Source organism: Lichenihabitans psoromatis (genome assembly GCF_004323635.1).
Lineage (GTDB): Bacteria > Pseudomonadota > Alphaproteobacteria > Rhizobiales > Beijerinckiaceae > Lichenihabitans > Lichenihabitans psoromatis.
In genome coordinates, this window is sequence record NZ_CP036515.1 from 4450690 (window position 1) to 4507723 (window position 57034).

The window sequence follows — 57034 nt, forward strand, 5'->3', positions numbered from 1 at the left end:
CTCCCCTGTCGCGCGAGCGCATCGCGGCGATCATGAAATTGACGCTCGGGGCCAAACCGCAGACCGACTTCGCCTTGCGGCAACATTTCTCCGGGAGTCTGAATGCCGGCGAACTCCTGCTGAATGTGGTCCGTTCCCCGGACTTTCGCGACCGAAACGCGGGTCTGATTTCGCATTATAAAAAGCGTTTCGCACCGGCCGAAGACTGACGATGCGTTTTTCGATCGTCGTCTCCACGCTCAATCGCGTGCGATCACTCGCCCAAACGCTGCTGAGCTTGAGGGATCTCGACTATCCGGATTTCGAGGTCATCGTCGTGAATGGGCCCTCGGCCGATGGAACGGACGATCTTCTCGCCGCGATGCGAGATCGGGTCACGATCGGGCGTTGCACGGTGCAGAACCTCAGTGTCTCGCGCAATATCGGCCTATCGCTCTGTCGCGGTGACGCTGTCGCATTCCTCGACGACGATGCGGTGCCCCGCCCCGATTGGCTGACCCGATTGGCCCCCCATTATGCCGACGCGCGTCTTGGCGGGGTCGGCGGTTTCACGCTCGATAATTCCGGTCGCGTCTTTCAGGCGCGCGGGATCGTCTGCGACCGCTATGGCGATGCCCATCGTCTGCCCGACGGAATGACCGTGCCGGGGCTCGGACCCGACACGTGGTTCTTTCCGAGCCTGCTTGGCACCAATTCGAGCTTCCGGCTCGCGGCGCTGCGCGACATCGACGGCTTCGACGAGAATTACGCCTATTTCCTCGACGAGACGGATGTCTGCGCCCGGCTGCACGATCGAGGCTATCGCATCGTCTACGAGCCCGACGCGATCGTTTTTCATCAATTCGCCTCGAGCGCCGTGCGAACCGCCGCTCGTCTCCCGAAATCGCTGGCCGCGACGACCCGCAGCAAGGCGTATTTCTGCATGCGTCATGCCGGGAGCCGAGGCGGAGCCGACCCGTCGCGTTATCTTGCGGATTACGCAGCGCAACTCGATGCCGACCATCACGGCCTGGTGACCGATGGGCGCATTTCCGCCGCCCATGCCGAGACACTGCATCAGGAGATCACCGCCAGCATTGCAGATGGCCGCCGTGCCGCCATGCAGCGCCCGCTGACCCGCTCGATCGCGTCACCGGCCTCTGAGTTCATGCCATTCCCTTTCGAGTTTAGGACCGGCGGCGGCCTCGTGGTGCTGGTCAGCCAGAACCTACCCCCGGCCGATACGGCGGGGATCGCCCGCTACACGCATGAGCTTGCGGCCGGGCTCGTGTCGCGCGGGCGTCGGGTCAAGATCATCACGCGGGGGCAGAACGGACATACGATCCGTTTCGACGATGGCGTCTGGGTTCACGAGATCGATGGTTTCGACGACACGCTCGATACCGCCTTTCTGTCCAGCGACGGAGCCTTGCCGCCCAACATCGCGCGGCACGCGGCCCGGGTGGCTCGCGAAGTCGCGCTGATCCAAGCGACGGAAGCGATCGCGTTCGTCTCATGGCCGATCTGGGATCTCGAAGGCGTCGCGGCTGACGAACGGCTGACCGTGCGGACGGTGCTGACGCTGCACACGACTTATCGCCTGGCGCGTCAGCACAAACCCGAATGGGCGGCACGTCACCTCTTCTCGATGAGCGTGGTGGATCCCGTCGTGGCGGCCGAACGTCGACTGCTCGCGTCCCATCCGCTCATCATCGCCAATAGCGCGGCGATCATCCGCGATATCGAGACCGACTATGACATGGTCATTCAGGATCGATCCGCCATCGTTCCGCATGGGCTTGATCCGGCTTTTCTCGAGCAGAGGCGACGGGCGGCCCCGCCAAACGTGACCCGCGTGCTGTTCGTCGGCCGCCGTGAGCCGCGGAAAGGGTTCGACTTTGGTCTCCGGGTTGCCGAACAGGTGACCCGAGACGAGAAAGCCATCCAGTTTCACTTTGTCGGCGCCTCGACCGATGATGACGCGCTCGATCGCCGTGCCCGACCCTACCGGTTCGAGAGATCGGCCGCCTCGCGCTGGTCGCGCCCCATCGAAGTCGCCGACTACATCGCCGACGATGCTTTATGGCAGGCCTACCGCGACGCCGATCTCGTCATCGTGCCGAGCCGCTACGAATCGTTCGGGCTGGTTGCGGTCGAGGCCCTCAGCGTCGGCACACCCGTCTTGGCGGCGGCCAGCGGCGGTTTGGTCGAGATCGTCATCGACGGGGTTTGCGGTTTCTTACGGCCGGCGGATGCGATCGAGGACTGGACCGACACGATCCTGGCGTTCCACGCTCTCGAGGCGGCCGATCGAAACACGATGCGAGAAAGCGCCCTCGCGCGGCATCAGGCCCGTTTCACGCGCGCCCACATGGTCGACGCCTTTCTCCGGACAGCCGAGGTAGTAGAATGACGCTCGATGGCGCCTTGCTGGCCGAGGTCTATGAGCTGTTCGGCATTCTCGATCAGTTCGAGGGCGAGGATCTCGACGCCCGCGCGAAGCTTTACGGCGCGTCTGACGAACTGTTGATGGACGTCATGCTGCGCGCCAATCTCAAAATGCGGTTCCCTGAGCTGCACGAGGCGTTGCTCAAGGATGCGTCGTTTTACGAGGCTGATCAGGTGGGAATCGGCCGGTACCGGGTCGCCAATGCGATCGAGGCGATCGATCGACAGATCGAAGCCTTGCAGATCGATTTCGTCCGCGTGGCGGCACAGTTGCACGATCTCGAAACCGGCGTCTCGTCTTTGACCGAGCGACGGCGGTTGCTTGGCCTCATCAAGAAAGACTAGAGCGACAGCGACATCCGAGGTTGCTACGGGCCGTAAAAGACGAGGCCCGACATCACCTTACGTCATCTTGACGAGGTGTCCGGCATGGCGGAAACACGATCCGTGATCCGCCGCGATGCCGTCGCGACGCATCGCTCCGATCTGAGAGCCGGCCTCGTCCATGACCATCGGGCTCATCGGATTTATCACGCTCTTGCTCGGCCTCTTGGCCTTGGCACGGGGGCCGGCCCTGGCCATGATGATCTTCGCGCCGCTGACCCTGCTCGGATCGGCCGCCGCGATGCTGCTCGGGGGGGCCGGCTCCATCCAGCCAGCGCATCTCTTCCTCGGCTTCGTGACGTTAATCCTCGCATCCCGCCGTTCATTCTGGACCGCAACGCTCCGATCGCTGACCTTCCCGAACGACGGATTCTGGCTGCTCGTCACCGTTTCATATGGCGTATTCGGTGCCATTTTCTTTCCGCGCGTGCTGGCCGGCATCACCTCGGTCAATGCAATCGGGGTGACGGATTACGGTCCATCGCTGCTACGGGTGCCGCTCGGTCCGTCCTCCGGCAACATCACGCAATCGATCTATCTCGTGGCGGATCTGATGTGCTTTCTCCTCGCGCGATCGTTCGCCGGCACGCCGCTCGGCTTTTCGACCCTGACCAAGGCGATGCTGCTTTATTGCACCATGAACATCGCTTTCGCTCTGATCGATGTCGCAACCTTCTGGACCAACACGGGCTTCTTGCTCGATTTTATTCGGAACGCCGACTACCAACTCCATATCGAAACGGTCGTGACGGGCCTCAAGCGCATCGTCGGGTCGTTCACCGAAACCTCGTCCTTCGCTTATGCGTCGCTCGGTTGTCTTGGCTTTGCGGCGGAGCTCTGGCTGGCGGGAATCTGGCCGCGACGCAGCTTGGCCCTGAGTGCGATGTCGCTCGTCCTGCTGCTCTTCTCGACATCGAGCACGGCCTATGCGGCGACACCGCTCGTTCTGGCGTGGCTTTATGGCTCGTCGCTGCTTCGCGCCGCACGCGATCGGGTGACGCCGGCCACCTATGGCTTTCTGGCCTTCACGCCCCTGGCCGTCCTTGTCGTCGTCGCCGTCATCGTCCTCAATCCGGTCGCCGACCAGACAATGCGCGACTTTCTGACCGTCATGCTGTTCGACAAGGGCTCGAGCCAATCGGGGATCGAGCGCGGGCAATGGAACGAGACGGCGCTCCAGAACGCCATTGACACGTTCGGCTTAGGCGGCGGCCTGGGAAGCATCCGCGCCTCGAGTTTCCCTATCGCACTTCTGTCCAATCTCGGTATCCCGGGAACCATTGCGTTCACATTATTTCTCGCCAGCATTTTTCTCAGGCGCGCGAGTAGGCCGATCGATGACGATGCCGGACCAGTGCAACGCGCTGCCCGAACGGCCTGCGTCGGGCTGTTGATCGGCGCGACCGTTTCGGGTGCCCTGGTCGACCTTGGTATGCCGTTCTTTCTCTTCGCCGCACTGGCAAGCGCGGAGCCTCGTCACCGAGGACGTGTGACAGTCAGAGGCAATGAGGGCGTGCCATTGCGGCAAAGCTCGATCGCGTTGGTCCGATCCTAGCCTGCCGATATTGCATCGCACCATTCTGAATGGAACGGTGTGATAGGCGGGTTGTCCGGGTCCCAACGTATCAAAATCACACTCAAAACCGCGTTCGTCTAATAAAATTGAGCTATGCAGCAAGCTATGCGATTTCTGGGGGTGCGCTCAGAATTAAGGCAGGTGCCGAGCATTTCATCACCAAAATCGGACGTTAGGATCGTAGTGCCATGCGCCTTACGCACGCCTTACCTCTTAATCGATCTTCACGATGGCATGATCGACACGCTGATCTGTGATGCAGCAATGGATGTTGCGATGCACAAAGACGGCCATTAGTTTGAGGGTCAAGGCCGGTGACGTTCACTCGATTGAGCGTCACCTAACAAGACCGAAGGACCAAACTCATGCTCAAGACCATCGTGGCTACCGTTCAGAAGCAGATCTCGGATCGTCGTCGCTATCTCCGCGCCATCGCCGAAATCGATCAGATGTCCCAGCGCGATCTCTCCGACATCCGCGCCGATCCGGCCGAGATGCGTCAGCAAGTCTGGCACGACATCTACGGCTGAGCCGAACAACCACTGCGACTTTCGGGCGCGGGACTTTCAAAGTCCCGTGCCGAAAAAGACCGAACCGACAAGCGCTCGGTCAAAAAATTCGACCCGTCTTTTCGCAACTCTTAGAGCATCGCGACGGGAGATTGCGCGGTGCCGATGGCTTGAAGAGACGCTGCCACACGTAACACGTGATCTTCGCGCCATGGCGCACCGATAATCTGGACGCCGATCGGGAGCGTCTCGCCCTCGGTCCAGATGGGGACGGTCACGACCGGCAAGCCGATGAACGAGATGGGCTGCGTGTAAAGGCCGAGATTGGCTCTCACGCCCATCATCTGACCTCCCACCGTCATCATTGTTTGCCCCAAGCTCGGCGCCCGGCACGGTGTTGCTGGTGCCAAGAGGATGTCGGTGGTCTGGAAGACGCATGCGAGCTGGTCGGCGAACCATCGTCGAAATCTCTGCGCTTCCATGATCCAAGCGGCCGGTAGCATCGCGCCCGCCAAAAGACGGTCGCGCGTCGCGGGGTCGAAATCGCCGGCGCGCGTTCTCAGCCGCTCGAGATGCAAGGCTCCCCCCTCGCTGGCACTGATCAGGTAAGCCGCAGCCCGCGCTCGATGTGCCTCGGGCAATTCAATTGTTCCCGTCACGTTCAAAGCGGCCGCACAGCGCGCGACGGCCGCGAAGGCTTCGGGTTCACCGCCTTGCGCGAAAAACCCACCCGCGACGGCGATCCGGAGGCGGTCGGCTCCCTTTGACAAGGCTCCACGCACCGGCTCGCTCGATCGTTCGGCGCAAACCGGGTCGTCGGGATCGGCGCCCTGCATGGCGTCATAGGCCAGTGCGAGATCCGCCGCCGAGCGAGCCAAGGGGCCGACGTGATCGAAGCTCGTCACGAACGGGAACGTGCCAGCGCGTGAAAGACGCCCGTAGGTCGGCTTCAGTCCGAACAAGCCACAGAGCGACGCCGGAACGCGGATGGACCCGTTGGTGTCAGACCCGAGTGCCAACGGCACCAAGCCGCCCGCGACCGCGCTGGCCGACCCGCCCGACGAGCCGCCGGACATGCGCGACAGATCATGGGGGTTTCTGGAAGGTCCGTCGTGGATGTTCTCGCCAGTGAAGTCATAGGCATATTCGCCCATGTTGAGCGCGCCGACGCAGATCGCGCCGGCCTGTTCCAGTCGCCTGACCAAAGTGGCGTCCCGCGTCGCGGGCGCGTCGTCCCGGTTGATGAGCGAGCCGGCCCGCGTCACGAGACCCTCGAGATCGAACAGGTTTTTGACCGCGAACGGCACACCGGCCAATGGTCCGAGTTCGCGTCCGTTGCGCCGCGCGTCATCGACGGCGCTAGCCCTCGCCAGGGCGCGATCAGCCATGACGGTTGTGAAAGCACCGACGTGTGGGTCGACTAACGCGATGCGGGCCAGAGAGGCTTCGACGATCTCGCGCGCCGACATTTCGCCACTCGCAACCGCGCGGGCCAACGTGGCGGCATCCTGCTCGAAGAAATGTCTCACGGTCGGAAGACCGGTGCGGGCTCGTCCCGATCGTCGAGCGGAGCATCCCGAAGCAGGACCGCGAAGCGGATCGCGATCCCGAGATTGGTGACGATGCCGGGCCGATATTCGGGCTCGATCTCGAGGTCGAGAAGCGCCGCCATGGCGTCGATCAACGTATCCAGCTCAGGGGTTTGCTGCGGCATTCAGACCTCTTCATTCGTCGGCGCTCTCGACGCCACGATCTTCAAGCCAAGCCAAGCGCGACGCAACCCGCGCGGCGATGTCTTTCGCGCGATCGGCGCGCTATAGCGACGCCATGATGATCAATGATCCCGACACCATCGCCGAAGTCGAAGCCGCCTTTGCGGACTATGAGCGCGCCTTGACCGGCAACGATGTCGTGGTTCTCGATCGGCTGTTCTGGCAAGACGCGCGGACGATCCGCTATGGCGCGGGCGAGAACCTCTATGGTTTCCGCGAGATCGAGGCCTTTCGAGCGTCGCGCCCAGCCACCGGGCTCGACCGCACACTGGCGCGAACCACGATCACCAGCTTCGGCCGCGACGCAGCGACAGCCTGCACGCTTTTCACCCGGGCCAACGCACCGGGCCGGGTCGGCCGCCAAACCCAAACCTGGGTCCGCATGCCGGATGGTTGGCGGATCGTGGCGGCTCATGTCAGCATCATACCGACACCCTAAGCCGCGATGCCGGCAAACCCCGGCCTTCCACGACTCAGCGTTCGACGAAGGCCTTTTCGACCACGAACTGGCCGGGCTCGCCGTGATTACCCTCGATGAAGCCCTTGTCGAGCAGATGGGCCTTGATGTCCTGCAGCATATGCGGGCCACCGCAGATCATCACACGGTCATGCTCGGCTTCGAGCGGCGGCAATCCAAGATCGGAATAAAGCTGACCCGATTCCATCAAGGCCGTGATGCGGCCGTTGTGGCGGAACGGCTCCCGCGTCACGGTCGGGTAATAGACCAGCTTCTCGCGGATGAGCTCGCCGATGAGTTCATCATGGGGAAGGATCTCGGCAATATCATCGCGATAGGCCAATTCGGACACTTGTCGCGTGCCATGCACGAGAATGATCTTCTCGAAACGATCGTAGGTCTCCGGATCCTTGATGACGCTCAGGAACGGCGCAAGGCCTGTCCCGGTCGACAGAAGATAAAGATTGCGACCCGACATGAGATTGTCGATCACGAGCGTGCCGGTCGCTTTACGGCCGACGATCACCTGATCCCCGACTTTCAAATGCTGCAGCCGCGAGGTCAGCGGCCCTTCAGGCACCTTGATCGACAGGAACTCGAGCTCGCTCTCGTAGTTGGCACTGGCGACGCTATAGGCCCGCAGCAGAGGCTTCCCATCCACCTTGATGCCGATCATCGTAAACTCGCCGTTCCGAAATCGAAACGAGGGATCCCGGGTGATTTTGAAGCTGAACAACCGGTCGGTCCAATGGCGGACGTCGACGACGGTTTCTTCGAAGAGGTTGCTCACATCATCTCCGTTCGAGGAGCGCCCGGTCGGTCTCGACAAAGGACGCCAGTGGGTCACTTGACTTGCGCGACGCCGTCAATGCCCCTTGTTGTGCATTGCACTCAAAGCATCGTTACGGGTGGAACTCAAGTCACGGCTCCATTTACGCGCGCAATATTCATTGGTACACAAACAAATAAGCGCGGAGTGACATGTCGCAAGCGTGGCGGGGGCCGGTGCTTCCGAAGCCGCTGCCCTGACCAAGCCCTGCCTTCAGAAGGATCAGATCCATGGCGCATGACGCAACCGCTCCTGGCCCCTCGGGGAAACTCGTAGTCCGCAACATCGGCCTTCTGCTCAGCGGCGATCTCACGCATCCCATTCTCGATGCCGACACGATCGTGGCGGTCGATGGCCGTATTACCGCGGTTGGCCACGCCAAGGATCTCGACTGCGACCAGGCCACCACCATCATCGACGCGCATGGCTGCGCCGTCTCGCCTGGGCTGATCGACAGCCACGTTCACCCCGTAGCCGGGGACTGGACCCCCCGCCAAAGCCAGCTGAACTGGATCGACTCGACCCTGCATGGCGGCGTGACGACGATGATCTCAGCCGGTGAGGTCCATACGCCGGGCCGCCCGAAGGACATCGTCGGCCTCAAGGCCATGGCGATCTTCGCGCAGCGCGCCTTCACCAACTTCCGGCCGGGCGGCATGAAGATCCATGCCGGAGCGCCGGTGATCGAGCCCGGCATGGTCGAGCAGGATTTCAAGGATTTGGCCGACGCGGGCGTGCGGCTGCTCGGCGAAGTCGGGCTCGGCGGCGTGAAGGATGGCGCGACGGCGCGCCAGATGGTGGGCTGGGCGCGAAAATACGGGATTCAATCGACCATCCATACCGGCGGCCCATCCATTCCGGGATCGGGTCTGATCGATTCGGCGGTGGTGCTCGAGGCCGATACGGACGTGGTCGGTCACATCAATGGCGGCCATACCGCTCTGCCGGACCGCGAGATCCGCTGCATTTGCGAGGGCTGCAAGCGCGGCCTCGAGATCGTGCATAACGGCAATGAGCGTGCGGCTCTCTACGCGATGCGGACCGCGCGGGAGATCGGTCAAATCGAGCGCGTGATCTTGGGGACGGATGGCCCCGCTGGATCGGGCGTTCAGCCGCTCGGCATTCTCCGGATGGTGTCGATGCTGTCGTCTCTGGGCGACGTCCCGGCCGAGGTGGCGTTCTGCTTTGCGACCGGCAATACAGCGCGGATGCGCTCGCTCGATTGCGGCATCATCGAAGTCGGCCGGGCCGCGGATTTCACCTTCATGGACCGGCCACAGCATGGCGCCGGATCGACGCTGCTGGAAGCCGTGCAACTCGGCGACCTGCCGGGAGTCGGTATGGTGGTAATCGATGGTCTGGTCCGCACCGGCCGCAGCCGCAACACGCCACCTGCCGTCAACATACCCGAGGTCGTTGCCCGGTAAAGCGCTCCGGGCAGCGCTCGACGCCTCGTCTCGTCGGAGACTACCGCAGGCGCGACAGCAGCGCCTTCAGCATGTCGCGCTCACGCTGCTCGAGAGGCGCCAACGTCTCTTCGGTGATACGATTAGCCTGCGGCATCAGCCGCTCGACCAGCGCGCGGCCGTCCTGAGTGAGCGTGACCAGCCGTCGCCGGCCATCGTCCGGGGCGGCCCGCGTATCGGTGAGACCACGCTTTGACAGGCGATCGACCACGCCCTTGATGGTCGCCGCATCCATGACGGTCAAACGCCCAAGCAGGTTTTGCGACAAGGGCCCGACTTCATACAGCTTGGAGAGAGCGGCCCATTGGGTCGACGTCACCTCGGCCTGAACGCCGGCCGCGAAGATGGCTGCGTGTCGCTGTGCGACCTGCCGGAGGATGAAACCGATCTGATCATCGAGCAGGTAAGCCGCTGGCTTTTGCGTCACGAGGGTGGGACCGACACCATCGCTCATCGCTTCACCATCCGCCGCGCGCCTCGTTTGTCCCAAACCGATTGACCGGCTCCAGGCTACCACATCGAGAGGTCGGCGTTGGAGGTTTTCGGATGGCTTCGAACTCGTCGATCGTGCCGTCCGGCATGACCCCGCAAGCCCTGTCTGACCGTATCGCTCTGCGGGTCCGCAGCGCTTCGGACGTGGCGGCCGCCATTAGCGGTCCGACATCGACCGCGCATCGTCGCGCGTCCGGGGCCAAGCGGCTGGTCCCCACAAGGCCGCGTGAGTGTCGACCCAGCGCCCGCGGATATGGCTATCCAAGATGGCGAGCACGATCGCCATCATCGAGACCGCGAGAAGAATGCAAAGCCAATCCGGTGAGCCGGCGAGATCGGCACCCAGGATGATTGTGATCTGTGCAAGAACGAGCAGGCCCCATCCTATGGTTTTGTGCCAAGTCTCGAACAACCGTCGGCGCAACGACATGTCGTAGTGGTCGCCACGCCATGTCGATGCAATAGCCGCTTCTGCGCCGCTGTCGGTCGGGCCACCCTTTGTCCCGCGCAACAAGGGGGACAGAACCTGAAGCCAAGCGAAAACCATGACCACGAGGCCGCAAACGCCGTGGACCGTTCCAACATGGCCACCAACGTCTCTGAGGATCACGAGAACCGCGACGGTTGCCAGCGTAGCGCCCACATATTGCAAAGCGCGGTGGCAATTCCACCAGAAGGGGTGATCGACCACGTCCGGGAAGGGTTGAGCCGGCATGACCTTGAAATAGCGAGCCACAAGACCGCCGAGCGGCAGGAGGCACCCCCACGACACGATCATCAACGCGGCATGGACAGCCATGATCGGAGGCAAAACATCTGCACGCCACATGATGACAGCGGCCGACAAGGTCGCGACGATGTTGATGGCGACCAGCACGAGGCAGGGCGACACAGTCTTTTGACTTGAACTGAGCTGTGACCGCGTCGGCTGTTTCATTGAAGGCTCCCCTACCCCGCCCTTCGTTGGCTCGATCGCTGCGACCCGTTGAACCGCGCCACGCTGGACGACCGGATCGACCACTGACGGTGTCGACGAGATCATTCTGCCCCGAGGTTATTGCCTCAAAGGATAGCTCGATCTCGCTTCGGAGCAACGATGAGCGGCAGGGTCAGGCGCGTGATTTCCGCGCGGCATGATCTCTCGGCGCGGCCGACCTCTCGAGGATGGCCGACAGGCTTGGCCGTCGTGCCTCAGGACCTCCGGATGGTCTCCGATCTCACCGTCGAGGAGGAACTCGCGGTCGGGCGGCGACAGTCACGCACCGGGGTGCCGGTTTGTCAGCGGTCAAGCGAATGTCCGACGTCGGTCGTCGGCACGGTCCGTGCGCGGCAACGGCACGTCGCGATACAGTGTCGTCAGCTGCCGGAGAAACGGCGCTTCAGTCTTCCAGCGCGTTCCCTCGACCGGGTCGGCACCCGCCAGCATCGTGTCCGTGGCTGCGCGCGAGAGATCAACGACGAAGCGGATGCGCTCGGCCCGCCGCTCTTCGACCCGCGCGGGCACATCGGCCAAGCCACCCTTCCGCGCGAGCGCCAGCCTGATCTCATCCACCGCCACGCAGGCATCCTCGCAGGCCTGGGTCGCGCCCTGGCCGAGGGTCGGCACCATCGGGTGCGCGGCGTCGCCCGTCAGCAGGATGCCGGCTTTCCTGCCGTAGGTCACGCTGCCTTCCTGAAGGCGAGCCCAATGAAGACGATCCGCGTGGCGGGTTATCGCCTCGATCAGATATCCAGCCTCCCGCGACGGCGGCCCATCGGGCGGCATGTAAGCCGCGCTTAAGAAGTCGGGCTGCTTCATCGCCTCGGGGATCGCCCCTTCGGCCGGTATCGGGAAGGACCCGGCGCAATAGATGAAATCGCCCGGGACGCGGAAAGCCAGTAGACGATTCGGGCCGTTGAACCACTGGCCATAGTCGTCGATCGGACAATCGGGGCCAGCCGGAAACAACACGCGGTAGAGGCAGACATTGAGAAACGCCGGCGTGTCGGGGCCACCCAGCACAAACTGCCGGATCGCCGAATAGCGACCGTCGCCCGCGATCAGCAAGTCGATATCGTCGATGCGTCCCTCGGCTCCCGTTTCGCGGCTGCGCCAAGTCACGAACGTCGTCAGGCCGGGGCCGCCCTGACCGCATCCCGTCAACTCGGTGTTATAGGCGATCTGGCCGTCGAGCGGGCTGCGGAGCAGCGCGTAAAGCTCGGCCCAACGGATGCGGACGCCGGCATTATCGGCCACATCCATGAGCCGCAAATCCATCAACGGCCGGCCCGATGTTAGCGCGATCGTCCACTTGGACCATGGTAAACTGTTGCCCACGATCGCCTCGGCTTCGCGCGGCAGGTGGAGGCGCAGACATTTGATCGCATTTGGGCCGATGTTGAGGCCGGTGCCTGCTTCGCCCTGCTCATGCTCGCCGACCCGCTCAAGACAGATGACCTCGCAATCCGTTCGGTTGCGAAGACCGGATGCGATCAGGCTTCCGGCGATGCCGGCCCCCGCGATGACGATGCGCGGCTTCTTCATGACGATCGACACATGCGGTTCCAGATGGGTGAGGCTCAAACCTCGGGTTCGGATTGCACACGATCATGGGACACCGCGCTGGACAAGGGCCAGCAACCGACCGAACCGGCCGGCCTCAAGTCGTTGCATAAGTTTTCATCGCTCCGATCCGCGCCTCACGAGTATTCGTCACGTCTTTACAGAAGAGACTTGCGCGTTTTGCCGACGAGGCCGATCCATCAATGCTTCACACAGGCGCATTTGAACAAAAGACGCACTGAGGTGAGTAAATTTCAGGCTTGATGACGATAACCCGATCGCGCAACCTGCCATGAGATCGTCATGTTTCCCAATGTCGGAGCTCTTTGTGCAGAACAAAAGGGCCCTCCTCGATCTCGTGCCCGATCCCCGTGCCGCCATTGTCCTTCCGAACGTCGACGAATGCTTTCACACAACGGAGTTATGTCATGAGCATCGGATCTATCTACCTGCTCGTCGTGCTAATCGGCGTCGCCTTGGCGGCCATCGCCTATTTCAGCAATCGCGGCACGGGCAAATTCTTCGTCAGTTTTACGCTGATCGAAATCGTGATCATGGCGGTTATCGGTGTCATCAACGGCGTACTTGGCACGCCGAATGCGATGTTGGGTCGGCTCTTCATGACCTTCTCCGGAGCTTACGGGTTCCTCGCTTTTGCGGCGATTTGCGGTGGCTTCTACATCTCGGGACCGCTCTGCGGCTACATCATCAGAAAGCCAGGGGCCGCGACGCTCGCCGAAACCATGAACGGCGTCGCACAGGTGCTGTCGGGCAACCCCAATGGCATCATGGTGTTGGCCGCAGGCTTCCTCCAGGGCTTCATGTCGGACCTCGGCTTCGCTTTCTACGGCTATCGCCGCTGGACGCTTTCTGTGCTGGCCCTGTCCGGCGCGCTTGCACCCCTTCTGCAGCAAATCCCGGAGGTCTATTTCTTCGGCGTCGGCGATATGGGCATTAGCTACAACCTTCTGGCGCTGATCATCCGCATGGGGAGTGGCGCGCTCTACGCGATCATTTTGGTGAAGCCCATCGCCATCGCGCTCCTGAAAGCCGGCGTCTTACGCGGCACCCAACTCGCAGCCGACGAGCGGCCGCTCGCGACGACCCAGCAGAAGCTCGCCTGAGCCTCGCCCGATGACCCTCGCAGCCGTCGCTGATCCGGCCAGCACCTTGCAATCGACGTCGGCTGTCGCGGTCGACCTTCGCTCCATCTCGTATATTTACGAAGGTGAGACAGAAGCCGTCCTCAACGACGTGACGCTGGAGGTTCGGGACGGCGAGTTCCTGCTGATTCTGGGTCCTAGCGGCTGCGGCAAAAGTACGTTGCTGCAGCTGCTCAACGGCACGATCCCCCATACCCTGAAGGGAACGTTGACCGGGGAGGCCACGGTTTGCGGCAAACCACTCGCGTCGACGAAGGTCGCATCCTTCGCGACCGATGTTGGCATGGTGTTCCAGGATCCCGACTCGCAGATCATCTGCACACGGGTGCGCGACGAAGTCTGCTTCGGCCTCGAAAACCTGTGCCGGCCGGCGGCCGAGATCATGCAGTGCCAAGCCGACGCTCTGCATGTCGTCGGCCTCAACGGCTTCGGCGATCGCTCGGTCTTCGACCTGTCCGGCGGTCAGAAGCAGCGCGTCAGCATCGCGGCGGTGCTTGCGGTGCGGCCGCGACTTCTCGTTCTCGACGAGCCGACCGCGAACCTCGACCCAGCCGGAATGGCCGACGTCTTCGGTTTGCTCCACGATCTCTCCAAGGCCGGCACCACCATCGTGATGGTGGAGCACCGCGTCGACGAATTGGCCGATCGCGTCTCACGCGTCGTCATGATGGATCGTGGCCGCGTGACGTTCGACGGCTCTCCGCGAGCGGCGTTTTCACGTCCACGCGCGGCCCTCTTCGAAGAGGGACAGGCCGTTCCGGTGAGCGCCTGGTTTCCACAAGCCTCGGAATTCGCCCTCGCGTTGAGCGCCGCCTGCGCGGTTCCTCTCTCGCCGGACGACATGCCGCTCGACGTCGCCGAGGCCGTCGCGCTGGGCAGCCGATTTGTCGGCAGCGCGCCGGTGAGACCGCCTGAACCCTCAGCCGGAAGCGGGAAGCCGGGCGACAAGCCGCTGCTCAGCGTCCGACATCTGTCGTTCGGCTACGACCGGGCCGCGCCCATCCTCGACGACGTGTCGCTCGATCTTGGACGCGGCCATCTCGTGGCGCTGTGCGGCCGCAACGGCTCAGGCAAAACCACGCTGGCGCGGCTCATCATGGGCATCAACGACGCGCCAAAACAGTCGATCCTGCTCAACGGCAAAGACATCAGCGCGCTTGGCCCGAAAGAGATCTCGGCCGAGGTCGGCTATGTTTTTCAGAACCCCGACCACCAATTCGTGACCGACCGCGTCTGGGACGAGATCGCCTACGGCCTCACGGTGCGCGGCATGTCGGATGTGGCGATTCGCGAGCGTGTCGACGAGGTGCTCGGCATTGTCGACCTCGCCCGCTATGCCGAGCGCTCGCCCTTCAGTCTCAGTCTTGGCGAACGTCGGCGGCTCAGTGTCGCCACCATGCTGGTGCTCGAGCCTCACCTGCTGATTCTCGACGAACCCACCATCGGCCAAGATCACGAACGCGCGCAACTGCTCATGGGGTTGATGGTTCGGCTCCGCGAGCGCTACAACACGACCGTTCTCATGATCACGCATGACGTCCGGCTCGTCGCCGAATGGGCCGATCGTGCGCTCGTCCTCAGCGGGGGGCGCTTGCTCTTCGACGGCACCCCCGATGCCATGTTCGCCGATGACGCGCTGCTCCGTGCGGGCGGTTTGCTGACACCGCCCATCTTCGACATCAGCCGCAGGATCGCGGCCGCCCATCCGGACGGACCGGTACGCCCCACGCTGTCGGTGCCAGCGCTGGTCTCAGCCATTACATTGTCGAGACGGGTGATGGCATGATGCGCTCGGGCGTCTTCCAATTCAGGTCTGGAACATCGTTTTTTCACCGGCTCGATCCGCTGACGAAACTGGCCTGGCTCGTCGGCATCTCGCTGCTGGCCTTCGGTGCCTATATCGCCTGGGTCCAGATTGTCATCACGGCGGTGGTGCTCTTCACGGCGCTGGTGCTGGCGCGGTTATCACCGGTCGAGATCTGGCGCGGCACATGGCTCTTCGTCTTTGCCTGTTCGAGTTTTCTGGTCATCCAGACGCTCACGCTGCCGGGAACCCACGTCGCGTTCAGGATCGCCGGGCATCCCATCTATGCCGAAAGCTTCGATTACGCGCTCGCATCCGCGCTGCGGATCTACACCATCATCCTGTCGTCGCTCGTCTTCGTACGAACCACCGACCCGCGCGAACTGGCCATCGCGCTCGTGACGCAGATGAAGGTGCCCTATCGGATCGCCTACGCGTTTTTCATCGCGCTCCGGATCATCCCCACGCTCGAGGACGAGATCAAAACCATCCGGGCCGCACAATCGGTGCGCGGCGTCGCACGACAGGGTGGGATCGCGGGCCGCATCCGCGAGATGAAGCGCTACGCGATGCCGCTGCTGGTCGGCAGCCTGCGCAAAGCCTCGATGATGGTTATGTCGATGGAGGCGCGCGCCTTCGGCGCCTTTCCGCAGCGGACCTTCGTGGACGCGCCCCAGATGACCTGGGCCGGCATGACGGTCTGCGCCATCATGCTGATCGCCGTGCTGGGTTGGTATCTGGCCTTGGGCCTTGGTTACGTTCACACGATGTATGTGCTCGCACCGGCCTAGGATGTCGTGTCATCCAGCGATAAGGGGGGGAACGCCCAGGCGGGTGCGTGAGCGGCCTCGAATGAAGCGCCGAAGGACAGCAGGCCTGCGTCACTGCCGAAACGGCTCACGACCTGGCCGCCAATCGGCAAGCCGGATCTCGAAAAGCCCAGCGGCATCGCGAGTCCGGGGTTGCCCGCGAGATTGACCCAGCCGGTGTAGATAGCATGACCGCGCGGGCCGACCGGTTGTCCGTCGATCATCGGCGGGAAGGCGTCGGCCGCCGGCCAGGGCAGCGCCGCAGCACTCGGCGTCAGCACGAGATCGTAGCGCGTGAACAGGTCGGCGCTCCGGCGACGGAGAGCCATGACGACCTCCATGGCGTCGACATAATCGGCAGCCGACAGCCTTTCACCCTCCTGCGCCATCGCCTGAATCGTCGGTCCGCCCTTCAGGCGCAGCCGCTGGCCTGCTGCCCGAAAAGCACGCGCGACGCCCGCTCGACCGATCACGCGCCAAGCCTCGTCGACGGCGAGGCGGTCGAAAAACACACCGCCTTGCTCGACGACATGCCCCATGCCGGTCAACGCTGCCGCGGCCGTATCGGTGGCGGCTTCGATCTCGGGGTCGAGCGGCGCGTCGTCGAAGCGTGGCACGTAGAGGATCCGAAGCCGCGTCGGATCAGCCGCAAGCGGAACAGACACGAGCGCGGAGCGCGGATCGCGCACATCGGGCCCAGCCAGGACCGCATCGAGCAGCATTGCATCGGTTACCGAACGGGTCAGCGTTCCGACAACCTCGCAGTCGGCGACCGTCTCCAGGAACCCGTCCCCGCGCGCCACATGGCCGATCGACGGCTTGAACCCGACGAGTCCCGTATGCGAGGCGGGCCGGCGGATCGATCCACCGGCATCGGTTCCGATGGCGGCGGACACCAAGCCGGCCGCGACGCTGGCGGCGGCGCCGCCGCTCGATCCGCCCGGCGTCAGAGCGGGATCCCAGGGATTGCCCGTGGTGCCGAACAGCGTGTTGGACGTGTAACCCTCGAGCGTCAGTTCCGGCACGTTGGTCTTACCGACGATCACGACGCCGGCGCGGCGCAGCCGCTCGACCGGGATCTCGTCATGGTCGGGCACATGGTCGGCATAGGCGTGGCTGCCCCAGGTGGCGCGGAGGCCGCCGACCAAGAGATTGTCTTTGATGGTCATCGGAATGCCGTCGAGGCTGGAAAGAGGTGTCCCAGCCTTCCACCGCGCCGCGCTGTTCTGCGCTGCGGCTCGCGCCCCGGCCGCGTCGAGCGTCACGATGCTGTTCAGAAGCGGATCGATCCGGGCGATCCGTTCGAGGCAGACGTCGAGCACCGCGACGGGATCGAGGCGACCTGTGCGAAACCCCGTCGCAAGATCAGCCACGCCCAACTGCCACATGTCCGTCATCGTCAATTCTCCGTCAGACCCGCACAATGGCGGCGATCGGCGCTGCACCCGGCGCGCATTGATGTTCGGTGCCGCCGGATACAAAAATAGCGGGGTCGCCCGTGATGCTGGCGATGACGGCGCCAAGCGCCGCGCGGGCATGGCGCTCGTAGTTGATGTCGGCATCCGACAGCATGGTGTTGCGTCGGCCCCGGATCGAGCCGGTCGGGCTCGCCTCCGCCTTGGCAAAGACGGCGGCGATACGCGTCGCATCGTCTCGCGAGGGATTGCAGGAAAAGTCGAGCCCCGCATCGAGGAGGGCCGCCCTGACCCCATCGGCGTCGATGGCGTCGGCCAGCACGGCATGCCCGATGCGGAAGCCCCCCGAGGCTTTCGGCGAATTGCCGAACAGCAGCACCTCGCAAGCCTTCAGCTCGCCGCCCGCCGAGGTCGACGCGACCGACGAGAAGAGATCGAAACGCGTCGCGATCATGGCATCCGTCAGCTCTGCGGCTGCGATCTCGCCAAGCCCGAGCGCTACGCCGAGCGCAGTCGCGCCCCGCGCATAGGGCTTCGAGCCGTTCGGATCACGCGTCACGAGCGTTTTCCCGCGCTTGTCGGCGTCGGCAATGCTGCCCGGGGTCAGCAACGGTCCTTTGACCTGGACGTAATGGACGTCGGCTGGCTTTTCGATACCGGCCGCGACGAGGCAGCGCCGTACGGCGGCCGCGACCTCCTCGACCTGCGCCATGGTGCCGACTTCCTCGGGCAGGATGTCGCGCGTGACCTCAATGCCGAGTGCCAGTCGCCCCTCGGCCTCACCGACACCGTTCCCGGGTTTCCGTGTGAACACGGTGGCGTGCGGCGACAGCACGCCTTCGCATCCGCCCGACCATACAAACGCGATGCGTGTTCCGACCTCCTCGGGCGAGCAGCCGAGATGGCGGGCCAGCAGCAGTTGGTACGACAGCGTCGCAAACCCGCGCGTGAAATCGTTGGCGCCGCCGTTCCCCTCCGTCTTGCCGATCAGGGCCACGATCGAACGAGGGTCGATCGTCCCTGCCGCGATGAGCCGCTCGAGCTCCGACACGTCGCTCGGTGCGTTCATGGCGACTTTATAAACGCCAATATCCATTCTGTTTCTCGCTCAGTGAAATGTCGGCGATTTTTGCGCCGAGCATGTCTCGTTAGGGTCGCCCAAAGCTCACCATCGACGAGCAAGCCCTATGCCGCACTGTTGTGCCGAGGCACGTCGGTGCGGCGGCTGAAGCCGAGCGGCGACAGGCCCGTCGCACAAAACTTGCAGACCTTTCAGGTCCGAGATGACCTCCTGGCCGTCATCCGCTCCTACAGAGACAGACCTATGGATATTCTTCTGCTCAACCCCAACACCAGCGATGGCATGACGGTTCGGATGCTGTCCGTGGCTCAGAGCCATGCGGCACCCGGCACCACGATCCTCAGTCGCACGGCGCCACGCGGAGTACCGTATATCTCGACCCAGGCCGAGGCGCTTGTCGGTGGGGCGATTGCGTTGGAGATGCTGGCCGCCGAAACGGCTTCCTACGATGCGGTCATCATGGCAGCCTTTGGGGACCCCGGGGTCGGGGCCTTGCGCGAAATGCTGCACGTTCCCGTGGTCGGCATGGCGGAAGCCGCGATGCTGACGGCCTGCATGCTGGGCCGGCGTTTCGCCATCGTGACCTTCGCGGCCGCCCTGACGCCGTGGTTCCGGGAATGCGTGGAGCATAACGGCCTCACCGGCCGCCTTTCGGCAATCCGGTGCCTCGCCGAAAGCTTCATCTCCATCAACGACGTGCAAAGCGAGAAGGAGGAGGCGCTTGTGGCCTTGACCAACCAAGTCGTCGCCGACACCGAAACCGATGTCGTTATCCTGGCGGGCGCACCGCTGTCGGGCCTCGCCGAACGCGTCAAACACCGCATTCCCGTGCCCGTCGTCGATGGGATCGCGGCGGCGGTGAAGCAGGCCGAGGCTGTGGCGTCGCTTCATCTGTGCAAAGCCAGCGCAGGCAGTTTTAGGCGACCCGGCGGGAAACCCTCGCAGGGGCTCGAGCCAGGCGTGGCCCGCTGGTTGGGTGGCGCGATCGTGCCACCGCCTACCAAAGATCACCCAGAAACCGATTGAGACCGACGTCGAGAGCCGCAACCCGACGGTTGGCTTCGAGCAGCGCCGGGGCCGCCAGGGCGGCGGTGCTTCGGATGACCTCGAAATCGCGCCGAAAGGCCGGCATGGCGTCGTTCAACTCGGCCCGGAAGGCTGCTTCGTCCACGGTGGTGAGCCGACCACCTCGCATCACGATCCGGCCGCCGACCATCACGGTGTCGACCCCCTGCCCGGTTTCGCTGAACACGAGTTGGCGCGCGACACTGTTGAGCGGCAGATAGGCGATGGTCGACAGGTCGATGAGGCTGAGGTCCGCCTTCAGGCCCGGCGCGATCGCGCCGACCACATTGCCGAGTCCCACCGCCTGAGCGCCGCCCCGCGTGGCCGCCTCGATGGCATGCACCGCATGGACGCCGGTCGGGTTGGGATCGGCGACGCCGGCCAGAAGACAAAACATCTTCATGCCCTGAAACATGTTCTGGCAATCGCCGCAGCTGCAATTGTCGCAGCCGATCGAGAGGGGAATACCGGCTGCCTTCAGGGCCGCGATCGGTGCGACGCCGCTTTTCAGCTTCATATTGCTGAGTGGATTGTGGACGATCCGCGCGCCACTGCGGGCGATGAGGTCGATCTCGTCCGGCGCGATCCAGACGCCATGCGCCATGGTGGTTCGCGGGCCGAGAAAGCCCACTGCCGCCATATGGCGGATCATCGAGCCACCTTGCGAAGCGTAAACGCGGCGCGCCTTCGCGGTCTGCGCTTTGGTCTCGTAGACATGCGTGAACACCGGCAAGTCGTAGCGGTCCGACAGGCTCGCGACACCCTCGAGTAGACGATCCGATGACCGCTGCGGTCCCGATGCCGCGACACCCCAGTGCCACAAGCCGCCTGACGGCAGGCGCCGAATCTGGCTATCCACGAAGGCCAGATCCTCCAACGGATCGCGCGGCGTGCCGGTCACGGACCGGCGTACCGCTTCGCTGAGATCATCCGGCAGGAACGGCGCAATATCGAGTTCGGCGAGATCCCGCAAGGCAAGCGCGAAGACCACACGGATGCCCACCTCGCGGTAGGCCGAGGCGATGATGTCGAGCGTCTCCTCGTCCTGCGGCACCAGCGTGCACATGTCCTGCACGGTGGTGATGCCCTGTCTCAGACATTCGATGGCGCCCAGCAGGGTGCGGAGGCGGAGCTCCGCCTTGCTGCGCGGGCCGAAGAAGGCGGGCTGGCTGTGCATCGCCCAGAGGTCGAAGGGCGCATCCTCGACCAGCCCTTTCACCAGAGTGTCGTAGGAATGGTAATGAGCGTTGACGAAGCCTGGGACGATGAGACGATCCCGCGCGTCGATCACCTCGGCAAGGCCCCGTTCGGCCAGTTGCTCGACGTGCCGCTTGCGATCCTGATCGTCGTCCGGCGCCGTCACCGACACGATGATGTCGCCATCAACCAGGACGTCTAGGAGCCCCGGGAGGTCGGTATCGCCGAGCGGGTCATACACCCGGCCTCCCTTGATCAGGATCATGACGCGGACCTTTGATGGGCTGTCGGAGTGGCGAGCACGGCTTCGGCGACATGGGCGAGCGCCAGGACCTGCCGGTCGGAGAACCGAGGCCCCGCGATCTGCAACCCGATCGGCAGCCGGCTCCGCTCGGACGGCACCGGAATCGAAATGGCGGCGCATAGGCCATGGTTGAAGAACGGCGTGAAGGCGGCATGCGCCCGGTCATCCACCGCTACTCCGGCGATGGTGTCCGGTCCGAGTTGCCCGTGCGGCCACGCCAGACAGGGGCTCGTCGGGCCGATCACCATGTCGATTCCACTGTGAAAGAACCGGGCGGCCGAATGCATGATGGCGGACGCCATGCCCTGGGCCGCGAGGACGTCTCGCGCCGAGAGGCCGAGGCCCCGCTCGATCTGCGCGCCGATATAGGGATCGAAGCGGTCGGGGATCCGTTTGCCAAGCCGCGCCATGACTCTGAGCCAGCCCGGCCCATTGCATCGGCATCAGTGCGGCTTCGCAGGCTCCCGCAGGCCAGAGCGGATCGACCTCGATGATCTGCAGCCCGGCCGCCCGCAGGCGCGTGACCGCCGCCTCGATCGCCTCGGCCACATCGGGATCCACCGGGCCGCCAAGCCCAAACGTCCGCGCATAGGCGGTCGTCAGCTGCTCCGACGGCTTGAGGACGGGGGCTGGCAAAGTACAGGTGAGCGCTTCGGATGGGTCGGGGCCGAGAATCGCCTCGAACATGGCCGCGACATCGGCGACGCAGTGCCCCATCGGGGCGATGACGGAGGTCAGCGACGCCGATCCGGGAAAGCCGGGGCCGTGGGCGACGACGCCGCCCGATGGCTTGAACCCGACGACGCCCGTATGCGCCGCAGGTCGCCGGGCGGAGCCGCCGCCGTCGGTGCCGAGCGCCAGGGGCACCAGCCCCGCCGCCAGCGCACTGGCGCAGCCCCCACTCGAGCCGCCGGGGGTCAGACGCAAGTCGATCGGATGTCGTGTTACGCCGTGCAGCGGATTGGAGGTGACGCCTTTGCAGCCGAATTCCGACATGTTGGCGACGCCGACCACGATCGCACCGGCCCGGCGCAGTCGGTCGATCGAGAGGCTGCTGGCGGGAGCCACAAAATCCGCATAAAGGCGCGAGCCCTGGGTCGCGCGCCAGCCTTCCGCCCAGATCGCGTCCTTGATCACGATGGGAACACCGGCCAGGGCGGGGCGCTCGCCCGCTTTGAGGCGGCGGGTCAGCGCCGCGGCCTCGGCAAGACTTCGGTCGGGATCGACCGTCACGATGGCATTGAGGACTGGGTTATCGGTCGCGATGCGGGCCAGGGCCGCCGCCACGACGTCGCTTGCATCGACGTGACCCGAGCGGACGGCCTGCGCGAGGGCGAGCGCGGAAGCGGGCGGTTGCATCGTCACGTCATGAGATCCAACCGGCGGTGCTCGAAATACCGGAGTTTCCGGCGTATCGTCGAGATCCCGACGACGTCGAGATCGGCGAGGACGAGGCCAGGACCGTCCGTGGTGGGACGCACGGCCAGCACGCTGCCATCTGCGTCGATCACGGCCGAATAGCCGAAATTATCCACCAGGGCGCCGGCGACCGTCTCGTCACCGACCTTATTGGCGCAGAGCACCGCGAGTCCGTTCTCCCGTGCATGGGTCCGCATTTCGCCGATGAAGAAGTCCATGTCGTCCCCGCCGCTGCCGGCGACCGGCACGACAACGAGATCGGCGCCCTTGCGGCGGAGAGCTCGCCACGCTTCGGGAAAGCGCCGGTCGTAGCAGACGAGAATTCCAAGGGTGATGCCTTCCGCCTGAACCACATGCAGACGGTCGCCGGGCGTGAAATGGGCCGGTTCGTCGAAACCAGGCGGCGGGTCGTCGCCGACCGGAAGATGCAGCTTGCGAGCAACCGGACCATCCCGCAGGGAACGCCCGTCCGGCCCGAAACCGAGCACCGCATTGTGATAGGCTTCCGTTGTCGGATCTCCTTCGTAAAACGGCAGCAGGAGGGTGATGCCGAGCTCTCTTGCAAGCGCAGAGAAGACGGCTGCCAAAGCGCCATCCGCCGGCTCCGCCCACGCCCGATAGGGCTCGGGCTTGTGGCCACAGAAATAGGGCAGCGTCGCCAATTCGGGGAGCGCCACGATGCTGGCACCCGCGGCAGCGGCCTCACGAACCGCCGCGATGGCCACACGCTGGTTCGCGGCAAGATCGTCGGTGCAGCCCGGCAGTTGAACGGCCGCCAGCCGGAGCGTCACGAAACCCGCTCCTGCTCCGCAAAGGCGCGATCTACCTCGTCCCGCAGCAGATCGGTCAGGTGATCTGTCAGCGCTCGGAAGTCTGGGCTCCGTGGATCCCTGGGGCGCGGCATCTTAATCGGCACGATGCTCTTGATGCGGCCGGGCCGGGCCGTGAACACCACCACACGGTCGGCGAGCGCCACCGCCTCATCGATGTGGTGGGTGACGAACAGCATGGATGCGCCGCTGTCGCGCCAGACCTCGATCAGAAAATCCTGCATCTTGGATCGGGTTTGCACGTCGAGCGCCGCGAATGGCTCGTCGAGCAGCAGCACCTCCGGGCGCAACGCAAGAGCGCGAGCCATGGCGGCGCGCTGGCGCATGCCACCCGACAATTGGTCGGGTCGCTTGTCGCCCGCGTCGCTCAGCCCGACCTTGCGGAGCAGCTCGGCCGCCACTTCCTTGCGGCGCGCTAAAGACACGCCCTGCAGCTTCAGGCCAAAGGTCACGTTCTCGCCGACCGTCATCCACGGAAACAACGACGATTCCTGAAAGATCAAGCCGCGATCGGTGCCCGGCCCCGTGACGGCAACGCCGCCGCTTTCGATGCTGCCGCTCGTGATGTTTTCGAGCCCGGCGATGAGATAAAGCAACGTCGACTTGCCGCACCCGCTCGGCCCGAGAAACACGACGAACTCGCGCCGATCGATGTCGAGGTCAATGCCGTCGAGGGCAAGAAACGGCACGGTTTCGGTCGGGAACGTCTTCCCGACATTGCGGCAGCGCACCAACGGGGGCTTGCTCGTGTCCCGCATCACAGCCGACTCACCGCGCTCGACGGTACCCAGAAGAGCACCCGGTTCTGAATTTGCCGCAGAGCGACGTCGAACAGAAAACCGGTCAGGCCGATCAAGGTCATCGTGAAGAACGACAGGCTGGAATTGAAGGTGTTGCGCGCAAGCATGACAATCTGCCCAAGGCCACTCCCGACACCCGTAGCCTCGGCCACCAGAACCACCATCCAGGCCCCAAAGAGGTTCATCCGCAGCACCATGAAGAGCGATGGAAGAATGGCCGGTATGATGACGTGGAGGAACAACTGGCGACGGCTCGCTCCCATGATGGCCCCGACGTTGAGATAGGTTTTACTGACGGAATCGATCTGGCTGATCGTCGACAAGGTCATGACGAAGAACAGCGAGATGAACACCATGAAGATCGCCGGTGGATTACCGATGCCGAAAATGAAGATCGCGACCGGCAGCCAGGCGATCGGTGAGATCGGCGCCAGTAAGGTGATGGTCGGCAAGGCGAGATTACCGAACACCTTGAAGTAGCGGATCAGCAACCCGCATCCGACGCTGAAGGTGAAGCCGAGCAGCAGGCCGATGATCACCCGCAGGCTGCTGGCCATGATGGTCGCCAACAGCGACTGGAACGCCCCCGACGTCGAAACTTCACCGACCACATCGCTCGAGACGAAGAACTGCGCCTGATCGGCGAAGCTCCGCAGGAAGATGTGAGGCGGCGGCAGCAACAACGGGTCCGCCCACCCGATCGCCCATGCGGCTTCCCATACGCCGGCGAAGCAGCAGATGGACAACAGCCACCAGCCTACGACGGTCGCGCCCTTGGCCACGCGCAAGCGCCGCGTGACCTTCAGAGGGGCCGCGAGCGGGGCGCTCGCGGTAAGGGGAAGCGACTTCATGCGGATTTGAGCTTGAGGCTGCCGTAGAGATCGGCATTCTCGGCGATCACCTCGTTCAGCATGGTCCAATCGAAGATGTCGGCTGTCGGCAAGGTTTTGATGTAGCGCAGGTCCTTGAGGTTCTGGGCGCGTCCGAGGATGAACTCCTGGTTCCGGCGCTGGTCGATCATGCCCGGCTGCTTGGTGGAGGCGTCGAGCGCTGCATCGAAGGTCGTCTTGAAGTATTTCGGCGTCGTCAGCTTGATGGCGGCCTCGATCTGATCCGGAGCCGTGTCGACCACGCTGCGGCGCGCGACCAGGATGGTATCGGGATAGTCGGGTCCCCAGACGTCAGTGCCGTCGCTGAGCAGTGTCGCGCCTCGTCCACGGAGGAAGCTGATCCAAGGCTCGATCGTGGTGACGGACTGGAACTCACCCTGCTCCAGCCCGTCGGCGGCCGCTTGGAGGGAGCGCATCATCCGCACGTGGACCCTACCATCGAGGCCGTAGTGCGCCAGGACGTCGGCGAGCAGCACCTGCATGGGATCGTCCGCGAAGGTGCCGACGGTTGCGCCGACGAGGCTCTTGAGGGTCGCGCCCCGCCGCCCGAGAACCGCCATACCACGGAGACCGCTGCCGGCGACAGCAACGAGGGGATCAGGCGATGTGGCATCCGCCAGAACTTGCGTGAAGCCTGTCGTGCCGATCGCGGCGCTGCCGTCTCGCAATCGACCCGCTGTCGAACCGAAGCCGTCGAGCGGAGCAGCAAAGACGTCAAGGCCAAGAGGGGCGAACAGCTCCGCGTCGAGCGCCAGGAACAATGGCAAATTCGACAAAGCCCCACCGTGGGTGAGGGTCAGCGGTTGCGTCATGGTGGCGGCGGTTGAATGCACGATCGGTCGATGCTTTCGAAGGTTCACCGTTCATTTCGCAAGTCACGTGCCACCTCCGGCGAAACCTGGCCGACATCCTTGTTTGTGGCTGGACAAGGAGCATTCGGCTCTGGCAGCAAGACACCCCAGACATTGTTCGCCAGCCAGCTGTGAAATCGTGCACAAAATTCAAGTCATATTGTTAGCAATTTCGGCAATTCGATTACGGAGGGGGCATGATATCGGCGGCAAGTAGCCTCGGCGACCGGCCTGCGGCGGCAGCCAAACGCGATATTTTCGCATCCATTCGAGAAGCCATCGTGTCTCGGAAACTGGCGCCCGGCATGAAGCTCACGGAAGACGTGATCGCAGACACGTTCGGCTGCGGACGCGGCCCTGTTCGCTGGGCGCTGGATCGACTGCAGGACGAGGGATTGGTGACGCTCGTTCCGAACCGGGGCGCCTTTGTGGCGGAACCGCCGCTCGATGAAGCCAAACACCTGTTCGGCGCCCGCCGCCTTCTCGAAGGCGGGATCGTGCGATGTCTCTGCGGGGCAACAAGTCCCAACGATCTCAAACCATTAATCGAATGCGTCGATGCGGAAGATCAAGCCCATGCGATTGGCGACGAGAGAGAGGCCCTTCGTCTTTCCGGCGACTTCCATCTTCGCATGGCCGCTATGACCGGCAATCCGATCGTCGAGACCATGCTGCGGGAACTCGTCTCCCGCACCATCCTGGCGATCAGCACCCACCAGCGGGCCGATACCTCGGGGTGCCGCAACGACGAACACAGGCGCCTGCTCGCGTTGATGGCCGCCGGCGATATCGAAGGTGCGGTGCAAGAGATGGAACAGCATCTCGTCGCTCTCGAACAGGGCTTGGACATGACCAAGCCCAACACCAGCGCCCCGAAACTCCGGGACGTTCTGCGGGGCAGTCTGGCAAAGATCAAAGCCGCGCCCCTTGGCTGAGCCACCATCGGGTTCGGTATGGCGCTTGCTATGACCTGCTGATCGTCGGGCCGGACAGGCCGGAAGCCAGAAGGAAGCATGATGTCGGAAGGTTTGTTGATCGGCGGCTGGATCGTAACCGGCGTCGAGAGCCGTGAGCGAGCGACCATCTTGCGGGATGCCGCCCTGGCCTATCGGGACGGAAAGGTTGTGGACGTTGGCCCGATCGCAGAGATGCGCGCCAAATATCCGGATGCGCCGACTTATGGCTCCCCCGACCACGCCATTCTGCCCGGCTTCGTCAACAGCCATCATCATGTCGGGCTGACGCCGCTGCAACTTGGTTCGCCTGATTATGCACTGGAACTCTGGTTCGCCAGTCGCATCTCCGGCCGGGCCGTGGACCTTTACCTCGACACGCTCTACTCGGCATTCGAGATGATCGCCTCGGGCATCACAACCGTGCAGCATATCCACGGCTGGATTCCGGGCCCCCTCTCACACATCCACGGCTGTTCGACCAAGGTCCTCGACGCCTATCGCACCATCGGCATGCGGGCCTCCTATTGCTTCGCGGTCCGCGAGCAGAACCGGCTCGTCTACGAGGCGGACGAGGATTTTCTGCAGCGACTTCCAACCGAAACGGCCGCCTTGCTGGCTCCGCATCTCGCCAAACAACGGCTTCCCTTTAATGATTATCTCAAGCTGTTCGACATGCTGAACGGCGAGAATGCGGGGCAGAACCTCACCCGCATCCAGCTCGCGCCGGCAAACCTTCATTGGTGCACCGACGAGGGGCTGCAAGCGCTGAAGCAAAAGGCCGATGCGGCCCATGTGCCGATGCACATGCATTTGCTGGAGACGGTCTACCAGAAGGAATATGCCCGCCGCCGCACCGGCACCACCGCGGTGAAGCACCTCGACAAGCTTGGTCTTTTGGGACCGGGCCTGACGCTCGGCCATGGCGTATGGCTGACCGAAGACGATATCGAGATCGCGGCCGCGACCGGTACCTGCATCTGCCACAATTGCAGCTCCAACCTGCGTCTCCGCAGCGGTGTCGCACCGGTCAACGTTTTCGAGGCGAAGGGTGTCACGGTCGGGATGGGTCTCGACGAGGCCGGCATCAACGAAGATCGCGACATGCTGCAGGAGATGCGGTTGGCCCTGCGGGTTCACCGCGTCCCCGGCATGCGGGAGGAGGACGTGCCCTCTTGCCCGCAGATCCTCAAAATGGCGACCGAGCATGGCGCGATGACCACGGCGTTCGGCGCGAGCATCGGAAAACTGGAGCCCGGCCGCTTCGCCGATGCGGTGCTGATCAACGTGAAGAAGGCGTTCTACCCCTATCAGGACGACGATATCCCGATGCTTGACGCGCTGATCCAACGGGCCAAGACCGATACGGTGGATGCCGTCTTCGTGAACGGCGAGATGATCTACGAGCACGGCCGCTTCACGCATATCGACCGCGACAAGGTTCTGGCCGAGATCGCCGAAGCCATGTCACGACCGCGCACCGAAGCGGAAATGACCAGCCGTGAACTACGGCGGCAGGTGTTCCCGCATGTCGAGGCATTCTACCGCGACTATCTCACCGACATGCCGGAGCGGCAGCCCTTCTACGCGCCGTCGTCGCGAACTTAACTCGGGGCGCCATCGCGTCCAATGCTGTCTCAGCTTGCTCGTCGTCGCGGCCATCCCGCGGCGGCGAAGGGCAACGCGGATCGCTTCTCTCATCGTCACTCGTCGGAATGTTGCATGCCGCGTCTCGGGATTCTGGTTCCCTCCTCCAATACCGCGCTCGAGCCGCTCGTGGCCCGCATGCTGAGTGGGCTGCCCGACGTTACGGCGCATTTCAGCCGATTTCCCGTCACCCGGATCGATCTGTCCGAGGGCGGTCTCGCGCAATTCGATCCCACGCCCATCATCCTCGCCGCACGCTTATTGGCGGATGCCGACGTCGACGTGATCTGCTGGAACGGCACCTCGGCCGGTTGGTGTGGCTTCGACACCGACCGTTCGCTCTGCGCGCAGATCGAGGCTGCGACCTCCATCCCCTGCGTCACCTCGGTCCTCGCCCTCAACGACGCCCTGCACACGATCGGGGCCAAGCGCTTCGGACTGGTGTCGCCCTACACCACCGACGTCCAAAGCAGGATCGTGGCCAATTACGCGTCCGCCGGCCTTCATTGCGTTGCCGAACGGCATCTCGGCATCTCGCGCAACGCCGATTTCGCCGACGTGCCGCCTGCGACCCTGGACGCGATGTGCCGTGAGACAGCGGCGACGCGCCCGGACGCCCTGATGATTTTCTGCACCAATCTCAAAGCCGCCGATCGCGTCGCGACGCTCGAAGCCGAACTCGGCCTTCCGATCTACGACACCATCGCGACCGGGATCTGGAAAGCGCTCGCCTCGATCGGCGCGAAATCCGAGCGGATCATCGGCTGGGGGTCTCTGTTCGGCCTTTCGACAGGGTCGTGAGCGGCGGAGCCCGCCCCGATCGCATCGTCCGAACCGACTTACGCCGACCGTGTCGTCGCCCTCTCACATCGCGAGATAGGCCTCGGAGGTCTTCGGATTGCTGTCGATCTCCGCGATGGTGCCTTCGAGCATGACCTGCCCCCGCTCGATGATGATGGCGCGATCCGAAATGAGCCGGGCGAAGTGCAGGTTCTGTTCCGACAGAAGAATGCTCAACCCCTCGCGTTTAAGCTGCAGGATGGCGCGCGCCATATCCTCGACAATTTTCGGCGCGAGTCCTTCGGAAGGTTCGTCCAGAAGAACGAGGCTCGGGTTGCCCATCAGGGAGCGGGCAATCGTCAGCATCTGCTGCTCGCCCCCGCTCATCGCGCCACCCGGGCGGTTTTTCATCGCGCCGAGGTTGGGAAACAGCGTGTAAAGCCGATCCGGCGTCCAGACCGGAACCCCGGCGCGCGGCTTTTGCCGCCCGACCGCCAGATTCTCCTCGACGGTCAGATCGGAGAAGATCCGGCGATCCTCCGGCACGAAGGCCAAGCCATGCCGAACCACCTCGTAGGTCGGCCGCGCCGACAGATCATGCCCCTCGAAGATCACGCGCCCGGCGCGACGCTCGAGCAGACCCGCGATAGCCCGGAACGTCGTGGATTTCCCGGCGCCGTTGCGGCCCAGCAGGGCCACGACTTCACCCTGCCCGACCTGCAAGGCGACGTCGAAGAGGATTTGGGCCTGGCCGTACCAACCGCGCAGGCCAGAGACGTCGAGTTTGGGAGCCGGGTTCATGTCGTGGCCTCTTGCCCGGCCTGCGGCGCATAGACGAGGCCATCACCGAGATAGGTGGCGCGCACCCGCTCGTCGCGGCGCACCACATCCGGCGTACCGACCGCGATGAGTTCTCCCCGGTTCAGCACCATCACCCGGTCGGCATGTTCGAAGACGATGTCCATGTCGTGCTCGGTGAACAGCACACCGATCCCCCGTCGGCGCGCGAGATCGGCCGTAAAGCGCATGAGGGCGATCCGCTCGGTTGGCGCCATGCCGGCGGTCGGCTCGTCCATCAGCAGCAGCTTGGGATCGTTGGTGAGTGCGACCGCGAGTTCCAGGCGCTTCAGATCGCCATAAGCAAGCGCACGACAGACCCGGTCTCCCTGTTGCCGCAAGCCGACGAGGTCGAGCAGTGAATCCGCCTCCTCGCGTTGCGCGTTGCCGGCCGTGCCGGTCATACGACGGATCCGACCCGCATGCGCCAGCAACGCTGTCTGCACGTTCTCGCGCACCGTCATCGACCCGAATGTCGCCGTGATCTGGAACGTGCGGCCGACACCCCGCCGCCACATGCCAGCGGGTGACAAGCCCGTCACGGCTTGCCCGTCAAGCAGGATGGTGCCGCCATCCGGTTTGATCTGCCCGTTCAACATGTTGAAACAGGTCGATTTGCCGGCGCCGTTTGGGCCGATCAGCGCCAAGATCTCGCCGCGCATCAACCGGAACGATACGCCTCGAACGGCTTGCACGCCGCCATAGCGTTTGGCCAGGGTCGTGACCTCGAGAAGCGCAGCCTCGCTCATTCGGCGGTCTCCACGCGCGGTTGGGGCTGCGGGACGCTGGGCCTCCCGAAGGGCGAGCGCAGTTTACTCACGAAGCCGACGAGGCCGCTCGGGAACGCCAGCACAAGACCGACGATCACGGCGCCGAGGATCAGCTTCGAATAATCCGTCTGGCTGACGAGCCAGATCGAGAGGGCCTTGTAGACGCCCGCGCCGACGACGCTGCCCGACACCGTGCCAACGCCGCCGAGCAGCACCATAACCAGACCATCGACCGAGGTCGGGATACCGAGCGCGTCGGGGAAGACGCTGCCTTTCAGGAAAGCGAATTCCGCGCCCGCCAACCCCGCGGCACCGCCGGCCACGACGAAGGCAATCCATTGCGTCCAATAGCGGCCGATCCCGATCGCTTCGGAGCGCAGCATGCTGTCGCGCACCGCCCTCAGCCCGTATCCGAAAGGCGAAAACACAAGCATCCGAAGCGCCGCGACTCCGAGAACGGCGCAGCCGAGCGCGAACCAGAAGAAGCCGCGCGGCGATGACGCCCAAGCGGCGGGCCAAACGCCGAGCAACCCGTTGTCGCCTCCGGTAACGGCGCTCCATTGGAACGCGATGGACCAGGCGATCTGCGCGAACGCCAGGGTCAGCATGGCGAAATAGACGCCTGACAGCCGCACGCAGAACAGACCGAACAGCGCCGCCCCCGCGATACCGAACGCGACACCGCAGCCAAGCGCCGGGATCATCGACAAGCCGAGCGCCTTGGTGGCGAGCGCCGCGCCATAGGCCCCAAGGCCGAAATAGGCCGCATGACCGAAGGACGCGAGGCCGGCGGTCGACATCAGCAATTGCAGGCTGGCCGCAAACAGAGCCACGATGAGGATCTCGGCCCCGACCGTAAGCCAATAATCCCCGGCCACCAGCGGCAGCGCCGCCAACACCACCACGACACCGGCAACCGCAACCCGGCCGCGCGACGACATCGGCGCCCACGGGCGCGACGCCAGTACGGCGGCGCTTCGCGACAGCGCCTCGCGACGACCGAACAGCCCATAGGGCCGGATCACCAGAACGGCGGCCATCACCAGGAACGCGAGAACGATCGACACGGTCGGGAAGGCCAGGATCCCGAAGGCATTGAGTTCGGCCACGATGACCGAGGCGACGAACGCTCCGCCGACACTGCCGAGACCGCCGATCACCACGACCACGAAAGCTTCGACGATGACCTGCAGGTCCATAGCATGGTTGACGGCGTCGCGCGGGATCTGCAGCGCGCCGCCGAGGCCGGCCAGAAAAACGCCCAACGCGAAGACGGCCGTGAACAGCCACTTCTGATTGACGCCGAGCGCCGCCACCATCTCCCGATCCTGCGTGGCGGCCCGCAGCAAGATGCCGAACCGCGTTCGATGCAACACCAACCAGAGGGCGCCAAGCACCAGCGGCCCCATCGCGATCAAAAACAGATCGTAGGACGGGATCTGCTGGCCGAGCATCGAGACCGCGCCGCGCAGACCGGGCGCTCGCGGGCCGACAAGATCTTCAGGCCCCCAGATCAGCACGACGGCATCCTCAGCCATCAGGGTCAGGCCAAAGGTCGCGAGCAATTGGAAAAGATCCGGCGCGTGATAGATGCGGCGTAGGATCAGCATCTCGATCGCGGCCCCGACCGCCGCCACGACCAGCGCGGCCAGCACCAGCGAGCCCCAGAAGCCGAACGGACCCGAAAAGCTTTCGGTCAGCGTATAGGCCACATAGGCCCCGAGCATCGCGAAAGCCCCATGGGCAAAATTCACGATCCGGGTGACCCCGAAGATGATCGAGAGCCCCGACGCGACCAGAAAGAGCGACGAGGCCGCCGCAAGACCGGTGAGGAATTGGGCAAGATAGAAGTCCAAGACGCTCACCTTTTTTCGAGATCGACGCGCGTGTCGCGTCTCACATCTGCGGACGGAGCGTCTTCACCATGTCGTCGCTCGGCAGCACGGAGGCGCCGTCGTGATAGACGAAATCCTTCATGATGCCGGCGCCGTCCTTCACGGTCGTGGTGCCCACGAACGCGCCGAGCGTCGATTGATGATCGATCGCGCGCAGACTGGCTTTGCCGAAGGGGGAGTCGAACGTCAGCCCTTCGGCCGCTTTCACCAAAGCCTCGGTGTCGGTCGAGGGCGCCTTCCGCAAAATATCGGCAGCCGCCTGGATCAGCGTGTAGCCGACCACCGATCCGAGACGCGGATGATCGTGATATTTGTCGTCATAGGCTTTCAGGAAGGCGTCGTGCTCTGGGGTGTGGATGCCGTACCAGGGATATCCGGTGACGATCCACCCCTCGGGCGCTTCATCCTTCAAGGCATCGAGATATTCCGGCTCGCCGGTCAGGAAACTGACGACCGAGCGATCCTTGAACAAGCCGCGCGTATTACCTTCGCGGACCAGCTTGACGAGATCGGGGCCGAATTCGACGTTGAGGATCGCGTCTGGCTTGGTGGCCGCGATGGCCTGAACCACAGGACCGGCGTCGATCTTGCCTTGCGGGGGCCATTGCTCGCCGACCCACTCGATATCGGGCCGTTTGGCCGATAGCAGTTGCTTGAAGACCTTAACGGCCGACTGGCCATATTCATAGTTCGGCGCGATCGTGGCCCAGCGCTTCGCCGGAAGTTTGGCGGCTTCGTCCGCCAGCATCGCGGCCTGCATGTAGTTGGAAGGCCTCAACCGAAACGTGTAATGGTTACCCGCCGACCAGACAATTGCGTCCGTCAGCGGCTCACCGGCCAGGTAAAGCACCTTCTTCTGCTTGGCGAAATCGGCGAGCGCGAGGCCGACATTCGAGAAGAACCCGCCGGTCAGCATCACGACATCCTCGCGCGACACCAGCTCATTGGCGGCCGTCACGGCATCGGCCGGTTTACCGGCGTCGTCCTTCGACACGACCACAAGCGTCTTGCCGTTGATGCCTCCGTGGGCGTTGATCTCCTCGACCGCGAGTTGCCAGCCCTTGCGATAAGGTTCGGTGAAGGCGGGCAGCGCCGAATAGGAGTTGATCTCCCCGATCTTGACCTCGCCATCGGCCGCGAGCACAGGCGCGGCCGCCGCGACGAGGGAGAGAACGGCGGGCAGGAACGCTGAAACGAGAAGGCGTCGTGTCATGAAACGTCTCTTTCTCTGCAAGGGCGGCCGGCGGCCGTCCGATCCGTCATGCGCGCCATCGAGCGAGAGGCGCGACCTTCGTTCTATCGTAATCCGTCCTGGCCCTTGATGTCCGCAATTGCGAGCCCGCCGACCCGCGGCAAAGGACGCCCGCTGTCGGTGATCGCGATCGCGACGAGGATTTCGTTGGCGCGGGGCGCATCGTTGACCCGCACCTCCATGCCGTCGAAGTGGCTGCGGACAAAGGCCGCATCCTTGTGGCCAAGCGGGATATCGAGAACCGCGCCGGGGCCACCGCGCTTCTTGGAGGATGGGATCAGCGCCGCGCCACCGCCTAGCGCCCCGCGAACCGGCGTTCCCATCTTGGGATGCAGGATCGCGGCTGCATGTTCGAGTTCGCCGTTCTCGCCGACCAGTGCCGCCTTGCCATAGCTCTGCACCCGATCGCCCGCGATGCCGAGAGCCGCCACGGCTCGCACGGTCAAGAGGCCGCCGAGTTCTTCACCAATGGCGACGAGGTCGGCCAAATCCTCGACATAGAGGCCGGCGAAGGGGTTCTCGATCACGGCCACGGCGGCGGCCCGACGCGTCGGCGGATCGATCGCACGACCCATCTCGCTCCGGACCTCCTCGACAAAGGTCACGATCTTGCGGATGCTCGCACTCATCGCAGGCCGTCCTCGCCCTTGATGGCGCTAGCCGCCAGACCACCGACGCGGGCATGAACGCGCGCCCCGGTCGTCATCACCAGCACCAGAACGATCTCATCGGCGCGGGGGCCGTCCGGAATGCCGACCTCCATCGCGTCGAAGTGACTGCGAACGTAGGACGCATTGATGTGGGTGATCGGCACGTCGAGCCGGGTGCCGGGGCCGCCCACCTTCTTGCTCGAGGGCACGATGGCTTTCGCGTCGCCGAGGACCGCGCGCATGGCATACCCCCCTGGCACGTGCCACAGCGCGCCATGCTCGAGTTCGCCCGCCTGGCCGACGATCGCGCCTTTGCCATAGCCCGCGATCAGCGCCGGATCGCCGCCGAGCGCGGCGAGAAGATCGCTCGCCATGGCGACGCCGAGCGGTTGCAGATCCTCCATGAAGCCCGCGATCGCTTCGACATAGCGGCCAGCGAAGGGGTTGCGGATCGCGGTCAGGATGGCGCCGCGCCGCAGGGGTGTGGCCGCGACCGGGCCGCCTTCGTGGTAGATCTCCTCGACGCAGACGAGGCGCTTGCGAATCGTGACCTCAGGCATAGGCATGTTCTCTGAAAAGCGATGGGGTGGTCAGCGTTAGTTTGGCGGCGAGACCCGGAACAGCGCCGATAACGCGCGTGACACCCTGGAGATGCAACGCCGCGCCATGGACCAGCCCGCGTCTCTCGAGATCGCGCGCGCAAGCGGCGCCGCCCGCGAGGGCTCGATCGATCTCGGCCCGGGTGAGCGGCCCAACCTCCCGCGTCACCAGACGGGAACCAAGGTCGTTGTCGGGCTGGATCGAGGCAGCCGGTGCGCGCCGGACGGCCGGGTGGGCGGGGAGGTCGATCGCATTTGCGATCATGGTGGCGGCCGCATCGGCCTCGGCGGCGGTCGCGGCCAGCACCGTCACGGCATCGGCGATCCCGCGCGAAAAGCTTCGGCCGCGCCATCCGCTTGTCGCGAGCCCGCGCATTGGATCGGCCGCCGTAATCCTGACGTCGCCGAAGAGGCTCGGCCGATCGGGCCGGTCGACCATGCCGATCGTGAACGCCGCCTCGGGGCCGAGCAGCAGCGCGATATCGCCGCCATTGTTGACATAGGCCCGCTCGAGCGTCGCCGCCGCACCCATGCTGGAGAGGACCGCATCCGCGACCGCACCCGCCACAGCCGCCATCGGCGTGATGAAATCGGACGACGCGAAAGGCGCGACGGCCGCCTGCATGGCGCGCGCCACGTGGCCTTGCATCGGATTGTGGCCGGCACGGCTTCTGGCCCGGAGCGCCGGAAGCTCCACGCAAAGCTCGTCGAGGATGGTGACAAAACGGTCCGCGGCGGCGCGATAGGCTGCACGCACCGCCTCGTGCGCGCCGAATACCCCGATTACGAGATCGATCGGCCCATCCTGCAGATGCAGGCGATGCCCATCCGGCAAAAAGCGGATCTGCGGCGGCGCCCTCACCGATGCGGCCCGCGTGCTGCGTCCGGCATCAGCGGCCAGGGGTTCTCGGCCCGATGCGGCACGCGTGTCCGATGGGCCGCCGGCCCACGAAATTCGGACAGCGGGCGCACGTGATCCATGTGGCCGCCAAGTTTTTCGTAATCCGACAGCCGCAGCGTGAATTCGACCGGAGCCACCAGCGCCGGGGTCGGCACGTAGCCGAAGCCGTTGGCCGGCACCTTCGACACATCCACCATGAAGGTGATGCCGCCGCCCGGCCAGACATAGGTCGGCGCGCCGCCACAGGTCACGACCGTCAGCGCGTCCTTGACCGACCGGGTGAGCCGCACCGGATTTTCGGTGACGCCCGCCCTCAGCGAGCCGCCTGCCCCGCCCATGAACAGCACGGTCGACAGAGCCGGTTCGCAATTCTCCTGGATCAAGGCGACCGAGCGCGCGAGATCGTCGGGCATCGTCTGCTCCACCGGGCGCAACGCCTCGTCGAGCACGTAATAGGAGGCGTGTTCGCCCGTGGTCGACACCATCAGCATGGTGAGGCCCGGTCGCGCCTTGCGCGGATCGAAGGAGCCGAGGATCTGCAGCGGATCGGCGATGTTGGTGCCGCCCCAGCCGGTGCCAGGGTCCGCAACCTGGAAATAGCGACCCGGGGTTGAACGGCGACCCTTCATCTTGATGCCGCTATCGGCGATGCCCAGCAGCTTACCGGCCTGATGCTCCGACAGGACACCGGTGATGTGGTCGTCCACCACCACCACCTCGTCGACCTTGCCGAACCATTGTTTGGCGAACATGCCGATCGTGGCGGAGCCGCAGCCGACCCGCATCCGCTCTTCCACCTGACCGTTGACGAGCGGCGGCTTGCCGGCCTGCACCAGTACGGTCGCGCCCTCGTCCACCGTGAGTTCGACCGCCGCGCCGTTGCACAAAGCCAGCAGCGCGTCGCAGGTGGCCCGGCCCTCCCGTTTCGTGCCGCCGGTGAGATGGTGGACGCCGCCGAGCGACAGCATCTGCGACCCATATTCCCCCGTCGTCACATGGCCGACAGGCTCGCCGTCGGCGCGCACCAGGGCCCGCTCCGGCCCGAGATGCCGGTCAGTGTCGATCTTCACCTTGACGCCGCAATAGGAAAAAATACCCTCAGTCACGACCGTGACCATGTCGACGCCCTCGACCTCTGAAGCGACGATGAAGGGCGCGGGCTTGTAATCCGGATAGGTCGTTCCGGCCCCGATCGCGGTGATGAAGGTTGCCGGTTCGCGCAGGATGCTGCCGTCCCAATCCAGCGCACCGGCATTGAACGGCACGACGGCGCCGCCGTCGCTCAGCCAATGGTCGAGGACGACGTGCGGATCGACGCGAACCAGCACGCCGCCCTCATTGCCATAGCGGTCGCAAGCCCCGAGCGCGTGGGGCTTGATGAAGCACATCACCGGACAGGCATCGCAGCGGATCTTGTCGTCGGCAACGGCGGGTGCGGGGTCTTGCATCGTCATGGCGCATAGCCTCTGGAGGCGAAACTCCCGGCGCTAAAGCCCGAAACGGAGGATCGACATCGCGGCAAATTCATTGGTGTACGAACAAGTGTGGTCGCCAGTTTAGACTTATGTCAAGAGGCCCAATAACGGCATCTTGTGTGTGCAATTTGACTGAGCAGCACCTGCTGCGGCATTGGGCAAACCATTGAAGTTGAGGCATGATCGAAGACCAAGAGGTGCTCGGCCTCGCTCTTGCATGTTCGTACACAAACGATAGAATCGGTTTCTCACACCGGCCGAGGCCGCTCCTTCGATCAGGGCCAGCATGGTTCGCCTCACCGTCAACGGCACCGCTCACGATCTCGACATCGCAGCTCATGTTCCGCTGCTCTACGTGCTTCGCAACGATCTCGAGCTGAACGGCCCGAAATTCGGCTGCGGCCTCGGCGAATGCGGCGCCTGTACGGTGCTGCTCGACGGCGTCGCGGCGCGCGCCTGCATCGTGCCGCTCGGTGTCGCGGCGGGCCGTCGCGTCGTCACGCTTGAGGGATTGGGGTCGATCGACCACCCCGATCCGGTCCAGCAGGCGTTCATCGACGAACAGGCCGCGCAATGCGGCTATTGCCTGAACGGCATGATCTTGACCACCAAGGCCCTGCTGGATCGCAATCCCGAGCCGGACGACGCGCAGATCCGCGCCGAACTCCGCTACAACCTTTGTCGTTGCGGCACCCATGTCGAGATCCTGCGCGCCGTGCGCCGCGCCGCCGATCACCTCCGCGCCGCTCGGCACGGTGGCTGACCATGCAGACCAATGTGGTGCGGACGAAGGCTGACGAACTCGCCCGCCAAGGCGTGCTGTTGGTTCTTCGCGGCCCGCATGCGGCCGGCCCAATCGTCGAAGAGCCGGCCAGCGCCTCGCCGCAACCGGAGGGGCATGACCTCGAACTCTTCGTCGTGGTCGACGACACCGGCAACGTGACGGCCTATAACGGCCACGTCGATCTCGGCACCGGCATCGGCACCGCGCTAGCCCAGATCGTGGCGGATGAATTGGACGTGGCGCTCGATCGCGTCACCATGGTGCTGGGCCATAGCGCGCTCGTGCCAAACCAGGGTGCCACGATCGCGAGCGAGACCATCCAGGTCACCGCGATCCCGTTACGTCAGGCGGCTGCGCAGGCGCGCCATCACCTCGTCGGCCTGGCGGCGGAGCGGCTGGGTGTCCGGCCCGATGACCTCGCGGTCGAGAACGGCATCGTGCGACGCCGGGATGGCGGCAATGCCGCGATCGGCTTCGGCGAACTGCTTCAGGGCCGCCATATCCGATTGCTGCTGTCGCCCGACACGGTCGTGAAGGACGTCGCCGACTATCGCCTCGTCGGACGCAGCACGCCCCGCATCGATATCCCGGCCAAGGCGACCGGCAGCTTTACCTATGTGCATGACGTGCGCGTCCCCGGCATGCTGCATGGCCGCGTCGTGCGACCCCCTTATGCTGGCGTCGACGCGGGACCGTTCGTCGGCACCAGCCTGATCGGGGTGGACGAGAGCTCCATCGCCGACATTCCCGGCATCATCGCCGTGGTGGTGATCGGCGACTTCATCGGCATCGTGGCCGAGCGGGAGGAGAATGCGGTCACGGCGGCGGAGCACCTCAAAACGCGATGGAAACCCTGGCCCGGACTGCCGGACCTCGATGCGCCCGAGGCGGCGTTACGCGCCAATCCGTCCAAGCCGCGCGTGCTTCTCGATCGCGGCAACGTCGAAAAAGCGCTTGCCGAGGCTACGACGCGGATGCAGCGAACCTACGTCTGGCCCTATCAGATGCATGCCGCGATCGGGCCATCCTGCTCGGTCGCCGATGTTCGCCCGGACGGCATGACGCTGTGGTCCGGAACGCAAAATCCCCTGATGCTGCGAACCGACCTGTCGCGGCTGCTCGGCCTGCCCGAGACCGCCATCGCGATTATCCGGCACGAGGCGGCGGGCTGCTATGGCCGCAATTGCGCCGACGATGTCGGAGCCGATGCGGCGCTGCTGTCGCGCGCGGTCGGGCGACCGGTTCGGGTGCAATTGTCGCGCGAGCAAGAGCATGCGTGGGAACCGAAGGGCACCGCGCAGGTCATGGATGTCGATGGCGGCCTGACGGCAGCGGGCGAACCCGCCGCCTATGATTTCGCCACCCGCTATCCGTCCAACGGGTCGCCCACCTTGGCGCTGTTGCTGACCGGCACGATCCCGCCGGTCGCGGCCGTCTTCGAGATGGGCGACCGCACCGCGATCCCGCCCTATCGCTATGATCACGCCCGCGTCACCGTCCACGACATGGCGCCGATCGCCCGCGCCTCCTGGCTCCGGGGCGTCTCGTCGATGCCGAACAGCTTCGCGCATGAATCCTACATCGACGAACTCGCGACCGAAGCGGGCGTCGACCCGATCGACTACCGGCTCCGCTACCTCGACGATCCGCGCGCCATCGACCTCGTCCGCGCCGTCGCGGCGCGCGGCGACTGGCAGCCCCATACCGTGCCGCAGACGCTTGCGCCCGAGGGTGACATCTTGCGCGGGCGCGGCTTTGCCTATGCGTGCTACGTGCACGGCAAATTCCCCGGAACCGCCGCCGCTTCGTCGGCCTGGATCGCCGATGTCGCGGTCAACCGCGTGACCGGCCAGGTCGATGTGACCCGTGTCGTGGTCGGGCAGGATTCCGGCCTGATGATCAACCCGGCCGGGGTCGAACATCAGATCCACGGCAATGTCATCCAGTCCACCAGCCGCGTGCTGAAGGAGCAGGTGACGTTCGACCATCAGGGCGGTGGCGCGGTGACGAGCCGGGAATGGGGCGCCTACCCGATCATCACCTTTCCCGAACTCCCCGCTATCGACGTGCTGATGGTGCCGCGACCCAACGATCCGCCGCTCGGCGTCGGCGAATCGGCCTCGGTGCCGAGCGCGGCCGCCATCGCAAACGCGATCTTCGATGCGACCGGCGTGCGATTCCGCGAGCCGCCGTTCACGCCAGAGCGGGTACGCACCGTGCTCAATCCGCTGCCGCCGCCGGTCGAAACGCTTACGGCGGAAACGCCGCGCCGCAACTGGTTCGGCTCGCTGGTGACGGGATGCGTCGCGGCGGCGGGCGTCATCGCCGCGATCTCCGTCGTGCCGTCACCGTGGCGCGGCGCCATCCCGCCCATTCCGCAGCCCGATCCAGCCGTCTATTCGAGCGTCACGATCGAGCATGGCCGCATCGTCGCGGCGCTGGGGGATTGCGCGGTCTGCCACGCCGGTCCCGGGGGCGCCCTATCGGGCGGCAAGCCCATCGCAACGCCGTTCGGCACGGTCACGGCGACCAACATCACGCCGGATCTGGCGACCGGCATCGGTTCGTGGTCCTATCCGGCCTTCGAGCGGGCCATGCGGGACGGTGTCAGTCGCGACGGCCATTACCTTTACCCGGCGCATCCCTATACGAGCTTCACTAAGGCAAGCGAGGCCGACCTCCAGGCGCTCTACGCCTATGTCATGGCGCAGCCGGCAGTCGCGCATGAACCGCCCGTCACGACGCTGCGGTTCCCGTTCAACCTGCGCCCCCTGATGGCGGGTTGGAACGCGCTGTTCCTCAAGCCCGGCCCACTGCAGGCCGAACCAACTCGCTCGGACCAGTGGAACCGGGGGCGTTCCCTGGTCGAGGGCCTCGGCCATTGCGGCGCCTGTCACTCGCCCCGCAACGCGCTCGGGGCCGAGCAAGGCGGCGCGCAACATTTGGCGGGCGCGTTCGTCGAGGGGTGGGAGGCTCCGGCTCTCACGGCGCTGTCACGCGCGCCGATCCCTTGGACCGAGGATGAGCTGTTCACCTATCTGTCGACCGGGCAATCACGTCACCACGGCGTCGCGGCTGGCCCGATGGCGGCGGTCGTGTCCGAACTCGGCACTGTCCCGGCCGCCGATCTCCGCGCCATGGCGCATTATCTCGCCTCGTTCCAAACCGCGACACCGACGGCCGCCGAAACCGAGGCCCTCGCCGAAGCGCTTACCCAGCGCACAGCCACCGCGCCCCTCACGGCCTCGGCGCTGGGCGGGCGGCTTTACGATGGCGCCTGCGCCATGTGCCACGAGGCGGGTGGGCCGGTGCTGTTCGGCGCCCGGCCAGCCCTCGCGCTCAACACGAACGTGCACAGCGCCTCGCCCGACAATCTCGCCCGCGTGGTGCTGCACGGCATCGCCGAGCCCGCCCATGCCGACCTTGGCGCCATGCCGGGCTTCGCCGGCAGCTTTTCGGACCAGCAGGTCGCGGAGTTGTTGCGCTACATCCGCGCGCGGTTCGCGCCGGACGCGCCGGCCTGGGCCGATCTCGAGACCACCATCGCCCGTGTCAGGACCGCCGATGCGCCACATTGAGCTGGTCGCCGGCTCTCGCGTCACGGAGGCGGCTACGTTAGCCTTATGGTTCAGGCATCCCAAACGCAGAAAGACACCGGCCATGATCCCCATCGCCCCGACGGACCATGACGTCCTGATCGTCGTGGACGTGCAGACGGACTTTCTGCCGGGCGGCGCGCTTGCTGTGCCCGACGGCGACGCGGTGATCGCGCCCATCAACGCGCTGATCCAGCGTTTCGCGCATGTGGTGCTGACGCAGGATTGGCACACGCCCGGCCATATCTCCTTCGCGTCGAGCCACGCGGGCAAGACACCGTTTCAGATGATCGAGCTCGCCTATGGCGATCAGGTTCTCTGGCCTGACCATTGCGTGCAGGGCACGCGCGGCGCGGCCCTGTCGGATGCGCTGGAGGCGTCCAAGGCCGAGTTGGTGATCCGCAAGGGGTTTCATCCCGAGGTCGACAGCTATTCGGCCTTAATGGAAGCCGATCGCAACACCCCGACCGGCCTCGCCGGCTATTTAAAAAGCCGGGGCTTCACCCGCGTCTTCGTTTGCGGCCTCGCGACCGATTATTGCGTCGGCTGGACCGCCATCGACGCCCGCGCGGCGGGCTTCGACAGCCTGGTGATCGAGGATGCCTGCCGCGCCATCGACAGCAACGGCAGCCTCGCCAAAGCCTGGGCCGCCATGGCCGGGGGCGGCGTGCAGCGGATCATGGCGGAAGGGGTGGTCTGATCGACGCCTCTAGATGAAGACGGCGCAAGCTTTGATCATCACGCCATTTGCAGATCGTACGGCGATGCCGTATACACCGATATGGATACGCCGTCCGAGTTCGAGTGGGATGATATCAAGGCTGAGGGGAACTTAACCAAACACGGCATCCCGTTCGACGTTGCCATCGGTGTGTTCGCTGATCCTGACCACGTCGTCGTGACCACGGTGCGAGTGCAAGACGGCGAGAGCCGCGAGAAGGCCATCGGCACGATCGCCGGGCGGTTGGTCACGGTGGTGTTCGTCATGCGGAGCGACGTTTGCCGGTTGATATCAGCCCGTCGCGCCAATGCCGGCGAGGAGCGTAGTTATGGCCAAGGTTAAGCTCGATCTCGCGAATAGGCCGACCTTCAGCAGGGAGACGCTGGTTCGGCTCGACGCCATGACGGCGGAGGAGGTCGAGCAGAATGCCCATGAGGACGTCGATAACCCTCCGATGACCGAGGAGGAGCTTGATATTGTTCGCTTGGCCCGCCGCGTGCAAAGCATCCGCAAGGCGCGCGGGATGAGCCAATCCGTGTTCGCCCGGACATATCACTTCTCGGCCGCCCGGTTGAAGGATTGGGAACAGGGGCGTCGCCGTCCTGATCCTGCCGCGCTCGCCTATCTGGAAACGATCCGTGTTGAACCGGAAGCCGTCGAACGCGCGCTGTCGCACATGGAGTCATCCGCCGCTTAGGGTCCAAACTCCATCGGCCTGACAAATCAACGTTTGGCATGCGTCGATAGCAGCCCGTGCCATTGGCAGGCCGGTTGGATCCTCGCAATACTTCCATGTTCGTCGTTTGCCTTGGCTCCACCCTGGCCCAGTGGAGCTCACCCCACCCAACCCAACCGTTGACAACGCTGCTTTAACGCCGACAAGCGATTCACAGCGGCGGCGCGCTGTGCCATCCAGAGCGCATGCCGGTTTTGGATTCGTCGCAACACGCCGCCGCCACCGCCGATCACGCGGTGCAACTCATTCTCGCCGGACCAGGGTCGGGCAAGACCAGCGCGCTGGTCGGGCGGTTCAAGCACCTCGTCGACACGGGTGTCGACCCCCGGCGCATTCTCGCCGTCACCTTCACCAAGAAGGCGACGGACGAGATGCGGATGCGGATCACCCAGGCGATCGGTCCCGACACCGCGCACGACCTCCGGGTCTTCACGTTCCATGCGCTGGCGCTGCGATGCCTGCAGCGCAACCCGCATTACGCCGACCTTCCGGAGCGGTTCGACGTGTGGAGCATGGCGCAGCAACGGGCCGTCTTCGCCATGCGCCGCATGTTCTGGAACGAGGATCAGGACATTCTCGACGTGATCGGCGCCGCGAAAGAGCAATTGCTCGATGCGGCCGCCTTCGAGGCGTCGCTCAAACCAGACGACACGATCGGCAAGGCGGCGGTGCCGTTCTTCAAGATCTACGAGGAGGCGTTGCGCGAGGCGGGCGCGATCGACTTCGCCGATATGGTGCCGCTGCTGCTGAAGGCGGTCGACGCGCATCCAGCCTATGGCCGCTCGATCGCCGGAACGGTCGATCACCTGCTGGTCGACGAATATCAGGACATCAATCCGGGCCAGGACCGGCTGATCGGGCATTTCGTGCGCGGCGGCGTGCATCTCTGGGCGGTCGGCGACGACGACCAGACGTTGTTCACCTTCCGGGCCGCCGACGTCCGCTATATTCTCGGCTTCAAGGGCCGGCACCGGGGCGCCAAGGTCCATGTGCTCGACCGCAACTACCGCTCCATGCCGCCGATCGTCCACGCGGCCAAACGGCTGATTGGCCATAACAAGAACCGGCTCGACAAGGATTATAGCCCGGCCCTGACGGAGCCCGGCGACATCGTGGTGCGGGGCTACTCGACGCCCGATGTCGAGGTCGAGCAGGTCACCAAGGCGATCGCCATGCTGATCGAGGGCGGCATGGCTCCACAGCAGATCGCGGTTCTGTATCGCGTCGGCAGCGTCGGGCTCGGCTTCCAGACCTCCCTCGAAGCCTTGAAGATCCCGTTCGAGGTGCGTGGGGCGGGCGACCTCTGGCAGGGCGCGACCGCCAAGCTATTCCTCGGCGCGCTATTCTACCTGCTCGATGCCGACGACCGACGGGCGCTGGAGAAGATGGGGACCGGCAAGCGCAGCGAACTCACCCGCCGCAAGCTCGACGGCGTCTCGGCGCGAGCACGGCGCGACTTCCGGCTCGCCTGCCGCGAGGTTCACGACATCGTCTCGGATGCGATTCCGAAGAAGGCGGCGGAGCGCGAGCGGCGAGAATGGACCGGCGTCAGCGACGCCATCGGCCGGCTTGCGGCGTCATGCTCGTCGCTCGAGGATTTCATCCAGAAGGTCGCGGATCAATCGCGCGCCCTGAAAGCCCCGTCCGAGCGGGCCGTGATCCTCTCGACCGTCCATTCGGCCAAGGGGCTCGAATGGGAGGCGGTGTTCGTCGTTGCGTTGGAAGAGGGCATGATGCCCTCGCTTGGCTCGGAGATCGAGGAAGAGCGGCGTATCGCCTATGTGGCCGTGACGCGGGCCAAACGGCTGCTCGGGCTGACCTATGTGGCGGAACGCGGTGGCACGCCCTGGCGCCGGTCGCGCTTCATCACCGAATTCACCGCCAATACCGTGGTCGAAACCTTGCCCGAGGACAGGACCGCGGATCAGCAGGTGCCGCTCCTGTCCGATCAGGAGCGCGCCGCTGCTGCTGCGGGTAGCGTGACGACAAAAAAGCGGGCCGTGGTGCGGAAGACGCCGGCCGAGCGCAGCGGCGCTCCGACCGATGGGGTCTGGACCTCACGCGACGACCTCAAGCTGCAATCGAGTTTCGCCACTGCGGTCAGCCTCGACGATATCTGTTCGGCGGTGCAGAAGCCGAGCGAGGCGGTGTTGGGCCGCCTCGTCGCATTGAAGCTCGTTCGATCGAAAACCGCCGCCCTCGCGCGCTGGGCGGCGGCCTAGCGACTTTGCTCAGCCGACGCTGAGGCTCAGCCGACGCTGAGGAGTTCCACGTCGAAGATCAGCGTGGCGTTGGGCGGAATGACGCCGCCGGCGCCGCGTGCGCCATAGCCGCGCTCGGGGGCCAAGATCAGGGTGCGCTTGCCGCCGATCTTCATGCCGGCGACGCCAAGGTCCCACCCGGAGATGACCTGCTGGGCGCCGAGCTTGAAGCCGAAGGGGTCGCCGCGATCGCGGGACGAGTCGAATTTCTTGCCGCGCTGGCCGTTGTCGTCGAGCCAGCCGGTATAGTGAACCTTGACGGGCTTGCCGCTCACGGCTTCCTCGCCGGTCCCCACGACCTCGTCGTGATAGCGGATCCCGACCGTAAGGGTGCGGTAATCGTCGGGGTTGATATCGGTCATCGGATCATCCTTCCTGAGAGGTCGTGGCAGGCTTTAAAGCGAATTCCACGCGGGCGAAAGCGTTCCGCGTCTCGGACACGATCCTGCTATCGGCTGAGGATCACCGAGGCGGCGGCACGCCGCCGCTCCCACCCCTCGCGCTCCAGCAGAGGCGTATCGGTTTGCTCCTGGGGATAGCCCATGCAGAAGTAGCCGATGAAGGTCCAGCCCTGCGGAACATCGAGCGCCTGGACCACGGTGGCGGGATCGAGGATCGACACCCATCCCAGCCCGACGCCTTCGGCCCGTGCCGCAAGCCATAAGGTGTGGACCGCCATCACGGCCGAATAATCGATTGTGGCCGGCATGGTCATGCGGCCGAGGCCGTGGCCCTGCTCGGTCGTGGGGTCGGCGAAGACCGCGAATTGGCAAGGCGCGTCGTCGAACCCCGCCAGCTTCAACCGCGCATAGAGGCCGCTGCGCTCCCCCGACTGACAGGTCAGCGCCTCGGCATTGCAGGTCTCGAAACTCGCCCGCACGGCCTGTCGCCGCAGCGGGCTTTCGACCAGGACGAAGCGCCAGGGCTGACTCAAGCCGACCGAAGGCGCGAGACAGGCCAGGCCGACCAGCCGCTCGAACAAGCCGTCCGGTAAGGGATCGCGCTTGAACAGGCGGACGTCACGCCGCCAGACCAGGATATCGAGCAGACCGGACCGGACCTCTTCGCCAAAGCCGGCGTCATCATGCATCGTTCATCGCGCTCCGGCCTCGATCGGAGGCGCACCTTCGACCAGCGCCGCGTTCCTTGCAAGCCGGGCTGTGTCAGCCGTGCCAGACAATATCGATCCGCTGGCCTGCCGCAGCAGGCGCGATCGTGTCGAACCGGACGGTCTCGCCGGACGCCACCATGGCATCGGCACCGACCTGCGCCAGGATGAGACGATCGGTGCGAACCTGCGGAAGCCGCAGGAACGCGTCCGTTTCGATCGTGTCGGGCAGCACGAAGGACACGCGCCCGGGCTCGATCCGCAGATGGGTGAGGCGACCCCGCAGATTGGTTTCGAGCATTAACGTCTCGCCGAGCCGCAGCGACAACGTGCCATCCGCAACCGCAAGCGAGATCGCGCCGACCGGGCTTTCGAGCGGGCCGAGCGTCATCGGCTCACCCGTATTGGTGATCTCCCAGCCGCGCCAGGGCGAGACGTCCATGATCTCGCCGACCGCCATGAGGGGGATCAGCGCGCCCCAGCCATAGAAGCCTTCCGTATCGGGCTGATCGAGCGGCTCGCCCGTCACAGCATTGTAGTTCTCCGGGCACAGCCGCCGTGCCCAGGCCGTCTCGAATAGCGCGAAACTCTTCTGCGCGAGGTGGGACGCCTCGTCATATCGGCCGTTGCGGCGCAGCCCCTGCCAGACCCAATAGTTGAGCGGGGGCCAGACACGCCCACGCCAATAGGTGTTGTCGCCGAAAGCGGGGTCGTCGCGCGACACGCTGGGGATCACGATATCGCCCCCGAAGGTCGCAGGATCGGCGAGGTGATTCAGCAGGGCCTCGGTTTGCTCAAGCGTCGGCGCACCCGAAACCAGCGGATAGAAACTCGTCGGCCCGACGCTTCTGACGAAGGCGCCGGTCCATAACCGATTGGCGAAGATCTGGCGCGAGGCATCCCAGAGCTCACTACGGATCTTTTCTCGTGTCGCCTCGGCGCGGGCCGCATGGCCGGTCGCCCCCTCGCTATCGCCGAGTTCGGCGGCGATGAGCGCCAGGATTTCGGCATCGAGCGCCAACAGGCTGTTGAGGCCGACATCCATGCTGGCCAGGGTACGGGTTTCGGGGTCGTAGGGAGCCTCGTCGTGGATTGGCGAATTATCCATGCTGGATTCGTTGCGTGAGCCGAACGACGTTCCCTTGTAGAGCCCCTCGCCGACATCCGACGTTCCAAAGGAACAGAGCCCCCTGCTCCCCGGATCGCGATTGGCCCACCACCAGGCGTGATTGCGCGACAGGCTATCGACCATCAACCGAAGCAGCGGCTTCGACCCGCTGCGCCGATACATCAGCCAAACCAGGAACGAGGCGACCGGCAATTGCGTGCGGTCGACCCAGGCATCGTTGGCGGTCAGCAGGCAGGCAAAATTACCCTGCGGGGTGGCACTCGCCAGGGTCGCATCGAGGTTTTCGTGACCGACCTCGGGGTCGAGCATCGCGGTCATGAGAGCCGCGTAATGCTGATCGTTGAGCCACACGCCGAAGCCGCCGAACTTGGCCTGGTTCCAGTTGCGGCTGATCGATGTGTAAGGCCGGGTATTGATCGTATCCCAGACGGTATTCCAGGCCATCACGTCACGCATCGCATCGAGCGCTCCGGCGAAGCGCCCGGTCTGCGCCGCCGTCGGCATCGATTGAGCTGACGCAAGCGCGGCGCGCGCCTGTTCGATCGCAAGGTCCTCCCGATCCGCCACAGCGGCCGCGAAAGCGCCGTCCCGCATCATCTCGAGATTGAAACGAAGCGCGATGACCGTGGCGTCCGTGGCGCGCGAAGCCAGATGGAAATAGCCGTTCGCCTCATAATCCGCCGCCACCGCCTCGACGCTGTCATGCCCCGTCACCTGCACGGGTGCGTCGCGCGTCACCAACGCCACGAACCGATGCCCGACCTTGACGACCGCAGCCCCCTGCGTCTCACGATAATGCACGCGGCTGCCGTCCTCGGACGACAGGCAGAGATTGATCCAGAATCGCAGCCCCCACTCGCCGAGCGTCCGGCCGTGCCATGCGCCCGCCACCGCGAAAGGCTGGTGCTTCCGATAGGTCCAGTCGAGGACCGTTCCGGCATGGCGAAGTTCGAGGCCGACGTGGCTTCCCTGAAGATCGTGCCGGCCGAACAGCACACTCTCGCCCGGCGGAAACAGACTGGCCCGGCCGACGCTGCCCGCAAAGGCCACCGGGGTGACGCGGACGCCGAGCGGCAGAAACACCATTTCGGCCGGGCGACTCGACCAAGTGTACCAGGCGCGGGACGGCGCAAGCGTGGCGTGACGAAGCATGATCGGACCTCGATCTGAGAGGGCGGGGACCGCGATACGGTCAGTCGGTCAGCAGCACCGTATGGGCCGGCGACCAGGACAGACGAAGCCGCGTTCCGGGCAGCGGCAGGGTCACGTCGCGGTTCTGGCTGAACACCTTCAGTTCGGTGCCATCCTCGCCCTGCAGCAGAAAGGTTGAGGTCGCACCGGCATAGATCACCTCGCGCAGCACCGCCATCACGTGATTGTCGGTGGCGTCCGCAGGCGTGTCTTCTGAACCCAGCGTGATCTTCTCGGGGCGGACCGCCAGCGTCACCGTCTGTCCGGCCGCCGGGAGAGCTGTGGCGGTGCGGAGCGTCGTGCCCGCCGCATCGACCGCGCCGTCGTTGACCACACCCTTAAACAGGTTGGCGTCGCCGAGAAACGTCGCGGCGAAGAGCGTCGTCGGCCGCTCATAGATATCGACCGGCACGCCTTCCTGCACGATCCGTCCTTTGTCGAGAATCGCCACCCGATCCGACAGGGTCAGCGCCTCCTCCTGGTCATGGGTCACGAAGATCGTCGTCAACCCACTCTCGCGCTGGATGCGGCGAAGTTCGATCTGCATCTCCTGGCGGAGACGGCGGTCGAGCGCCGACAGGGGTTCGTCGAGCAGCAGCACGCGCGGCTTGGTCACGATGGCGCGGGCGAGGGCCACGCGCTGCTGCTGGCCGCCCGACAATTGCTTCGGCCGACGCGCGTCGAAGCCCGTGAGATGCACGAGATCGAGAACGCGCGCCACCTCGCGCGCCGCAGCCGCACCCCGAACGCCCTTGCGATTGATTCCGTAGGCGACGTTTTCGGCCACCGTCATATGGGGAAACAACGCATAGGACTGAAACACCATGCCGATGTTGCGACGCCACAGCGCTTCTCCGGTCACGTCAACCCCACCGATCCGCACGCGACCGCTGTCAGGCGCGACGAAGCCGCCGATGATGCGGAGCAGCGTGGTCTTGCCGGACCCGGATGGGCCGAGCAGGCTGGTGAACCGACCCTGCTCGAAATGGGCGTTGACATCGTCGAGCACGCGCAGCCCGCTATACCCCTTACCGATCGCCGACACTTCAACGCCGCTCACCCTCGCCTCCCATTTTGGTCAGAACCGCGAAGACAAGGAACAAGGTGGCCGAGGACACCAACAGGATCGTCGAAATGGCGTTGATCTCCGGTGTGAAGCCTTTGCGAATCGACGAATAGATCTCGACCGGCAAGGTCGAGACACCCGGCGTCGCGAGAAAATACGACACCACGAATTGGTCGAGCGAGACCGCGAAGGCGAACAACGCCGCCGCGATGAGGCTGGGCGCCAGCAGCGGCAGCGTGATAGAAAAAAAGGCATGGATCGGTGTCGACCCGAGGCTCATGGCCGCTTCCTCGAGGTCGGCCCTCAGGGTCTTCAGACCTGTGCCGACCACGAGCACCACATAGGGAATTGCCAGCGCCACATGGCCGATGATCATGGCGTGCAATCCGCGCCCGATGCCGGTCCAGAAGAAGAACACCAGCATGGCGGTTCCGGTAATCAGCCAGGGAATGGCGATCGGCGGCAAGAGCAACAATTGCAGCAGGCTGCGGCCCCGGAAACTGCGGCGCGCGAGAGCGAGAGAGGCGAGCCCTCCGATGGCCGTCGCCAGCACCGCGGTCACGAGCGCGATCAGCACACTGTTGCGGCTTGCGTTCAGCAACTTGTCGTTGACCGAGAGCGCCTCGAACCAATGCAGCGTCGGCACGATCGGGAGCGTGTAGAGTTCCGAGGTGTTGAACGCCATGGCGATCATCACGACGATCGGCGCATAGAGAAACACCAGCACCAGCATCAGAAAGCCGCGCCCGAGCGTCGTCATGCGTCGAGCATTCGGCCGCGCAGGGCGCGCGAGAAGATCGCGAAGATCACCAGCACGACGGCCAGCATCGAGAACGACAGAGCCGAGCCGAGCGGCCAATTATAGGCCTGCGTGAATTGATCCTCGACCACGGTCCCCATGGTGACGCCGATGCGGCCGCCGAGGATGCGCGGCTCCATGAAGCTGCCGATGACCGGCACGAAGATCAGGATCGAGCCCGAAATGAGCCCCGGAAGCGCCAGCGGCAGGATCACGGTCGCAAAGACCGTCGGGGCGCGCGCGCCGAGGCTGCGAGCCGCGTCGATCAGGCCATCCTCGATACTATCGACCGCGAGATAGCAGGTCAGGATCATGTAAGGCAGATAGGCGTGAACCAGCCCGATCACGATGGCCGGGAAACTGTAGAGCAGCGAGATCGAACCCGCTCCCGGCACGACGAGATGCAGCAGCGCATCGATGATGCCACCTTCGCGCAGCAGCATGGTCCAGGAGAAGATGCGGACCAGCCCGTTGGTCCAGAACGGCAGGATGGTCAGCAGGAAGACGACCTGCCGGAACCGCCCCTTGGTGGCGCGCGACAAGGCAAGTGCGGCTGGCAGACCGATCAGCGCGCAGAGTCCGGTGGTCCAAAACCCCAGTTGAAGGGAGGTCCACGCCACATCGACGAGATAGGGCCGGTTCACAAAAGCCAGATAATTCTGGATCGTGAACACGAGCGGTTTTGAACTGCCGAACGGCGTCGTCTTCAGGAAGCTGAAGATGAACATCGCCCCGAGCGGCAGAAACACAGCCAACAGAAGCCAGCCATAGGCCGGCAGCAACAGGCCGGCCGTGGACAGACCTTGTCGCGCCCGTTGCGATCGCGGCGGCGAGGCGGCGCCTGCGCTAGTCATCCCGAACCGGCTTTCTCCTGGCGAGATCGTCAGTGCGCGTAGCCGGCCTTCACCTCTTCCCACAGATCGTTGAACGCCTGGCGGCGATCCTCGGGCAAGGCCCCCATGAACTGCAGCTTCGGCAGATATTCGGGCTTGTGGATCTGCTTGTTGAGGTCGTCTGCCGGCAACATGTCCATGGCGGCACTATTGGCCGAGGCGGGCGCGCCGGATGTCGCCCATTGGACGTAGAATTTCGGGTCGATCATGTAATTGATGAAGGCCAGCCCGGCTTCCTTCTTGGTGCTGGTGGCTGGAACGCAGAGGTTATCGAGCCAACCGACCGCACCCTCTTTCGGAATGACGAATTCGACCGGCTGATTGTGGAGATGCACGGCCCGCGTAATCGCACCCGACCAAAAGATCGAGACATCGAACGCGCCGCCCGCAAAGGCCTTGTTCCACTCGTCCTCGCTCGACCAGATGAGCTTGATATCCTTCTTGAAGGATTTCAGCGTCTCGCCGATCAGTTTCATGTCGGACGGGTTGTTGATGTTCTGCCCGGTCATCAACGCCGCGACGGCGATCTCGGTGACGGCATCGTCGAACAAAGCGCCGCGCCCGGCAAAAGCCGGATCCTGGAAGACCTTGTAGCTGTCGATCCCCGCCGCCTTGTCTTTGCGGACCGCCAGGGCATTCATGCCCCAGACCCACGGCACGCCATAAGTTTTGCCGTCGATCGTGATGTTGGGGTTTGTCTTGAAAGCATCCGCCAGACCGGCCGCGTTGGGGACCTTGGACAGATCGACCGCATCGATCAGGCCGTCGGCCTGGGCCTGGGCGTCGCGGGCCGAATTCACAAGCACCACGTCATAAGCGCCGGGGTTGGTGCGGAGCTTGGTCAGCATCTCGGGTTCGGCGTTATAATAATCGTGTTTGACCTCGATGCCGGTCGCGGCCGCGAAGGCCTTGAGACCGAACGCTTCGTCGGTCCCGTAACCCTGCCAATTTAGCACCGTAATAGTTTTTACAGGGTCGGCTGCCTGCGCCGCCCGAGACATCAGTCCCGTCGCGGCGCTCGCCAACCCGGCCGATGCCATCAGAGTGAATTGCCGACGATCCAGACGTGACATGTTCATTCGCTCCCACCGAACGGTGTCGAAACTTGTTCGTACACCAACAAATCCTGCTTGCACTTCTCTGTCAAGCTTAGGTCTATTATATATCCTAACGGCGAGACACATGTGTTCTTCGCAGGTGCAGCATAAAGCGGTTTTGCCGCGATAACAGGCGTTCAATGCTTCAAAAACGGCGAGCTGCCTCGTTTTGGTCCAGACATCATGTCTAACGTTCTTGGCTTGTATGGATCGAGCGTGCACCTCTGTATCGACATGCAGCGCCTGTTCGCGGAGGTGACGGCCTGGCACACGCCAGCGCTCGAAGGCATCATCCCCAAGGTCGCGGCGTTAGCGCGTGCCGCGCCAAACCAAACCTTATGGGCCCGCTTTATCGTCCCGCCGCATGCCGATGCCGCGACGGGCCGGTGGCGCCACTATTACCGGCGCTGGGCTGAGATAACGGGTGATCGTCTCGACCCCGTTCTGCTGGATCTTATCGAGCCGCTGGCCGGCCTCGCTGATCCGGGCTCCATCTTCGACAAGAGCGGCTATTCGATCTTCGACACGCCCACCTTCGTGGCTCGTTTGCAGGCCGAGGCGGTCGACACGATCGTGTTCTCGGGTGTCGAAACGGACGTCTGCGTGCTCGCGAGCGTGTTCGACGCCATTGATCGCGGTTATCGCGTCGTCATCCCGGTCGATGCGGTGGCGAGTTCCTCACCCGACAGCCACCGCGCCGTCGTCGATACGCTGCTGCCGCGTCTCGCCGAACAGGTCGATCTTGTCCGGACCAGCGACGTCGTCGCCGCGTGGGGCGGCGCGTCCGGAAAACATGACTGACATTGCCACGTCATCCATCCCCGCTTAAACCTCGCGCCATGAAGACCATGACCTATGCGATCGGCGACATTCACGGACGCGCCGATCTCCTTGACCAGCTTCTCGCATCGATCGAGGCGCATGCAAGTCGCATCGGAGCCGCCGCCAAGATCGTCTTCACGGGTGATTATGTCGATCGCGGTCCGGATTCCTACGGTGTGATCGAGCGCCTGATTGCCGGGCCAAAACGTCCGGTGGATCGCTTCGTGTGTCTGCGCGGCAATCACGACGACCTGTTCATCAAGGCCGTGACGACCGGCGTCGGCGTGCCGGACTGGGCCTGGGACTTGTTCTGGTTCACGATCCGCAGCTATGGACTGGATCGCGATACGCTGAACCGCAACGACGCCAAACTTCGCCGGCATGTGGCTTTTCTCGAGACACTCCCGCTGACCCATGACGATGGCACGAACCTCTTCGTGCATGCCGGCATTCGGCCCGGTGTCTCGATTGAGGACCAGATCGAGGAAGACCTGATCTGGATTCGGGAGGACTTCCTGAACCACCCCCATCCCCTACCCCGGCGCGTCGTTCATGGGCATACGATCATGGGCGATCTCGCGGTCGTAACGATCAATCGCGTCTCGATCGATACCGGCGCCTACCGGTCGGGTGTTCTGACGGCGGCCGTGCTGGACGGGCCGGACGTCAGCTTCCTGCAGGCGATCGGCGCACCGGATCGGGGCGCGATCGTGCGCGAAGCAAAGCTCTCCGCGTCGATCCGAGGGCAAGCGATCTCGCCCGACGTTCAGACCACCTTCGATGCTTACCTCGCCGGGTCGATCGAGGTCGACGAAATGGACAAGCGTCTCCGGCAGGTCCTCGTCTAACGCTTTTGGCGCTGCGGTTCAGGATGTCGGGGTCGTCTTCAGCCCCGGCGTGATCGTGAAGGTCTGTCCGGCATTGCCGCCCGCCTCGAAGGCATCCGGCGCGATGGTTCGGCCAGCGCTGCGCGTCGCGCGAAACGTCAGCCCGAGCTTCGACAGATCCTGCTCGATGATCGATGTCTTCACGACCACGAGGTCGCGGCCAGACTTGGCATTGGCCTGATCACGATCGGTCTTCATGGCATCGAGCTTGGTCGCGATGGAGGTCACCATGCCGAGCGTGAACGACGCATTGGCGAGGTGCCGATCTTGATGCCGCACCTTGAGATAGGCCCGGCTCGTCTTGTAGCGCCCGAGTTCGGTGCGAACCGCCGCGTCGATCACGCCCGTCAGGTAAAGCGCGACCTCGGCATCGGCCGGCAAGCCGAAGAAGACGAAGCGGTTGTCGCCGTCCGGGTTCTTCTCGCGCCAGACCTTACAATCGCAGAAATGCGCCACCGCGCCGATGCAATCGGCGATGGGGATGCGTTTCTTGCGATGCGTCTCGTAGATCATGCGAACGCAGGCGATCTCGCGCAGATCGACATCGCTGAGCGACAGATCATGCCGATCGAGCAACTCCGCCGCCTTGGCGGCCGCCGCCAGCGCCTCGTCTTCCGTGCAGCCGTTCTGCACGGTCTTCGACAGAAGCGCCCGGATACGGCCGGTCAACTTATCGTGCGCGGCGGGATCGAGGGTGGGCGGCATGAGGACGGGTCTCGTGTGCGGTCGGTTTTGGCTCGACCCTTCGGCTTGTCCGATCTCGCGCCGACGCCCTGACCGGGATCGTCAGACAAACAAGCGACCAGCACCGAAGCTTACGTCAGATCGGCCAAACCGCTTGCTGGGCCTCGCTCGTCGCAACACGAGCGACAGAAACGATCGGATCGTCATTCGGCCGTTTCGTCATCGATCAACGATAGAAGCCGAGCGCCACGATTCAGTCGCTCGCGCCCTCAGACGTCGAGGTTGGCGACGTTATGCGCGTTGGCCTGGATGAACTCACGGCGGGGTTCGACGACATCGCCCATCAGTTTCACGAACATGTCGTCGGCCTCGTCGCCTTCCTTGATCTTCACCTGCAACAGCGATCGGACGTTGCGGTCGAGCGTCGTTTCCCACAATTGCTCGGGGTTCATCTCGCCGAGGCCCTTATAGCGCTGCATCTGGCTGATGCCCTTGCTGCCGGCCGCCATCACGGCATCGACGAGCGCGCTCGGGCCGGCGATCTGGGTCGACTCGCTCTTGCGGGCAAGCGTTGCCGGAACGTCGTAGATCTCGTGCAGCGCCGCGCTTTGCTCGTCGAGCCGACGGGCTTCGGCGGAGGACAGAAGACCCGCATCGAGGATCGACGCCTCACGCACACCACGAACCTGGCGGGTGAACACGAAGCCGTCATCCTTAATCTCGCCTTGCCAGCTCCGTTCTGTCTCTTCGGACAGAGCGTTCAGCCGCTCGGCAATGCGCTCGGCCAAGGCCTGCGCCTCGGCTTCGCCCAGTGCGTGAGCCGGCTTCAGGCCACCCGCGATGGCGGTTTGTTCCACCGCGACGCGATCGTAGCGCGAGTGCAATTGAGCCAGGATGGCGCGAACGATGCGGCCCTGCTCGACAGCGGCGCGAAGATCGCCCCCGGCCCGCTCCTCGCCGCTCGCGAGCCGCAGCACCGTGCCATCGAGCCCGTGGCCGATGAGATAATCCTCCCGCGCCCGCTCGTCCTTCAGATACTGCTCGGACGAGCCGCGCTTGACCTTATAGAGCGGCGGTTGGGCGATATAGACGTAGCCACGCTCGATCAATTCCTTCATCTGCCGAAAGAAGAAGGTGAGCAGCAAGGTCCGGATGTGGGAGCCGTCGACGTCGGCGTCCGTCATGATGATGATCTTGTGGTAGCGCAGCTTGTCGGGGTTGAAGTCGTCCCGTCCGATGCCGGTGCCGAGCGCCGTGATCAGCGTGCCGATCTCCTGGCTCGAAAGCATTTTGTCGAACCGCGCCCGCTCCACGTTAAGGATCTTGCCCTTCAGCGGCAGGATCGCCTGATATTCGCGGTTACGGCCCTGCTTGGCCGACCCGCCTGCCGAATCACCCTCGACGAGAAACAGTTCCGAC

53 protein-coding genes and 1 pseudogene (2 of these 54 running past the window's edge) are annotated in these 57034 nt (G+C 64.5%); 22 read left to right on the forward strand and 32 right to left on the reverse strand.

The window, feature by feature from the left end; genetic code table 11:
• The 5 genes from EY713_RS20765 to EY713_RS22895 all read left to right on the forward strand — a co-directional run.
• On the forward strand, positions 1 to 209 hold the 3' end of the coding sequence (locus EY713_RS20765; RefSeq protein WP_131118782.1) for a tetratricopeptide repeat protein. It extends 688 nt beyond the left edge of the window; the window shows 209 of its 897 coding nt (coding positions 689-897); its start codon lies off the left edge, out of view; it ends in the stop codon at positions 207 to 209.
• 2 nt (positions 210 to 211) lie between these two features.
• A complete protein-coding gene (locus tag EY713_RS20770) occupies positions 212 to 2392 on the forward strand; it encodes a glycosyltransferase (RefSeq protein ID WP_131118784.1) in 2181 nt (726 codons plus the stop codon).
• Positions 2389 to 2772 carry a hypothetical protein gene (locus tag EY713_RS20775; protein ID WP_131118786.1) on the forward strand — a complete coding sequence of 128 codons (384 nt, stop codon included), beginning with the start codon at positions 2389 to 2391 and terminating at the stop codon, positions 2770 to 2772. The genes EY713_RS20770 and EY713_RS20775 overlap by 4 nt, the downstream gene beginning before the upstream one ends.
• A 160-nt stretch (positions 2773 to 2932) precedes the next feature.
• Positions 2933 to 4366 carry a hypothetical protein gene (locus tag EY713_RS20780; RefSeq protein ID WP_131118788.1) on the forward strand — a complete coding sequence of 478 codons (1434 nt, stop codon included), beginning with the start codon at positions 2933 to 2935 and terminating at the stop codon, positions 4364 to 4366.
• 386 nt (positions 4367 to 4752) lie between these two features.
• On the forward strand, positions 4753 to 4917 hold the full coding sequence (locus EY713_RS22895; RefSeq protein ID WP_165491212.1) for a hypothetical protein: 165 nt from the start codon (positions 4753 to 4755) through the stop codon (positions 4915 to 4917).
• Positions 4918 to 5027: 110 nt separating this feature from the next.
• Here the strand turns inward: EY713_RS22895 and EY713_RS20785 are convergent, their stop codons facing one another.
• Positions 5028 to 6365, reverse strand: a complete 1338-nt coding sequence (locus tag EY713_RS20785; RefSeq protein ID WP_131120034.1) for an AtzE family amidohydrolase — start codon at positions 6363 to 6365, stop codon at positions 5028 to 5030.
• Between the two features lie 56 nt (positions 6366 to 6421).
• Positions 6422 to 6610 (reverse strand): DUF4089 domain-containing protein, encoded by a 189-nt coding sequence (locus tag EY713_RS20790; RefSeq protein ID WP_131118790.1) that lies wholly within the window; start codon positions 6608 to 6610, stop codon positions 6422 to 6424.
• A gap of 113 nt (positions 6611 to 6723) precedes the next feature.
• Here EY713_RS20790 and hpxZ point away from each other — a divergent pair, with 113 nt between their 5' ends.
• Positions 6724 to 7107, forward strand: a complete 384-nt coding sequence (gene hpxZ / locus EY713_RS20795; RefSeq protein ID WP_131118793.1) for an oxalurate catabolism protein HpxZ — start codon at positions 6724 to 6726, stop codon at positions 7105 to 7107.
• Between the two features lie 34 nt (positions 7108 to 7141).
• On the opposite strand, the gene EY713_RS20800 is transcribed toward hpxZ, so the two are convergent.
• Positions 7142 to 7915, reverse strand: coding sequence for a ferredoxin--NADP reductase (locus EY713_RS20800; protein WP_131118795.1), 774 nt, complete (start codon positions 7913 to 7915; stop codon positions 7142 to 7144).
• 269 nt (positions 7916 to 8184) lie between these two features.
• Here EY713_RS20800 and EY713_RS20805 point away from each other — a divergent pair, with 269 nt between their 5' ends.
• On the forward strand, positions 8185 to 9381 hold the full coding sequence (locus EY713_RS20805) for an amidohydrolase family protein (protein WP_131118797.1): 1197 nt from the start codon (positions 8185 to 8187) through the stop codon (positions 9379 to 9381).
• 40 nt (positions 9382 to 9421) lie between these two features.
• On the opposite strand, the gene EY713_RS20810 is transcribed toward EY713_RS20805, so the two are convergent.
• The 3 genes from EY713_RS20810 to EY713_RS20820 all read right to left on the reverse strand — a co-directional run bounded on the left by EY713_RS20810 (position 9422) and on the right by EY713_RS20820 (position 12475).
• The gene (locus EY713_RS20810; RefSeq protein ID WP_131118799.1) at positions 9422 to 9874 is read right to left on the reverse strand and encodes a MarR family winged helix-turn-helix transcriptional regulator; all 453 of its coding nucleotides are present in this window, start codon (positions 9872 to 9874) and stop codon (positions 9422 to 9424) included.
• A gap of 195 nt (positions 9875 to 10069) precedes the next feature.
• Positions 10070 to 10849 (reverse strand): cytochrome b561 domain-containing protein, encoded by a 780-nt coding sequence (locus EY713_RS20815; RefSeq protein WP_131118801.1) that lies wholly within the window; start codon positions 10847 to 10849, stop codon positions 10070 to 10072.
• Positions 10850 to 11197: 348 nt separating this feature from the next.
• The gene (locus EY713_RS20820) at positions 11198 to 12475 is read right to left on the reverse strand and encodes an FAD-dependent oxidoreductase (RefSeq protein ID WP_131118803.1); all 1278 of its coding nucleotides are present in this window, start codon (positions 12473 to 12475) and stop codon (positions 11198 to 11200) included.
• Positions 12476 to 12882: 407 nt separating this feature from the next.
• Here EY713_RS20820 and EY713_RS20825 point away from each other — a divergent pair, with 407 nt between their 5' ends.
• Genes EY713_RS20825 through EY713_RS20835 form a run of 3 tightly spaced genes read left to right on the forward strand, consistent with a single transcriptional unit; the run spans position 12883 to position 16212 of the window.
• Positions 12883 to 13578, forward strand: coding sequence for an ECF transporter S component (locus EY713_RS20825; protein ID WP_131118805.1), 696 nt, complete (start codon positions 12883 to 12885; stop codon positions 13576 to 13578).
• Positions 13579 to 13588: 10 nt separating this feature from the next.
• Positions 13589 to 15403: an ABC transporter ATP-binding protein gene (locus EY713_RS20830; protein WP_131118807.1), complete on the forward strand. Its 1815-nt coding sequence runs from the start codon at positions 13589 to 13591 to the stop codon at positions 15401 to 15403.
• Positions 15400 to 16212, forward strand: a complete 813-nt coding sequence (locus tag EY713_RS20835) for an energy-coupling factor transporter transmembrane component T family protein (RefSeq protein ID WP_131118809.1) — start codon at positions 15400 to 15402, stop codon at positions 16210 to 16212. Before EY713_RS20830 ends, EY713_RS20835 begins: the two co-directional genes overlap by 4 nt.
• Here EY713_RS20835 and EY713_RS20840 read toward each other — a convergent pair.
• The gene (locus EY713_RS20840) at positions 16209 to 17627 is read right to left on the reverse strand and encodes an amidase (RefSeq protein ID WP_131118811.1); all 1419 of its coding nucleotides are present in this window, start codon (positions 17625 to 17627) and stop codon (positions 16209 to 16211) included. The two genes, EY713_RS20835 and EY713_RS20840, sit on opposite strands and share 4 nt — an antisense overlap.
• Before the next feature lie 13 nt (positions 17628 to 17640).
• Positions 17641 to 18741 carry a cyanuric acid amidohydrolase gene (gene atzD, locus EY713_RS20845; protein WP_131118813.1) on the reverse strand — a complete coding sequence of 367 codons (1101 nt, stop codon included), beginning with the start codon at positions 18739 to 18741 and terminating at the stop codon, positions 17641 to 17643.
• Positions 18742 to 18969: 228 nt separating this feature from the next.
• Here atzD and EY713_RS20850 point away from each other — a divergent pair, with 228 nt between their 5' ends.
• Positions 18970 to 19752, forward strand: coding sequence for an aspartate/glutamate racemase family protein (locus EY713_RS20850; RefSeq protein ID WP_131118815.1), 783 nt, complete (start codon positions 18970 to 18972; stop codon positions 19750 to 19752).
• Here EY713_RS20850 and EY713_RS20855 read toward each other — a convergent pair.
• The 7 genes and pseudogenes from EY713_RS20855 to EY713_RS20880 form a co-directional block, all read right to left on the reverse strand.
• Entirely contained in the window at positions 19724 to 21253 is a 1530-nt protein-coding gene (locus EY713_RS20855) for an amidohydrolase family protein (RefSeq protein WP_131118817.1), read from the reverse strand. The two genes, EY713_RS20850 and EY713_RS20855, sit on opposite strands and share 29 nt — an antisense overlap.
• A complete protein-coding gene (locus tag EY713_RS23400) occupies positions 21250 to 21702 on the reverse strand; it encodes an amidase family protein (protein ID WP_281015364.1) in 453 nt (150 codons plus the stop codon). Before EY713_RS23400 ends, EY713_RS20855 begins: the two co-directional genes overlap by 4 nt.
• Before the next feature lie 97 nt (positions 21703 to 21799).
• Positions 21800 to 22651 (reverse strand): annotated as a pseudogene (locus tag EY713_RS23405) (amidase); the annotation flags it as partial.
• 2 nt (positions 22652 to 22653) lie between these two features.
• The gene (locus EY713_RS20865; protein WP_131118819.1) at positions 22654 to 23502 is read right to left on the reverse strand and encodes a carbon-nitrogen hydrolase family protein; all 849 of its coding nucleotides are present in this window, start codon (positions 23500 to 23502) and stop codon (positions 22654 to 22656) included.
• Positions 23499 to 24299, reverse strand: a complete 801-nt coding sequence (locus EY713_RS20870; RefSeq protein WP_131118821.1) for an ABC transporter ATP-binding protein — start codon at positions 24297 to 24299, stop codon at positions 23499 to 23501. The genes EY713_RS20865 and EY713_RS20870 overlap by 4 nt, the downstream gene beginning before the upstream one ends.
• Complete coding sequence (locus EY713_RS20875) at positions 24299 to 25192, reverse strand: ABC transporter permease (protein WP_131118823.1); 894 nt, start codon at positions 25190 to 25192, stop codon at positions 24299 to 24301. The genes EY713_RS20870 and EY713_RS20875 overlap by 1 nt, the downstream gene beginning before the upstream one ends.
• Positions 25189 to 26064, reverse strand: coding sequence for an ABC transporter substrate-binding protein (locus EY713_RS20880; protein WP_131118825.1), 876 nt, complete (start codon positions 26062 to 26064; stop codon positions 25189 to 25191). The genes EY713_RS20875 and EY713_RS20880 overlap by 4 nt, the downstream gene beginning before the upstream one ends.
• Before the next feature lie 215 nt (positions 26065 to 26279).
• Between EY713_RS20880 and EY713_RS20885 the strand changes: the two genes are divergently transcribed.
• From EY713_RS20885 to EY713_RS20895, 3 genes are all read left to right on the forward strand, one after another.
• Positions 26280 to 27017: a GntR family transcriptional regulator gene (locus EY713_RS20885; RefSeq protein ID WP_131118827.1), complete on the forward strand. Its 738-nt coding sequence runs from the start codon at positions 26280 to 26282 to the stop codon at positions 27015 to 27017.
• An 81-nt stretch (positions 27018 to 27098) separates the two neighbouring features.
• Positions 27099 to 28643: an amidohydrolase family protein gene (locus EY713_RS20890; RefSeq protein ID WP_131120036.1), complete on the forward strand. Its 1545-nt coding sequence runs from the start codon at positions 27099 to 27101 to the stop codon at positions 28641 to 28643.
• A gap of 114 nt (positions 28644 to 28757) precedes the next feature.
• Positions 28758 to 29483, forward strand: a complete 726-nt coding sequence (locus tag EY713_RS20895; protein WP_131118829.1) for a maleate cis-trans isomerase family protein — start codon at positions 28758 to 28760, stop codon at positions 29481 to 29483.
• Between the two features lie 63 nt (positions 29484 to 29546).
• Here the strand turns inward: EY713_RS20895 and EY713_RS20900 are convergent, their stop codons facing one another.
• From EY713_RS20900 to EY713_RS20935, 8 genes are all read right to left on the reverse strand, one after another.
• The gene (locus tag EY713_RS20900) at positions 29547 to 30263 is read right to left on the reverse strand and encodes an ABC transporter ATP-binding protein (RefSeq protein WP_131118831.1); all 717 of its coding nucleotides are present in this window, start codon (positions 30261 to 30263) and stop codon (positions 29547 to 29549) included.
• Positions 30260 to 31048, reverse strand: a complete 789-nt coding sequence (locus EY713_RS20905) for an ABC transporter ATP-binding protein (RefSeq protein ID WP_131118833.1) — start codon at positions 31046 to 31048, stop codon at positions 30260 to 30262. Before EY713_RS20905 ends, EY713_RS20900 begins: the two co-directional genes overlap by 4 nt.
• Positions 31045 to 32925, reverse strand: a complete 1881-nt coding sequence (locus EY713_RS20910) for an ABC transporter permease (protein WP_131118835.1) — start codon at positions 32923 to 32925, stop codon at positions 31045 to 31047. The genes EY713_RS20905 and EY713_RS20910 overlap by 4 nt, the downstream gene beginning before the upstream one ends.
• A 40-nt stretch (positions 32926 to 32965) precedes the next feature.
• A complete protein-coding gene (locus tag EY713_RS20915; RefSeq protein ID WP_131118837.1) occupies positions 32966 to 34177 on the reverse strand; it encodes an ABC transporter substrate-binding protein in 1212 nt (403 codons plus the stop codon).
• Between the two features lie 83 nt (positions 34178 to 34260).
• Positions 34261 to 34845 (reverse strand): amino acid synthesis family protein, encoded by a 585-nt coding sequence (locus EY713_RS20920; RefSeq protein ID WP_131118839.1) that lies wholly within the window; start codon positions 34843 to 34845, stop codon positions 34261 to 34263.
• The gene (locus EY713_RS20925; protein WP_131118841.1) at positions 34842 to 35426 is read right to left on the reverse strand and encodes an amino acid synthesis family protein; all 585 of its coding nucleotides are present in this window, start codon (positions 35424 to 35426) and stop codon (positions 34842 to 34844) included. The genes EY713_RS20920 and EY713_RS20925 overlap by 4 nt, the downstream gene beginning before the upstream one ends.
• The gene (locus EY713_RS20930) at positions 35419 to 36327 is read right to left on the reverse strand and encodes a UPF0280 family protein (protein WP_131118843.1); all 909 of its coding nucleotides are present in this window, start codon (positions 36325 to 36327) and stop codon (positions 35419 to 35421) included. The genes EY713_RS20925 and EY713_RS20930 overlap by 8 nt, the downstream gene beginning before the upstream one ends.
• The gene (locus EY713_RS20935) at positions 36324 to 37814 is read right to left on the reverse strand and encodes a 6-hydroxynicotinate reductase (protein ID WP_425374376.1); all 1491 of its coding nucleotides are present in this window, start codon (positions 37812 to 37814) and stop codon (positions 36324 to 36326) included. The genes EY713_RS20930 and EY713_RS20935 overlap by 4 nt, the downstream gene beginning before the upstream one ends.
• Positions 37815 to 38127: 313 nt before the next feature.
• Between EY713_RS20935 and EY713_RS20940 the strand changes: the two genes are divergently transcribed.
• The 6 genes from EY713_RS20940 (at position 38128) to EY713_RS20965 (ending at position 45900) form a co-directional block, all read left to right on the forward strand.
• Positions 38128 to 38604, forward strand: coding sequence for a (2Fe-2S)-binding protein (locus EY713_RS20940; protein WP_131118847.1), 477 nt, complete (start codon positions 38128 to 38130; stop codon positions 38602 to 38604).
• Between the two features lie 2 nt (positions 38605 to 38606).
• Entirely contained in the window at positions 38607 to 42203 is a 3597-nt protein-coding gene (locus EY713_RS20945) for a molybdopterin cofactor-binding domain-containing protein (RefSeq protein ID WP_131118849.1), read from the forward strand.
• Positions 42204 to 42285: 82 nt separating this feature from the next.
• Positions 42286 to 42921: a bifunctional nicotinamidase/pyrazinamidase gene (pncA, locus tag EY713_RS20950; RefSeq protein ID WP_170314095.1), complete on the forward strand. Its 636-nt coding sequence runs from the start codon at positions 42286 to 42288 to the stop codon at positions 42919 to 42921.
• Between the two features lie 81 nt (positions 42922 to 43002).
• Positions 43003 to 43284 carry a BrnT family toxin gene (locus EY713_RS20955; protein WP_131118851.1) on the forward strand — a complete coding sequence of 94 codons (282 nt, stop codon included), beginning with the start codon at positions 43003 to 43005 and terminating at the stop codon, positions 43282 to 43284.
• Positions 43271 to 43639, forward strand: a complete 369-nt coding sequence (locus EY713_RS20960; RefSeq protein ID WP_165491213.1) for a helix-turn-helix domain-containing protein — start codon at positions 43271 to 43273, stop codon at positions 43637 to 43639. Before EY713_RS20955 ends, EY713_RS20960 begins: the two co-directional genes overlap by 14 nt.
• 224 nt (positions 43640 to 43863) lie before the next feature.
• A complete protein-coding gene (locus EY713_RS20965) occupies positions 43864 to 45900 on the forward strand; it encodes an ATP-dependent helicase (RefSeq protein ID WP_131118855.1) in 2037 nt (678 codons plus the stop codon).
• A gap of 26 nt (positions 45901 to 45926) precedes the next feature.
• On the opposite strand, the gene EY713_RS20970 is transcribed toward EY713_RS20965, so the two are convergent.
• The 7 genes from EY713_RS20970 to EY713_RS21000 form a co-directional block, all read right to left on the reverse strand.
• Positions 45927 to 46301, reverse strand: coding sequence for an FKBP-type peptidyl-prolyl cis-trans isomerase (locus EY713_RS20970; protein ID WP_131118857.1), 375 nt, complete (start codon positions 46299 to 46301; stop codon positions 45927 to 45929).
• 86 nt (positions 46302 to 46387) lie between these two features.
• The gene (gene bluB / locus EY713_RS20975; RefSeq protein WP_131118859.1) at positions 46388 to 47029 is read right to left on the reverse strand and encodes a 5,6-dimethylbenzimidazole synthase; all 642 of its coding nucleotides are present in this window, start codon (positions 47027 to 47029) and stop codon (positions 46388 to 46390) included.
• A 73-nt stretch (positions 47030 to 47102) separates the two neighbouring features.
• The gene (locus EY713_RS20980) at positions 47103 to 49328 is read right to left on the reverse strand and encodes an MGH1-like glycoside hydrolase domain-containing protein (protein ID WP_131118861.1); all 2226 of its coding nucleotides are present in this window, start codon (positions 49326 to 49328) and stop codon (positions 47103 to 47105) included.
• Between the two features lie 40 nt (positions 49329 to 49368).
• Complete coding sequence (locus EY713_RS20985; protein WP_131118863.1) at positions 49369 to 50427, reverse strand: ABC transporter ATP-binding protein; 1059 nt, start codon at positions 50425 to 50427, stop codon at positions 49369 to 49371.
• Positions 50414 to 51193 (reverse strand): ABC transporter permease, encoded by a 780-nt coding sequence (locus EY713_RS20990; RefSeq protein ID WP_131118865.1) that lies wholly within the window; start codon positions 51191 to 51193, stop codon positions 50414 to 50416. Before EY713_RS20990 ends, EY713_RS20985 begins: the two co-directional genes overlap by 14 nt.
• On the reverse strand, positions 51190 to 52086 hold the full coding sequence (locus tag EY713_RS20995; RefSeq protein ID WP_131118867.1) for an ABC transporter permease: 897 nt from the start codon (positions 52084 to 52086) through the stop codon (positions 51190 to 51192). The genes EY713_RS20990 and EY713_RS20995 overlap by 4 nt, the downstream gene beginning before the upstream one ends.
• Before the next feature lie 29 nt (positions 52087 to 52115).
• Positions 52116 to 53198, reverse strand: a complete 1083-nt coding sequence (locus EY713_RS21000) for an ABC transporter substrate-binding protein (protein ID WP_131118869.1) — start codon at positions 53196 to 53198, stop codon at positions 52116 to 52118.
• Between the two features lie 207 nt (positions 53199 to 53405).
• Between EY713_RS21000 and EY713_RS21005 the strand changes: the two genes are divergently transcribed.
• Positions 53406 to 54023: a cysteine hydrolase family protein gene (locus EY713_RS21005; RefSeq protein ID WP_131118871.1), complete on the forward strand. Its 618-nt coding sequence runs from the start codon at positions 53406 to 53408 to the stop codon at positions 54021 to 54023.
• Between the two features lie 47 nt (positions 54024 to 54070).
• Complete coding sequence (locus EY713_RS21010) at positions 54071 to 54892, forward strand: metallophosphoesterase family protein (RefSeq protein WP_165491214.1); 822 nt, start codon at positions 54071 to 54073, stop codon at positions 54890 to 54892.
• 18 nt (positions 54893 to 54910) lie between these two features.
• Here the strand turns inward: EY713_RS21010 and EY713_RS21015 are convergent, their stop codons facing one another.
• On the reverse strand, positions 54911 to 55636 hold the full coding sequence (locus EY713_RS21015) for a DUF7168 domain-containing protein (RefSeq protein ID WP_131118875.1): 726 nt from the start codon (positions 55634 to 55636) through the stop codon (positions 54911 to 54913).
• Between the two features lie 248 nt (positions 55637 to 55884).
• A protein-coding gene (gyrB, locus tag EY713_RS21020) for a DNA topoisomerase (ATP-hydrolyzing) subunit B (RefSeq protein WP_131118877.1) crosses the window boundary here: on the reverse strand, positions 55885 to 57034 show its end. Its footprint extends 1313 nt past the window's final position; the window shows 1150 of its 2463 coding nt (coding positions 1314-2463); its start codon lies off the right edge, out of view — the gene reads right to left on this strand; it ends in the stop codon at positions 55885 to 55887.

Bases quoted from the DNA above. Each gene is read 5' to 3' on its own strand.
- EY713_RS22895 (WP_165491212.1), top strand. From the start codon at position 4,753: ATGCTCAAGACCATCGTGGCTACCGTTCAGAAGCAGATCTCGGATCGT.
- EY713_RS20925 (WP_131118841.1), bottom strand. From the start codon at position 35,426: ATGCCTGAGGTCACGATTCGCAAGCGCCTCGTCTGCGTCGAGGAGATC.
- EY713_RS20980 (WP_131118861.1), bottom strand. From the start codon at position 49,328: ATGCTTCGTCACGCCACGCTTGCGCCGTCCCGCGCCTGGTACACTTGG.
- EY713_RS21000 (WP_131118869.1), bottom strand. From the start codon at position 53,198: ATGTCACGTCTGGATCGTCGGCAATTCACTCTGATGGCATCGGCCGGG.
- EY713_RS20870 (WP_131118821.1), bottom strand. From the start codon at position 24,299: ATGCGGGACACGAGCAAGCCCCCGTTGGTGCGCTGCCGCAATGTCGGG.
- EY713_RS20990 (WP_131118865.1), bottom strand. From the start codon at position 51,193: ATGACGACGCTCGGGCGCGGCTTTCTGATGCTGGTGCTGGTGTTTCTC.
- EY713_RS20875 (WP_131118823.1), bottom strand. From the start codon at position 25,192: ATGAAGTCGCTTCCCCTTACCGCGAGCGCCCCGCTCGCGGCCCCTCTG.
- EY713_RS20890 (WP_131120036.1), top strand. From the start codon at position 27,099: ATGTCGGAAGGTTTGTTGATCGGCGGCTGGATCGTAACCGGCGTCGAG.
- hpxZ (WP_131118793.1), top strand. From the start codon at position 6,724: ATGATGATCAATGATCCCGACACCATCGCCGAAGTCGAAGCCGCCTTT.
- EY713_RS20780 (WP_131118788.1), top strand. From the start codon at position 2,933: ATGACCATCGGGCTCATCGGATTTATCACGCTCTTGCTCGGCCTCTTG.
- EY713_RS20920 (WP_131118839.1), bottom strand. From the start codon at position 34,845: ATGAGTGCGAGCATCCGCAAGATCGTGACCTTTGTCGAGGAGGTCCGG.
- EY713_RS20885 (WP_131118827.1), top strand. From the start codon at position 26,280: ATGATATCGGCGGCAAGTAGCCTCGGCGACCGGCCTGCGGCGGCAGCC.
- EY713_RS20955 (WP_131118851.1), top strand. From the start codon at position 43,003: ATGGATACGCCGTCCGAGTTCGAGTGGGATGATATCAAGGCTGAGGGG.
- EY713_RS20805 (WP_131118797.1), top strand. From the start codon at position 8,185: ATGGCGCATGACGCAACCGCTCCTGGCCCCTCGGGGAAACTCGTAGTC.
- EY713_RS20810 (WP_131118799.1), bottom strand. From the start codon at position 9,874: ATGAGCGATGGTGTCGGTCCCACCCTCGTGACGCAAAAGCCAGCGGCT.
- EY713_RS20960 (WP_165491213.1), top strand. From the start codon at position 43,271: ATGGCCAAGGTTAAGCTCGATCTCGCGAATAGGCCGACCTTCAGCAGG.
- EY713_RS20935 (WP_425374376.1), bottom strand. From the start codon at position 37,814: ATGCAAGACCCCGCACCCGCCGTTGCCGACGACAAGATCCGCTGCGAT.
- EY713_RS20775 (WP_131118786.1), top strand. From the start codon at position 2,389: ATGACGCTCGATGGCGCCTTGCTGGCCGAGGTCTATGAGCTGTTCGGC.
- bluB (WP_131118859.1), bottom strand. From the start codon at position 47,029: ATGCATGATGACGCCGGCTTTGGCGAAGAGGTCCGGTCCGGTCTGCTC.
- EY713_RS20850 (WP_131118815.1), top strand. From the start codon at position 18,970: ATGGATATTCTTCTGCTCAACCCCAACACCAGCGATGGCATGACGGTT.
- EY713_RS20790 (WP_131118790.1), bottom strand. From the start codon at position 6,610: ATGCCGCAGCAAACCCCTGAGCTGGATACGTTGATCGACGCCATGGCG.
- EY713_RS20900 (WP_131118831.1), bottom strand. From the start codon at position 30,263: ATGAACCCGGCTCCCAAACTCGACGTCTCTGGCCTGCGCGGTTGGTAC.
- EY713_RS20965 (WP_131118855.1), top strand. From the start codon at position 43,864: ATGCCGGTTTTGGATTCGTCGCAACACGCCGCCGCCACCGCCGATCAC.
- EY713_RS20825 (WP_131118805.1), top strand. From the start codon at position 12,883: ATGAGCATCGGATCTATCTACCTGCTCGTCGTGCTAATCGGCGTCGCC.
- EY713_RS20915 (WP_131118837.1), bottom strand. From the start codon at position 34,177: ATGACACGACGCCTTCTCGTTTCAGCGTTCCTGCCCGCCGTTCTCTCC.
- EY713_RS20785 (WP_131120034.1), bottom strand. From the start codon at position 6,365: ATGTCGGCGCGCGAGATCGTCGAAGCCTCTCTGGCCCGCATCGCGTTA.
- EY713_RS23400 (WP_281015364.1), bottom strand. From the start codon at position 21,702: ATGGCGCGGCTTGGCAAACGGATCCCCGACCGCTTCGATCCCTATATC.
- EY713_RS20970 (WP_131118857.1), bottom strand. From the start codon at position 46,301: ATGACCGATATCAACCCCGACGATTACCGCACCCTTACGGTCGGGATC.
- pncA (WP_170314095.1), top strand. From the start codon at position 42,286: ATGATCCCCATCGCCCCGACGGACCATGACGTCCTGATCGTCGTGGAC.
- EY713_RS21005 (WP_131118871.1), top strand. From the start codon at position 53,406: ATGTCTAACGTTCTTGGCTTGTATGGATCGAGCGTGCACCTCTGTATC.
- EY713_RS20840 (WP_131118811.1), bottom strand. From the start codon at position 17,627: ATGACGGACATGTGGCAGTTGGGCGTGGCTGATCTTGCGACGGGGTTT.
- EY713_RS20945 (WP_131118849.1), top strand. From the start codon at position 38,607: ATGCAGACCAATGTGGTGCGGACGAAGGCTGACGAACTCGCCCGCCAA.
- EY713_RS20905 (WP_131118833.1), bottom strand. From the start codon at position 31,048: ATGAGCGAGGCTGCGCTTCTCGAGGTCACGACCCTGGCCAAACGCTAT.
- EY713_RS21015 (WP_131118875.1), bottom strand. From the start codon at position 55,636: ATGCCGCCCACCCTCGATCCCGCCGCGCACGATAAGTTGACCGGCCGT.
- EY713_RS20940 (WP_131118847.1), top strand. From the start codon at position 38,128: ATGGTTCGCCTCACCGTCAACGGCACCGCTCACGATCTCGACATCGCA.
- EY713_RS20815 (WP_131118801.1), bottom strand. From the start codon at position 10,849: ATGAAACAGCCGACGCGGTCACAGCTCAGTTCAAGTCAAAAGACTGTG.
- EY713_RS20770 (WP_131118784.1), top strand. From the start codon at position 212: ATGCGTTTTTCGATCGTCGTCTCCACGCTCAATCGCGTGCGATCACTC.
- EY713_RS21010 (WP_165491214.1), top strand. From the start codon at position 54,071: ATGACCTATGCGATCGGCGACATTCACGGACGCGCCGATCTCCTTGAC.
- EY713_RS20895 (WP_131118829.1), top strand. From the start codon at position 28,758: ATGCCGCGTCTCGGGATTCTGGTTCCCTCCTCCAATACCGCGCTCGAG.
- EY713_RS20855 (WP_131118817.1), bottom strand. From the start codon at position 21,253: ATGATCCTGATCAAGGGAGGCCGGGTGTATGACCCGCTCGGCGATACC.
- EY713_RS20830 (WP_131118807.1), top strand. From the start codon at position 13,589: ATGACCCTCGCAGCCGTCGCTGATCCGGCCAGCACCTTGCAATCGACG.
- EY713_RS20995 (WP_131118867.1), bottom strand. From the start codon at position 52,086: ATGACTAGCGCAGGCGCCGCCTCGCCGCCGCGATCGCAACGGGCGCGA.
- atzD (WP_131118813.1), bottom strand. From the start codon at position 18,741: ATGGATATTGGCGTTTATAAAGTCGCCATGAACGCACCGAGCGACGTG.
- EY713_RS20835 (WP_131118809.1), top strand. From the start codon at position 15,400: ATGATGCGCTCGGGCGTCTTCCAATTCAGGTCTGGAACATCGTTTTTT.